Raw genomic sequence first — 56093 nt, forward strand, 5'->3', positions numbered from 1 at the left:
CGGTGATCGTTCGTCGGTTTCGCGGACCCATGAGGGCCTCCTCTACGTGTGAGGGGCGCGGCGGACGCGGGCGGCACGGCGCGGCTCAGCCGGTGGGCAGCGCTCCCAGCAGCAACCCGGCGACGAGCACCACATAGGTGCCGAGGGTCACCGCCGTGGTGGAGATAACGGTGGCGGCCAACGGTTGGCGGACCAACTGGTACGAGATGAGGCCGGGCACGATGAAGCCCAGTGTCTGGGCGGTGTAAAGGAGCGGGAACTCGTGCTGGAGCGCGAGCAGCACCGTGGTCTGGAGCAGCACGGCGGACAGCACCACGGCGGCGAACAGCCGCTTCCCGTAAAGGATCACATGGCGCTGCAGCAGCTTGGTCGCGAGATAGGTGAGCGCGGTGACCCCGATCACCATCGCGGCCCGGACCACATCGGTGACGAGGGTCAGCGCCAGCCAGCCGGGGGTGATCATGCCGCCGGGAGAGAGGTTGGTGGTCAGATAGCAGACCAGTGAGAAGACCAGTCCGAGGGCTATCCCCAGCGCGATGGTCTGCGGGGTGACGTTGACGGGGATCACAGGGGGTTCCTTGTCGACCGGTACCGGGCGTCGGCGTGGACGGAGGCGGGACTGGGGAGATGCGGGCGGGGCCTGGGGCGGTTCAGCGACGCCACCCAGCTGTACGGCTGCGGCTCGGGCGGCGGCGCGACCGGAAGCGGCTCGTCGGCGTCGTCAGCCGGCAGCTTGGCGAGGTGTTCCAGGAACAGCTCGCCCTGGCCGTGGATGTTGCCGACCGCCACCAGCGAGGAATCCGGGCCCAGTTCGGCGAGGATGGCGCGGGTCAGCTCCGGTGCGTCGCGCCGGTCGCCGCCCAGGTCCACCACCCGCCCCGACGACCAGCCCGGTGGGATGCCGTCGCGGGCGCTCTTGGTCGGATGCCCGATGAGCAGGACCGCCTCCGGGTCCAGGGCGGGGATGATCGCTCCCATCTGACCGTTGCGTTCGATCCGGTCCGGTCGGCAGTTGATGACCACGTTCAGCGGGCGGCGGATGGCACCGAGGTCCTCCAGCTGGCGGACGTTCATCAACGTCGACTCGGGATCGTTGGCGGCGAAGACGTTGGCGAAGCGCAGCCGTTTGCCGTCCGGTGTGCGATAGCGCTCGACGGAGAGCACGCCGGGGTCCGGCGGCGCGTCCCACATACCGCGCAGGGCGGTGGCCCGGTCCACACCGAGCAGTTCGGCCACTGCCAGCGCGATGGCGACGTTCTCCTTGAACGTGAACCAACTGAACCCACGCAGCTCCTCATCCGTGACCGACTCCGGATCCACCGAGATCAGGCGGCAGCTCCGTTTGTCCGCCTCCTCCTTGAGGATGTGCAGCCGCTCGCGCTCGGCGGTGACACAGACCCCTCCGACCGGCATCGACCGGGACAGCGAACGGGCCACGTCGTCCAACGTCGGCCCCATTTCGGCGAGATGGTCCTCGCGCACGTTGCACAGCACGCCGATGGTGGAACGGATCAGCTTCTCCTGATTGATCTCCTGAAGTGCCGGCATCACCGCCATGCACTCGATCACCAGAGCGTCCGGACGGTATGCCGCCGCGCGCCGGGCGATGCCGATCTGCTCGACGACGTTGGCGATGCCCAACTTGCGGTACACCGGCTCCTCGGTGGCATCCGGGTGGATGAACCGGGCCGCGGTGCCGGTGGTCTTGGCCACGGTGACCAGACCACCGCCGCGCAGCGCCCCCGCGCACAGTCGCGTGATCGAGCTCTTGCCGCGAATGCCGTTGACCAGCACCCGAGTGGGGATCTGCGCCAGCGCGGCGTAGTGGCGCCGCTGCTCCAGCACGCCGGCGACCAGCAGCGCGGCACAGCTCAACAGCAGCACAACGTAGAGGAAAAGCACGTCAGTCGGTCCTTCACTGCTGCGGCGGGCCGCCGCGCGGGAACGAGGGGGCAGGAACAGGGGCCACATACGCGCTTCCGCCGCCGCGGTCCCGGTCCACCAGTGCCTGCCGGAGCAGTTCCAGGCTGCGCGTGACCGAGCCGCACTCGTCGTGGTGAACCGGGTACAGCACGGTGCGACGGTCACCGCCGGCCAGCCGCTCGGCGCATCTGGTGACGGCGCGCAGCGGCCTGACCACCACGATGTGCAGCCAGCCCAGACATGCCACCCCCACAGACAGGGCGAGCAGACCGGCCAGCATGGTCCGTGCTTGCAGCTGATAGGCCGCCAGTTTGAGCGCTGCGGCGGGCTCGGCGGAAACCACCCGCCAGCCGAGTGCGGCGACCGGTCCCTTCTGTGCCAGTGGCGCTGCGGCCGCGATCGACGGGCCCTCGCCCGGGGCCGTCCCGGCGTGCAGTACGGCCGATGCCGGGCCGCCCGCGCTGCCGGGGGCCGCCTCGGTCCTGGCCACCAGACGGGTGAGGCCCCGGTGGGGAAGAGCCTGGAAGGCTTGGAAGCCGATGCTCGCCGCGAGCACCCTCTGGCGCTCGTCGGTCAGCCACACACTGCCCAGCCCCTGTCGCGCGACCTGGGAGTTCAGCGCGTTCACGCCGATCTCGGCGACGACGACCGCCGGGACGGCGTCCTCGGTGCTCTTGGCCTTGCGGGCCGCCGGGATGTGGGCGTAGGCGGCGATCGCGGGGATCGTGCCCGAGGTGTTGGCCTGGATGATTCCGTCGCCGGCCGGCGTATGGTCGAGGGTGCGCAGTGGCTGCTTGCCCACTCGGAGCACGACGGCTCCGGTGCGGTCCAGCACGTACAGCGACCGGAACGTGGGGTGGTCGGCGCGTTCGCGTCGCAGCACCTCCGCCGCCCGCTCGCGTGGCGCACCGGAGATCGCTGACGCCGCCGCCGCGAGGTCGGTGCAGCTCCGGCCAAGGGATCGCTGCACCCGGTCAGCGGCGGCCTCGGTGCGGGCCTGCTGGTCGGCGACGGCGGCTGCCGGTACTGCCTTGCCTGCCGGTACGCGGTTGAGCAGGAACAGCAGCGGCGTCCCCCATGCGGCGATCACGAGTGCGCAGACAAGGACCAGAGCCCGGACACCGGGACGGCGCCGCACCGGCGGCAGGGGTTCCGGTCCGGTCTCGCCGAGCAGTTGGCGGCGTATCGATTCCAATGCCCGGCCGACCCTGCCGGGCTCGCCGAACGCGACGACCGGCACCGGACGCCCCAACTCCGCACTCCCCGCGGGCATCTCGCCGACCGCCCTGGCCAGCCGGGCAGCGGACAGATGCAGCCGCAGCAGGGCACGCTGCACGCCCCTCCACAGCACCAGGGTGACCAGCACGGCGATCACCACCAGGGCACCCGCGGTCACGAGGGCGAACCAGGTATGGTCGGCTGCCTCCTTCGCCGGGGGCACATCCCTGGCCGTGAGGACAGTCAGTCCCAGGCCCGATGTGTCGCCCTTGCCGTCCGCCGCGGCGACCGATGCCCACCCCGTGACCCTGCGCTGCCCGTCGCGACCGTCGCCGAGCACGCTGCCGGAGACGTCGCCGGTGTGGAGACCTGCGTTCGCGGCGTTCACCGCAGCGGCCGGCAGCGCACGGTGGTCGGTACGGAGCGCCAGCGCCGGGCCGGTGGTGGCGGCGGTGGCAAGCACCTTGCCGTTCCGGTCCACCAGTTGGCCGGTGCGCCCCGCTCCGTACACCGAGGGAGCAGCGACCTTTTCCGAGACGACGAGGAGGAGTTGGCGTTCGTTCCGATTGCCGCTCAGGTCGCCTGTCTGATCCTGGTTCTCGTCCTGCTTGGCGCCCGGTGCGGGGACGGCCACCCGGGCGAAGAGCAACAGCCGCGGTTCGCCACTGCCCGAAAGGACCAGCCGCGGCGCGATGTTGGCGTTATCGGGCCGCACCAGCGCCGCCGCATCCACCCCGGTCAGCGGCACGGTTTCGCCGCTGGCCGCCAGCGGTCGGCCCGTGCGCGGGTCGAGCAGCACACCGCCTCCGGCAGGGTGCCTGGTCGGGAGAAGGGACCGCAGCAGCGCCGCCGGGGTGCTGCCGGCGGCGGCGTCCGACGCCGCCGCGCGGCGCACTGCCGTGGCCCTGGCGTCGATGGAGGTCCCGACCGAGTCGGCGGCGTCCTCGGCGATCTGGCGTTCGTTGTCGCGTAGCGCCTGTGGGACATCCTGTTCGTGAACGGTACCGAGACCGAGTGCGGTGAACCCGGCGACTGCCAGCAGGGCGCAGAGCAGTGCGGCGATCGGTGGGCGGACGCCTCCGAGCAGAGGCATGTCGGCGCGGCGTCGGGTGCGGTGCGGGCGGGGCGCGCGGGCAACAGCGTGCAGAGCAGCGTCCTCTCGGCGTGTGGGGATGGCCGTGCGGCGACTCGCCCAGAATGAATACGGGGGCACAAGATAATCACAAGTCTTTTCGTGCTGGGCCCTGTATACCGGCTCACAGGAACTGCACTCAACTCGCTCTCGGGAAAGGTAGCTTATGCCTCTCCGGTCTCGTCTCCGGTGTGGCGCAATTCCCAACGACCCTGTCAGGCAGGGGTAATTGCCTGTACCTTTCCGTCCGCATTCGCCAAGTCACACACGGTGGCGTACCCGTCCGAAGACCGCCCCCGAAAGCGCACCCTCTCGGAGAATCCACTAACCCGCAGGGACCGCCGGCGAGCCCCAGCGGTCACGAACTGCCGCGTAACAAAAACGCTCAGTGAAAACGATGAGCAACGCTGCCGAAATCCCGGATCCGCTGGCCGCCACTCCATGTTGGCGTGAATCAGTCGCTCCAGAAGAGGCCCTCTGACCGGGGATGACACCCCGACAGTCACTGCGCCGAGGCGACGGAGCGGCCGGTTACGCCGCCCCTCCGTCAGCTCGGGCCTTTGCTGCTGCGACGGTTGGCCGTGGGCCCCGAGCTGCCGCGCACTGCCCGCTTCCACCTGTCGCACCAGGAAATCCCTCCCGCCCGTGTCCCGTATCGCCACTCGACGCCGCTCACCTCAGGGCAGACTCCACGAACACCGAGAGGTCGTTGCCTGGGCAGACGATTCCGGGGAAATGGCCGGTCGCAGGGGACCGGCAACGGACGGGGTTGAAGTCGCCACCGTGCATTTCCGGACGCGTCGGCAGCGCCCAGCTCACCAACCGTCGTGGGGATAACTCCCTACCCATTCCGATGGGTTGGCAGAGCCATGGCAAACTGCCCTCTACGCTGATCGCCAGCCGATCGCTGGCCACGAGGCGATCACCACCATGGAGGGGCTGCCCATGAAACACGCACGAAGGCGCCAGAGTCGGTTGCGCGCCCGGGTCGCCGGCACCACAGGGTTGCTGACCCTCGCTCTGGGCGCCGGGGTCGCCCCGGCCACCGCCGCGGAGAAGACCACCAGTGCGCCCCTGACCACGGCAGCGTCCTTGGACACTGCGCCGTCCTCGGACACGGCAGCGGCCTTGGACCCGGCGCCGGCTCCGGGTCAGCTGACTCTCCCCGCGCCGACCGGACGTCATCGCGTCGGGACGGTCGACCTCCACCTGCGCGACACGTCGCGCGTGGACCCGTGGGTGCCCGGCAATCAGCCGCGCGAGCTGATGGTCTCGGTGTGGTACCCGGCCACGGACACCGACCGCTACCCCGCCGCGCCCTGGCTGCAACCAGCCGCCGCCGCACACTACTTGGCCCGCGCGCAGGTGCCGCCGGGCTCGGTGACCCTGCCCACCACTGCCGGACACCTCGGCGCACCGGTTGACCGCGGGGCCGGCAAACTGCCTGTGCTGCTGTACTCGACCGGGCTCCACTCACCCCGCGCGATGGGCACCGCCCTCGCCCAGGACCTGGCCAGTCGCGGCTACATGGTGGTCACCATCGACCACACCCACGATGCCAGCGAGGTGGAGTTCCCCGACGGGCGGGTGGAGGTGAACACCATGCCGCCGGGTTCCCACTCGTCCGACACGATCGCCGTCCGGGCGGCGGACACCCACTTCGTCATCAATCAACTGGCGTCGCTCGCCCGCGGCCACAATCCGGACGTGGACCACCAGCCGCTCCCCCACGGACTCTCCAAGGCCGTCAACATGAACCGCATCGGGATGTTCGGCGCTTCCCTCGGCGGAGGAGCGGTGCCCGCGGCCATGCATGCGGACTCCAGGATCGACGCCGGCGCGAACCTGGACGGGCAATTCTTCGGGCCGTCCACCAACCAGCCGCTCAAGCGCCCCTTCCTGCTGTTCAGTTCCCAGAACCACAACCGCAACACCGACCGGAGCTGGGCGAAGTTCTGGGACCACCTGCACGGAGAGCGCCTCGACCTGAAACTGCTCGGCTCCGCGCACAACTCCTTCGTCGACAACCAGGTCCTCCTCCCCCAGGCAGCGGGCGCGTTCCGGCTGACCCCTGAGCAACTGGTGCAGATACTCGGCACGATCGATCCCAACCGCTCCATCGCAGTCCAGCGCACCTACCTCGCGGCCTTCTTCGACAAGCATCTGCGCCACCGGCAGAGCCCCCTGCTCGACGGTCCCTCGCGCCGGTTCCCGGAGATCCACTTCGTGCGCTGAACGCCGTTCCGATGCCGTCGCGGCAGGTCCGGCACGCCACACCTGATACGCCGTCACTGTCCAGTACGGGCGTCCATAGTCAGTGCTTGGCGGGCTTGCGCGGCGGCATCCAGTGGTGAACCGTGTAGTCCCCCTTCGCCAGGGTCTCGAAGGGGGCCGAGCCCAGGCACTTGCCGACACTGTTCATCGGCAGGCCGTCCATGGCCCAGCTGTAGCCCAGTCGGTCCTTCTTGCCGTCGTCCAGCACGGTGAAGCCGAACCGCTTGCCCTTGAGGTCGCCGATCGTGGGCATGCCCGGTGCGCCCCGGAAATGCGACTCGGACACGATGCCGGTGGCGACGGCGACCGGGCCACCGGTCACCAGGCAGTCGATACGGCCCTTGAAGTAGCCGCCCCACTGCTTGCCGATGTGGTGGCTCACGTAGAAGGTGCCGCGTGCCTTGTCGGCGAATCCATGGGCGTCGATGGTGAAGTGGACGTTGTCGCCCGGCTGACGCTTGAGCTTGGCCGAGCCCTTGAGCAGCGGTTCGTCGACGGTGTGGCGGGCGGCATGGGCCCCGGTTGCCGCGGGGGCTGCGGCGGCGGATTCGGCCGCGGTGGCCGCGCCCGTGGTGCCCAGCGTCAGTGCGGTCGCCGCGCCGACGGTGAGGGCCGTGGCGGCGACGAGGAAGGGGCGGCGAATGCGGGCGCGAGTGGGGAGCATGGCTTCCTCCAACGGAAGTGGCGTGGGCGGACCGTCATCGAGTCCGTCACCCGGGAGGTTCCCGGCTGCTCACCACGGTGCCGTCCGCACCCGTATCGCCACATCGCACCACAGGCCGGTACGCCTCCGCCGCACGGCGGAAGGAGGAGCGGTCCCCCAGGCCGATGCGGGGGCCCTGAAGGGCCTGGCCGGCCCCAGAACCGCTGCCCACGACGCACACGGGACCTTCCGTGGGAATCAGTGGGAACACGCGCATGGACCGGGCCGCCTGCGGCCCGGTCCATGGGTCCCTCCAGCTGACAGCAGTCAGTGCCTGTGTCAGTACTGGATGGTGTGGTTGTAGAGGATGTTCCGGGCCGTCGAGCCGCTGTCCAGGCCGTAATCGGGCCGGTCGTCGACGAAGTACTCACGGAAGCTGGACTGCCAGGTCCGGGACATCATGCTGTTGCTCTTCGTCCAGCCGCCGTCGACCTTGGACCACAGGTCGACCAACGCGGTGGCAACGCGGGCCTCGCAGGCGTCGCCCGGATCGATGCCGTTCGTGGCGCGGTCATTGGCGAGGTTCATGGAGCTGCCGTTGCCCCAGTAGTACGTGGTGTCGTTGAAGGTGTGGAACGCCACCGCGTTGGCGAAGCCCTCGGTCCAGCCGCAGCTGGTGGAGGAGGTGCGATTGACGTAATGGGGCGAGCAGTTGCTCACGTTCGGCCACCAGCCCTTGTAGAGCTTGCCCATGAGGGCGTGGCCCGCCTCGTGGACGGTGGTGTGCTCGGAGTCGGGGTCACTGTCCGCGAGGTGGATCTTGTCGTCGCTGGTGGTCCAGTACGTACCGTCGGTGGAGCCGGGGTACCACTGGACGGTGATGGGGGTGCAGCGGCCGTCCTGCTGGCTGCTCGCCCAGCAGTTGGTCGTGGAACCGCGGTTCCACCACAGCTTGTTGAGGGTGTCGAGCGCGTGCCAGGCACGGCTCTGTCCTTCGTTGGCGTACACGTTGCCCAGGCTGGTGTTGCCCGAGATGTTGTTCAGCGAGTACGTGGCGGTGGAGTAGAGGCGGCCGCTGCCGTCGACCACCGACCACATGCGGCCGGCCTGGGTCTGGAATTCCACCCAGGCCTGGGAGATGACGGAGCCGCTCGGGGCGTAGCAGAGGTTGAACCTGCCGTCGCCGTTGCCGGTCATCCCCGTGGCGAGCTTCTGCGTACCGCTGTTGGCGGTCGGCTTGCCCCACAGGGTGATGTTGACGTTGCTGACCGGCTCGTCCCGGTTGGCCTTGCCGTTCCAACTGCCGCCCTCGGCGGACTGGAATCGGTTGCGGAAGGTGCCGCCGACGCAGACCTGGGCGTTGGACGCGGTCGCGGCGGCGGAGCGCCGGGAGGCCGGGGCCGAGGCAGCCGAGGCACGGGAAGAGACAGGAGCCGGGCCGGCCTTGGGGGTGACCGGGCGCGCCTTGCGGGTGCCGGAGCCGGGGCGGTGGACCGGGGCCGCGTCGGCCTTGGTGACCGAGACGCCCTTGTCGGAGGAGCCCTTGGACGTGCCGACGGTGAGTTCCAACGAGTCGTGCCCGGCGCGGCGCGGGTCGGGACGGTCGATGTCGCTGATGTCCGCCTGGATCTGGGCGGGCCCGGCGGCGACGGCCTTGACCTTGAGCTTGACGGTGCGGGTGCCGGGGGTGAGGGCGAGCGTCCGACTGGTGCGCTGGCCGAAGGCGTCCGTTGTGGGTGCGGTGAGTCCGGAGTCGTTGCCAGTCACCCGGATCGCGGGCGGCAGTTGGATCGACAGCCCGGCGTGCTTGACGTCGGCCTGCGCCCGGACGTTCACGGTGAGGGTGGCCTGCTCGCCGACAGCAGGCAGGTGGTCGAGAGAAGCGGTGACGCCGAGGCAGCTGAGCGGCGCCTCGGAGCCCTTCGCCGCGGGACGGATCGTGCAGGTACTGCCGGCCGGGGTGGTCGTACCCGCGAACGCGGACGGCACGACGACGACCGCCAGACAGGCTCCAACGCCTGCCAGCGCGGTCAGGGCGGCGGGTCTGGTGACCCGTATTCGGGACATGGGCATGCCTTTCAGCGGCGCGCACGGACCCGGTCGGTCATGACCGGGTCCGGTGCACGCGGGCAGAGCTTGAGGGGGGTAGGGCACTGCACCCCAGGCACGGCGACGTTCAACCATCGGATCAACCGTTGGCCAGAGCACCACCCTGGGTGACAGTGGCCGAACCATATACCGAGGGCCTGCGCATGTCATCGCTCAAGGAGGAAAATGTGGATCAGGTGCGAATTACCCGCGAACGAAGGGCAGATGGGGCACGCTCCGTGCATGTGGATCACACTGAGGGCTCCGGCCCCCGACCGCAGACGTCGCCACCTCGCCCACCACGTGCGCACGGCGGTGCGTACGCATCGGCTCAGCTCTTGGAGAGAGCTTCCCGGCGGATCCAGTGGAGCAAGGTGGGGTTGTCGACGGTGGTGATGACGCTGACAGTGGTGCGCACATGGCGGTCGTCATCCAGCAGAGCCAGCATGCCGGCGGCCAGGTCCACCCGGGCGGTGAACCTGCCGTCGGCGTGGCCCTCGACAACGGTGTAGTCGGTGACCGACGGCAGGTGGAACAGACCGCTCGGCCGCACGATCGTCCAGTCCAGACCGCTGGCTCGCACCAGCACTTCCATCCGCCGCATATCGTCGTAGAGCGTCTTGCCCAACACCCTTGTCACGTAGGGCAGAAGCACGTGATGGAACAGCAGCCCACCCTCGGAGTACGGGTGCGGAGCGACCCCGCTGGAGCTGACCACGGCGAGCCGGCGCACCTAATGCCGGGTCATCGCCGCGACGATGTCGGCCACTCCGCGCGAGTAGGTGCTGATGGGCTCCTTCCCGGCGGGGACCCCGAGGGTTGAGAGCACCGCCTCCCGACCCGCCACGGCGGCGTCGACGGCCACTGGATCGAGCACATCGCCACCGACGACGTCGAGCCGGTCGTGGTGCAGGGGAAACGAGTCCGGCTGCCGGGTGACCGCGGTGACCCGATGTCCGGCGGCGAGTGCCTGGCCGGTGAGGAGGCGGCCGGTGGGGCCGTTGGCTCCGAAGACGGTGATACGCACGACGACTGTTCTCCCTGGTTGCTACGCGGTGTGGTCAGCGGTCCGGGCAGCCGTACGGAGCGGGCCGAGAGCCTGCGCCCACGCCAGCAGCTCGTCGACCAGCCGGTGCACCTCCGCCGTGTGCAGTTCCCGAGGCCGGAAGTCGGCGAAGTTCACGAAGTCCTCGCGCAGCGACAGCGCCACCTGGGGCCCGATGTCTGCCATCCGCAGCACGCCCGCCTGTGCGCGCAGCTTCTGCACCGCCATGACCGCGCCGAAGACGCCGTAACCGACGTAGGCGACCGGCTTGCCGCCCCACTCCGCGTAGAGGTAGTCGATGGCGTTGGTCAGGGCGGCGGGCGGGGCGGTGTTGTACTCGGGAGTGACGAAGATGTAGGCGTCGTACGAGCCGATCCGCTCGGCCCACCGCCGGGTGTGCGGCTGGCGGCCCGGCGCCTGGGCCGCTGGAATGGCTTCGTCGAGCAGCGGCAGCGCGTGGTCGGACAGGTCCACGAGCTCGAAGTCACCGACGCAACCTGCATGTTCGGCGGCCAGGTCCCGTACCCATTGGGCCACCCGGTCGCCATTGCGGCCGGGGCGGGTGCTGCCGATGATGATGCCGATCCTGGTCATTTTGGGCCGGTCCTTTTGTTCAGGTGGTTGTGTATGTATGTGTGTCGTCCCGGCGTGCCTGCCGCGTTTCACGCAGGACCGCCCAGGCATCCGCTACGGGGCCCACATGCCCGAGCTTGTCGGGGTTGCTCATCGTGCGGATCGTCTGGATCTGCCCGTCGAGGATGTCGAGGGTCCAGGTGTGGATGACCTTGCCGTCCCGGTCGCGGAAGATCGCGCCGGGCTGGCCGTTCATCTGGTGCGGTTCCACGATCCCGCCGATACGGACGAACGACGCGACGAGGGCGGCGAGCACCCGGGACACATGGTCGGCGCCGAAGAAGCCGCCGGCCCACTGCGGGGCCTTGCCGCCGCTGTCCGCGACCATCTGCACGTCGGCGGCGAGCAGTTCCCGCACCCCGTCGATGTCCCCTTCGGTGAAGGCGTCGAAGAACCGCAGCGCGAGTTCCTCGTGCTCTCGCCGGTCGGCCTCGAACCGGGGCCGGCCGGCGTCCATGTGGCGGCGGGCCCGTACCACCAGCTGACGGCACGCGGCCGGTGAGCGGCCCACCGCCGAGGCGATGTCCGGGAAGCCGAACTCGAACACCTCCCGCAGCACGAACACCGCGCGCTCCAGCGGGGTGAGCCGCTCCAGCAGGAGCAGCGCCGCCATCGACACGGAGTCGGCCAACTCCGCCGACCGCTCCGGATCCTGGTAGGGATCGCTCAGCAGCGGCTCGGGGAACCACGGCCCGACGTGCTCTTCGCGCCGGACGCGGGCCGAGTGCAACACGTTGATCGAGATGCGGGTGACCACGGCGGACAGGAACGCCTTGGCCGAGACCGGCGGTGTCGAGGACGCCTCGTAGCGCAGCCAGGTCTCCTGGACGGCGTCCTCCGCCTCGGTCACGCTGCCCAGGATCCGGTAGGCGATCGAGAACAGCAGCGGCCGCAACTCCTCGAATTCCTCGGCCTTTTCCATCATTCCGGTCACGCCAGCTCCTCCTTGAAGCCCTGCCGCCACGACGGATGACGAAGCTGCCAGCCGAGCTCCCGCTTGGCCTTGGCGTTGGAGAAACCACGTCCCTCGGTCATCATCACCACCGCCTGGTCACCAGCCAGCAGCCGGGCCAGCCACACCGGGATGCGCATCGGCCGCTTCGCGCCCGCGCACGCCGCCAGGTGGGGCAACCAGTCGCTCGCCGGCGCCGGTTCGTCGTCGACGATGTTGAACACGCCCGTCGCCTTCTGCTCCACAGCCAGGACGGTGGCGCTCGCCGCATCGTCGAGATGCACCCACGAGCTGTAGCCGGTACCCCGCCCCACCAGCGGATACTGCCGCTTGCGCACCAGCTCGACCTGGTCGTCGATGGCCCCCGGCCCGTAGAACGCGCCGTAGCGCATCACCGCACCGCCGGCCTTGAGGACCACGTCCTCGACCCGACTCAACGCCTTCAACCCCACGTGCGCCGCCGTCCCCTCCAGCAGGTCCAGCGGGTCCTGTTCACTCTTCACCCACCCGCCCTCGCGGATGCCGTTCCACGAGGCGTACCCCTGCGCGACGACATGGGGCACACCGGTCGCCTCGGCCGCCGCCAGCAGGTGGTCCGTCCCCTCGGTGCGCAGCCGGTTGGTGCGGGCGAACCAACGGTCCGGATGCTTGATATCGGGCTTGCCGGCGTGCGCAGTGGAGATCGCGGTCATCTGGTGCACGATCACCTCCGGCCGCGCCGTGGCGACCGCCTCACCCACCGACGCCGCATCCAACCCGTCCATCACCACACCGTCCGCGCCCATCTGCGCCAGCTGTCCCAGCTTGGCCGCACTCGTGGTCGTGGCCGTCACCTGGTGGCCACGGTCCAGGAGCTGCGACACCAGCCTCCGCCCCAGGACCCCCGTCCCGCCTGCCACGAACACCCGCATGCCCATCACCTTCCTGACGTGAGCGTCTGTCTTCACCACACAAGACAAGACAGCCGGGCCGTTTGTGACATGGGGGGCAGGACGATGGGAAATGTGGTCGCGTAGGAGCGACGTCTACGGGAGTTCGCGCCCAACGAGGCCCGGTTATGCGCCGGCGTGGAGGTATGCCGCCCACAGGGAAGGGGTGGCCGGGTAGCGGTCGCGCACGGTCCGTAGGGTGCGGTGCAAGGCGGTGGCGGCCAGTGCGGGATCGAGCCTGCCTGGCGTACCGGTGGTCAGATGGGTGTAGAAGGAGTCGGCGATCTCGGCGGCCAAGCGGTCGTCGATCGGCCACAGAGTCCCGATGACGTGGGGGAATCCGGCCAGTTGGAAGTCGCTGGTGAGATGGATGGCCTCGTCGATCAGGTCGGAGCTGCCGGGGTGCGCGGTACTGCAGACGGATAGTTAGGCCATCTGGGCGTGGTCGAGGCTGACCCGGCCGAGGGCGGAGACGGTCAACGGGGCGGTGGCGTGGTCGTCCAGGATCAGCCGGCTCTGCGAGGGGTCGGTGCTGTCGCTGGTGCCGTGGCAGGCGAAGTGCGCGATGGCAGACCGTGCGAGGTGTGGGCGAGCCGCCCTCTCCCCCTGCGCCACGCCGTGGACCCGGACGCCGGGAGACGGCTCACCCAGGCTCATCGATGAGCCCCCACAAGAGCCCAAAAAAATTTCTGACGGCGATGTCGAGAACGCGTGGCCGGCTCCGTCCCAGCAGTGAACGCGGCCACAATGGGTCGCAACAGCATCGAGGAGAGACACCATGGCCAAGTACTTGCTGCTCAAGCACTACCGCGGCGCTCCGGCTGCGGTCAACGACGTGCCCATGGATCAGTGGACGCCGCAGGAGATCTCGGCCCACGTGCAGTACATGAACGATTTCGCGGCCCGGCTGGAGAAGACCGGCGAGTTCGTCGACGGTCAGGCGCTCGCCCCCGAGGGGAAGTGGGTCCGGTACGACGGCGAGGGCCGCCCGCCGGTCACCGACGGTCCGTTCGCCGAGACCAAGGACCTCATCGCCGGCTGGATGGTGATCGACGTCGACAGCTACGAGCGGGCCGTCGAGCTGGCCGGGGAACTGTCGGCCGCCCCCGGGGCGGGCGGGAAGCCGATCCACGAGTGGCTGGAGCTGCGCCCGTTCCTGACCGCGCCCCCCACCATCACGGAGTGACCCCGCAGGTGTCCCAGATGGACGAGGCCCTGATCCGGAGCCTCACGCCGAGTGTGCTCACCGTCCTCGTCCGCCGCGGAGCCGACTTCGCGGCGGCCGAGGACGCGGTGCAGGACGCGCTCGTCGAGGCGGTTCGCGTCTGGCCGGCCGACCCTCCGCGGGACGCGAAGGGCTGGCTGGTCTCCGTGGCCTGGCGCAAGTTCCTCGACGCGACCCGGGCGGACGCAGCCCGCCGCCGGCGTGAGGAACGCGTCGAGGAGGAGCCGGCGTCCGGGCCCGTGCCCGCGGCGGACGACACACTCCAGCTCTATTTCCTGTGCGCGCACCCGTCGCTGACACCTGCGTCCGCGGTCGCCCTCACGCTGCGCGCCGTCGGCGGGCTCACCACCCGCCAGATCGCCCAGGCCTACCTGGTGCCCGAGGCGACCATGGCGCAGCGCATCAGCCGGGCCAAGCGCACCGTCTCCGATGTTGGGCTATCCCCTGCTCGAGCGCATTCGAGAGCTGGGGGAAGGTTCGACCGGCCCGGCGACGTCGCCACCGTGCTGCGCGTCCTCTACCTGGTCTTCAACGAGGGCTACTCCGGCGACGTCGACCTGGCCGCCGAGGCCATCCGGCTCACCCGGCAGCTCGCGGCCACGATCGACCACCCCGAAGTGGCCGGGCTGCTCGCCCTCATGCTGCTCCACCACGCCCGACGAGCCGCCCGGACCGCGCCCGACGGCAGCCTGGTGCCGCTCGCCGAGCAGGACCGCGCCCGGTGGGACACGAAGTTGATCGCCGAGGGCGTGGAGATCCTGCAGGCGGCCCTCGCCCGCGACCGGCTGGGCGAGTTCCAGGCCCAGGCCGCCATCGCCGCCCTCCACGCCGACGCGCCCACCGCCGAGGAGACCGACTGGGTGCAGATCGTCGAGTGGTACGACGAGCTCACGCGCCTGACCGACAGCCCGGTCGTCCGGCTCAACCGCGCGGTCGCCGTGGGCGAGGCGGACGGACCGCGCGCCGGCCTGGCGGCGCTCGCGGAGCTGGACGACGCACTGCCCCGCCACACCGCGGTGGCCGCCTACCTCCACGAGTGCGACGGCGACTTGGCGACTGCGGCACGGCTGTACGCCGAGGCGGCCCACAAGGCACCCAACCTCGCCGAGCGCGACCACCTGACGCGCCAGGCCGCCCGGGTCAACGCGCGCCTGAGTCGCTGACGGGTGGCGCTCAGCTACTCCCCCGCCGGCGGGAGGGGTGGCACGGCGATCAGTGGTTTGAAGTGGCCCTTGGGGTGGGGCTCGCCTACGGGGTGGCCGTCGGCCTCGACCCAGGCATGGGCGGCGAACGGGTGGGTGCGCACACCGGTGCACCAGGTGGGCCAGGCACCGCGCAGGCGGCAGAGCAGAGCGGTGGCGATGGAGCGTTGCAGACAGCCCTGGCCGGCGCAGCGCAGGCTGACGGCGACGACCGCTTCGCGGGCGGCCAGGGCCTGTTCGGCGGTGGCAGGTCGGGCGCCGCGGCGGGCGAATTCCAGGATCCGGCGCAGGCGGGCCGGTTTCAGCTTGGCCAGCAGGCGGGCGGCGGCGACGGCCAGCAGGGGTACCGGGCGGCGGTGCAGGGGCAGGCGGGGTCGTTCGGACAGGGCAACGGGGAGGCTCATGTGGTCACCAGGTCGGCGGTGCGCAGCTGGGTGAGGACCGCGGTGACGTCCTGTTCGGCTCGGGTGGAGTCGATGTGGTGCCGGGCGGCGAGGTCGGCGGCGATGTCGTTCGGGGTGTGGCCGGCGAGGAGTTCGCGCAGTACGTGGGCGCCGGTGGTGTTGAGCTGCCAGTAGCGGCCGGTGCGTTGGTTGAGCAGCACGGTGCCGTCGTCGGTGTCGGTGGAGACCACGTCAGGGTGCAGGTGCATGGGTGTCGGTCGTCCTTCGGGCGGGGGTGGGTCGGATGGGCGTGGATCGAGCGGGCGTGGGTGCGGTGGGCCGGGTGGCTGCGCGCAGCCAGGTTTCGCAGCCGATGAGGGGTTCCAGGGCGATGTTCATGGCGTTGGTCGCCTGGGGGGCCAGCAGTTGGGTGCGCAGTACGGCCGGGTCGATGAGGCCGTGGGCGGCCAGGGCCGAATCCTCGAACAACTCCAGCAGGGCGGGCAGGTTGCGGCGGAGGCCGGTGCTGGCCTCTTCGCTGAACTCGCCCTTGGTGGACCGGCCCAGCACCGTGTCGGGGACGATGCCGCGCATGGCGTGGGCGAGCAGGGGTTTGTAGTGCCAGGGCCCGGCGTGTTCGTGGGTGCGCACCCGGAGCACGGCCTCGACGACGCGGTCGTCGAAGAACGGCGAGTCGAGCTGGACGCCGGCGTCGGCGAACGGGCGGGCCAGCAGCCGGTACCAGGGGGCGGCGGTGCGTACGGCGAGCAGGGTCTGGTGCTGACCGAGGTCGGTGCAGAGCGGCTCTGCCTGGGCTGCGGTCCGGCCGAGGCCGGCGCGGGCGGTCTCGATGGCCTCGGTGGTGACCCAGGCCGGGGCGCGCAGCGGCCACAGACCCCAGCCCAGACTGGGGCGGCGCTTGCGCGACGGTGGGTCGGTGAGGTGGTCGGCCTGGGCGCGCCACCACGATGCCTGGTGACCGGGGCGGGTCAGCGCAGCCAGAGTGTGCAGCAGCGGCCAGCGCTTGAGGGCGGCGTAACCGCGGACGTGCCGCAGCGCGGTGACGGGGCGGCGCCGCAGCAGCGGGTGCAGATAGCCGGGGAAGGGGGTGAACAATTCGTCGCCGCCGTGCCCGGCCAGATGGCGGTGGACTCCGCGGTCGGCGAGCAACCGGGCGGTGTGGCGGGTACGTGCGCCGGTGCGGACGAACGGGTAGGGCTCTTCCAACTCGGTCGTGGTGGCCGGGTCGGTGAAGAGGGCCGGGAGGTCGGCCGGGGGTATGACGAGGTGCTCGGCCCGGTCGAGGGCGTCGATGGAGTGGGCGGCGAAGGCCGCGTCGTCGTTGCCGGCCTCGGCCTCGCCCCAGCGGAAGGTCAGCAGGTCGGGGGTGGTGCGGGCGGCGAGGAAGCACAGGGAGGTGGAGTCCATGCCGCCGGACAGGTCGCTGCTCAGCCGGCCCGCGGAGGGCGCGCGGCCGGCCATGGCCGTCTCCAGCACCTCGCGCAGGGCCGTTGCGCCCGCGGCGAGGGAGAGGTCGGGGGTGGGTGGCTGCCACCAGCGGACCTGCCGGGCTTGTTGGTCCTGCAGTAGCAGGTAGTGGTCCGCGGGCAGTGGGGAGATGCCTGACCACAGGGGTGTGTCGCTCAGCGGCGGGGGAACGAGTCCGCCGCAGGCCAGGCGTAGGGCCAGGGCGCGTTCGTCGATTCCGGCACCGGTCATCGTGGCCAGCACATCAGCGCGGTCGGCGGCGACGGGCAGGCCGTTGAGGTGGGTGTGGAAGATCCGGTGCAGCCCGGTGATGCTGCCTTGTACGCGGACCTGTCCGTCGAGCGAGGCGATGACGTAGCACGATCCCGGCAGGGCCGCCGCCAGGGCGTCGATGTCGGCGCTGGTGCGGATACGGGCGGTGAGTTCGGACAACCGCGTGGCGGTGACCGGGCAGATCCCGATCACCGCCACCCGTACCGGGCCCGCCGTGGCCACCTGAACCGCGTCAGGCAGCCACCTGCCCACCAGCCACGGACGTCCAGAGGCGTGCGAGAGCACCTGGGGCGCCGGCCAGGGCACCGCCGCACGTACCTCTACCGCGGACGCCGCATCCGGCAGGACCACGAACCCAGCACCGGTCATCTGTGCTTACTCCTGAAAGTCAGCTGGCGAAATCCAGCTGTTGAGGGTCAGCCAGCTGTCGATCAGCTGGTGACGGTCGGTCAGCCGCCGTAGTGGCCGAAGATGTCCTTGCCCCAGCCGATGAAGCCCAGCGTGTCCTCGTTGAACTCGCCGACCTCAACCAGCATCGGGGCTGCGTACGGCTCCACGGTCGACAGCTCGTTCTGCTCTTCCATATCAGCCTCCATGGGTATAAATCGGCAGTCATCCGACTGCTCGGGCACAAGCTAACACCGAACAACCGCGCCATGATCGAATTTTTTTACGGATGCGGTGGTAGTTGCCGGTCGTGGTGGAGCGGAGCGGGGAACATACCTGCTGGTCGGAAACGGATCGGCACATTGGAGGAACCCAATCCGTTTTGCTGTGAGCTGAGTTGAGCAAGTTACTCCGCTCCATCCGGAGCCTCCCAGCGGGCTTACGCAAGGAGGGACAACCCCGCTGTGCGCCAGTGCCGGCGGCCCACGCAGTACCCGGTATCAGTTCTTGAGGCGGGTGATCGCCGGAATGAGGTCGCCGTGGGGGGAGATTCCGGTGGCCCACAGGTCGGCGCTGTGGGGCACGGTGGTGAAGCTGCGGATGACGAGGTCCGGCGCAGTGGTCTTCTCCCACTGGTCGTGCTGGTCGTTCCAGTGCAGAGCGACGGGGGCCGCCCCCTTCCCGCCGAGGGCCCACAGATCGCCGTTGCCTGATGTGCCTACGCCGCGGAGTCGGCCGTCGGCCACGTCCGGTGTCCTGGCCGTGGTCCAGGTGCTGCCGTTCCAGTGCACGGCGAGCGGCCGCTCCGTACTGCCGGTGGTGCTTCCGCCTACCGCCCAGATGTCGTCTGCCGAGAGGGCAGTGATCCCGCCGAGCCAGTTGTGGGTGGTCTGCGGGCCGGGCGCCGCAACACGCCGCCAACTGCTGCCGTCGAAGTGCAGCAGCAGCGCCGACTGCTGGGACTTCTCATCGGGAGCGTAGGCCGCTCCCACGGCCCAGATGTCGTCGGGCGCGACCGCCGTGATCCCGCTGAGTTCACCCTTGCCGACATCGGGCAGGGACTGGCGGTGCCAGGCCTTGCCGTCCCAGGACTGGACGGCCGGCACGCCGTCCTTGATCGACCGGCCCATGGCCCGGCCCGCCGTCCACACTTTCCCGTCGGAGGTTGTTGCCACGGCATCCGGGACGACGTGGCCGGAGGGGTCCTTGTCCAGCTGGTACGCGGTCCACTTGGTGCCGTCCCAATGGGCCGAGGCGCTGCCCACCGCCCAGATGTCGGTGGCCGAACGGACGGCGAGCGCTTGCGGGAAGCTGTTGTCGGGGAGGGTGGATTCCTGGGTCCAGGTCTTACCGTCCCAGCGCAGTGCGACCGCCTCGAGCGAGGTGGCGCTCTTGAGCCGGTAGCCGACGGCCCAGGCCTGTTTGTCGCTCAGGGCGGCGACGGCCGTCAGATCCCCCTTCTTGACGGGCACCGGGGTTGCCTGCCACGCCCCCGCGTGCGGGGCGGCGGGGGCGAGGGATGCCGCGGGAGCGGAGGCTGCGGTCGGAGTCGTCGGATCACCGCTCTGGCCGACCGATACCAGGCTCCCGGTGACCACGGTGGCGACGAGGGCCGCCAGCAGGGAGACCCGGACGGATCGCCGCCGGGGGAAGGGGCTGTGCGAGGGCATACGAATTTCCTTGTCTGAAGGGGGACGGGGGATGAGGGTGGGTACGGGGACGGCGAAGGCCGCGTCGGACCCGTCGGGCCATCGGACGGTGCTGACGAACTCGGGCCCCGCTACCTGCATCGTGGTGGTGACGAACTTGACCGCCGGCGCCTACACCGTGGTCGTGATCACGAAGTCGAAGGCGCCGGTGTAGCGGCCGCCCTCCTGACCGGTGAGGCTGATCGTGCATGCGCGGTTGAGGAGTCGGTCGGCGGCGTTGAGAGCGGCGAAGTCCCGTCCGTACGCCTGGGTGCTGTCGGGGAAGTACAGCTGAGTGATGAGCACCGGGCCGCCGGAGGCCTGGACCTGGGTGTGGATGTGCGGGGCACGTTGGCCCCAACGTCCCCAGTAGTCCCGCGGGATGATGGTCCGGAGTTGGTAGGCACCCCTGCTGTCGGTGTACTGGTGGCCGCGCAGGGAGAAGCCCGAGGTGTCGTAGTCGCCGTTCTGGTCGCACTGCCAGAACTCGATGAGCGTTTCGGGCAGGGGCTTGCAGGACGTGTCGTACACGACACCGCTGAGGTCGAGCCGTACGCCTTGGATCGCAGGCGTGATCAGATCGCTGCGCGCGGGGGAATTGGGCTTGAACAGCGGGCCCTCGATGGATGCCGGTGTTTCCTGGCCCGAGCAGGCCGGGGTGACGGCGAGCGGACGGGTGCCGCGCCGGGCCCCCGGGGCGGCCGCCTCCGCTGCTTGGGCCGAAGGGCCGGCAGAGGCGGCCACGCTCGCGCCGAGCGCCACTGCCGTCACTCCGGCGGAGGTCGACCTGATGAAGGACCTGCGTGAACCGTGCTGCGTTCCGGCAGCATCGTCCGGGCCGGTCTCGTCGGCGTACCGCATCGCGTCTCCTTTGCGGGGTGGTGGCGTTGGGGAGAGCGCCGGGGAGGAAGCACTCTCCCGGCTCAGATCAGCCTCCGTGGTCAGGTCGACTGCGCACATCCGTCGAATGACCGACCAGTTACGGGCGTGACGAAACCCCACGAGGGAGGTGAAGGGCCTGTCCGGCGGATCACGGACGGAGCCGCTCCGGTCGCCGAGCTGCCGGTCGCGCACCCGCGGGGACCAGGATGTGTCTGGCGGGAGGCAGGGGGCTTTCAGGGTTGCCTCGGGGACCGCCCAGGGTTGAACCCTGAGGACAACGGGGGTCAGGGCAGGGAGAGTTGTCAGCGAGCTACCGACTCCTGGCTCTGTAGCCGCCGTCCTTGGGAGCAGCCCGATGCACCACCGCCCTACCGCCCTACCGCCCTCCGCCGCCTGGCCGTGGCGGGCGGCGCCCTCAGACGTCCCTCGGCCCGACCGCCCTTCGGGCCGACCGCCCTTCGGGCCGACCGCGCCTCGGCTACCCTCAGCCACCTCCAGCTACACCGACTCAGCCCCCGGACCACCCGCCCGTCCGGAGACCCGGACGGCGATCTGCGTACGGGAGCGGACGCCCAGCTTGTCCCGGACCCGGTCGAGATGACTGGCGACCGTGCTCTTGGACATGCCCAGCTGCGCGGCGATCTGCTGGTTGGTCATCCCCTCGGCGACCAGCTGCGAGACCGTCAATTCTCGTGGTGTGAGCGGAAGTTGGGTAGCGGGGTAGCTGATCGGTTCGGTTGGGGTCGGGTGCGCGACGTCGGTGGGATCATCGTGGTTCGCGTGCGTCGAGCGGTCGGCCGATGCGTTGTCGCGTAGGGCGTAGGACAGCAGCCGTTCCCCGTACAGGCGGCGGCCGGCCGTCATCGCCGCGTCGACCCGTGCGGGGTGGAGCCGCTCCCTGGCCCGGGCCGCGGCGGCCTCCACCGTTGTCCGCCAGCTCGCTTCCGGTTCGGCGTCGGTGCGTTGCCGCGCTGCGGCGGCCGCGGCATAGAGCCGTAACGCCCTTTCGGGCGCGCCGCGTTCGGCCGCCAGGATGGCCAGGCCCTCCACCGGATAGAGCGCGTGGAGGCTCTCACCGTCCGGCACCTTTGCCAGCACCTCGGCGAACCTGTTCTCGGCCGCGTCCCAGTTCCCCAGCGCCAGCTGGATCGCGCCGGAGGTGTGGAGAGCGGCCGCTGCCTGGCCCGGTGGAGCGCCGGATTCCAGGACGGGGAGGCATTTCTCCATCAGTGCGGCCGCCTGCGCCGTGTCGCCCGTCTGGAGCAGGGCCCAGGCGAGGTGGTGCCCGCACACGGCGATGTCCAGCGGGCGGTCCAGCGTACGGACCACCGCCACACACTCGGCGAAGACGGCGACGGCCTCGTGGTAGGCACCGCGGCACAGGTGCGCGGCCGCCAGGGCGTCCAGGGCGTTGGCCAGCCGGCCGGGGTGCGGTGGGCCGGCGCGTTCCACGGCGACCGCTTCCCGGGCGAAGGCGAGCGCCGCCGACCGGTCGTCCTGCTGACAGGCCGCGCGGGCGGCCAGCGCCAACGCCGCACCGTGGTCCCGGGAGCCGTACGTGGTCCGCGCCAGCACCTCGGTCAGCAACGTACGGGCAGCCGTCAACTGCTCCTGCTGGTAGTGGAGTCGGGCCAATGCGAGGGCGAGCTCGGTGTGCCGTGGGTCGCTCCGTTCGCCGCAACGGGCCACGGCCGCCGCGAGGTTCTCCTGTTCCCGGGCCAGCGGCAGGGCGGCGCCGTCCGGGAAGACCATGGTGGAGCCCTCAGCCGCCTGTTCGGCCAGCCGGTCCACCGCCCGGTCCCAGACCGCCGGTAGTTCCCCGGCCTCGGCGAGCCGGTCCATGCCGTACGCCCGGATCGCCGCGAGCTGCCGGAACCTCGCCGTGCCCGGCGCGTCCCCGTGCACCCGCACGATCAGGGACTTGGCCTCCAGGGCGCACAGCACGGGCAACACCTGTTTCCGCCGTACGCAGCACCGCCCGTCGCGGCAACCCTCGCATCCCTCGACACCGTCGGCGGCCGCAGCGCAATCCGCACAGACCGCGGCGGCGCTCTCCGCGTCGAACCCGCCGCCGAGCACCGACAGCCGTCGGAAAACCGCCCGTTCCAGGGGATCCAGCAGGCGATGGCTCCAGTCGATCGTGGCGCCCAGCTCGCGATGGCGGCCCGGTCCCGTCCTGCTGCCGTCGGTCAGGAGGGACAGCTGATCGTCCAGTCCGCGCAGGATCCCGGCGGGCGGGAGCGCTGCCATACGGCCCGCGGCGAGTTCGATGGCCAGCGGCAGCCCGTCCAGTCGTCGGCAGATCTCGGCCACGGTCCGGACGTCCCCGGGCGTGGGCTCGAACCCCGCATGGCAGGTGCGGGCGCGCTCCAGGAAGAGCCGGACCGCCTCCGACCGGAGGAGCGGGTCGGTGCCCTGGTCTCCGTGCTGATCCCCGCCAGCACCTGCGGGGCCCGGCGGCAGCGACAGGATGCCGACGCGGAAGACCACCTCGCCGGGCACCCGTAGCGGCTCTCGGCTGGTGGCGAGGATCCGCAGGCCGGGGCAGCGGGTGAGGAGTGCCGCGGCCAACACCGCGCAGGGCTCGGCCAGATGCTCACAGTTGTCGAGAAGGAGCAGGGTGCTGCGTTTCTCCAGGGCGCGGACCAACGCCTCCGTTCCCGTCCGGCCGGCGCGCTCCCGCACACCGAGGGCGGCGGCCACGGTCTGCGGCAGCAGCTCACCGTCGTGCAGCCCGGCCAGCTCCACCAACTGGGCACGTCCCGCGCGTCCGCCGCGCACACCGCCCGCGACCTCGACCGCCAGCCGCGTCTTGCCCACCCCGCCGGGCCCGGTCAGCGTCAGCAGTCGCGACGACCGCAGCAGCGTACGCAAGCGCGCCAACTCGCGTTCGCGCCCCACGAACGCATCGAGCGAGACCGGTAGTCCGCGGCCCGGCAGTCCCGCGCGCGGGGCAGCCCGGGACGCCGCGGCCGCCCGCTCCCGGAACGCGCGCTGGCGGCAGGCGTCGGAGCAGTACCGCGCCGGCCGGCCCCCGCGCTGTCTGCCGTCCGCCCCGGACCGCGAGCGCCCCGGGAGCCGCACCCCACATGCCTCACACGCCCACGACTTCGCCACCCGAGCATCCTGCCCAACGGATCCCGGCCAGGCCACCGACCTCCCAGCCAGCCGCCGGCGCTTGGGCGACCCGAGTGCCGGCCTCGGTCGGTACCCGGGCCGCGCACTCCGGCACCGCTGCCGATTGCGGTATTCATCCCATGCTTTCCCGGTGATCGGTTAGCGTCTTCTCCGGACCGACGGATCCGGACACGGGGGTGTGGCAGGTGAGCGAGAACTTTCTTCTGGCCGACCGCTTCGAGGTGGAGCGGCCGGGGCTGCGCGCGGTGGCCTACCGGATGCTGGGATCGCTCGCCGAGGCGGAGGACGCCGTCCAGGAGGCGTGGTTCAAGCTCAGCCGCACCGACGTGAGCGAGGTGAAGAACCTGGGGGCCTGGCTCACCACGGTCGTCGGCCGGATCTGCCTGGACATGCTGCGCTCGCGTACCTCGCGCCGCGAGGATCCGCTGCCCGAGCAGGACGGATCGGTGCGGCTGCCCGACCCGGTGGTCACCGCGCTGGCCCGGGTCGATCCCGAGCAGGAGATCCTGATCGCTGACTCGGTGGGCATCGCGCTCATGATCGTGCTGGAGACCCTCGCCCCGGCCGAGCGGCTCGCCTTCGTCCTGCACGACATGTTCGACGTTCCCTTCGACGACATCGCGCCCATCCTCGGTCGGACCACGGTCTCCACCCGGCAGCTCGCCAGCCGCGCCCGCCGCCGGGTCCAGGGCGCCGCCCCGGCGGCGGACACGGACCTCACGCGCAAGCGCGACGTCGTCAACGCCTTCCTGGCCGCCTCCCGCGGTGGCGACTTCGAAGCGCTCCTGGCCGTCCTCGACCCCGATGTGGTCGCGCGCTCCGACGGCGGCACGCTCGTCCCGAGCGTCCTGCGGCGCGGTGCGGCCGACGTGGCGTCCCAGGCCATCACCTTCGCCCGCTTCGCGGCGGAGGCGCGTCTGGTGCTGGTCAACGGCACGCCCGGCGTCGTCTCCTTCGCCGAGGGCCGACCGCTGTCGGTCATGTCGTTCACCATCCGGGACGGCCGTATCGCCGGACTCGACATCCTCACCGACCCGGACCGCCTGACCACGCTCGGCCTTTCCGCCTGACGGCCTGCCCGGCTGGCCGCCTGGCCGTCTGGCCGAGGCCGGGCCCGGGGGCGACCGACCGACGGGCAGCCATGCCCGCACCCCACGTCGGTCGACGACGCACGCCCCTACAGCGAAACGTCGGGATGGAGGCGTCCGACCGTCCACACCCGTTGCCGCCGTACGGCGAGGGCGGTCACTGCCAGGAAACCGGCGGTGCAGGCGAGGAGGACCGCGAAGTCCCGCAGCAGATTTCCGGTGAGGCCGCCGGAGACGGTCACTCGTAGTCCGTCGACGAGGTAGGTCATCGGGAGCAACGGGTTCAGGACCTGGAAGAAGGCCGGTTCGGTGGGCAGCGGGTAGAGGCCGCCCGAGGCGGTGAGCTGCAGGATGAGCAGGACCAGTGACAGGACGTCGCCGGGCACCCCGAACACGGTGCGCAGACAGTGGTCGACGGCCACGAACGCCGCCGCCGCGGTGACCAGGAGTGCGAGCGTCCAGAAGCCGTGGACGGGGTTCAGTCCGAGGGTCAGGTCGACGACGCCGTAGAGCACCAGTGCCCCCACGGCGCCGAGCAGTGCGGCCGGTAGCCATCCGGCGACGGCCGTGGTGAAGGCGCTGACCCGCCCGGCCAGGGCACGGGTGTTGAGGGGGCGCAGCAGCAGGTAGGCGAAGAGGCCGAACACCCACAGGGCGATGCCGAAGAAGAACGGTGCGAGCCCTCGGCCGTAGACACCGGCCGGGTGCAGGTTCGTCCGGTCGATGTGCACGGGCGTGCCCAGTACCTCGGCGGCGTGCGCGACCTGGTCGGGGCTGGTGCGGGGGATTTTGTGCAGTCCGTCGTCCACGGTGCGGGAGACTTCCGAGGCGCCGCCGTGCGCCTGCTCGGCAGCGGTGTGCAGGGCACCGGAGCCCTTTTCCAGGGTGGCGAGCCCTGCGACGAGGCCGTGCGCGCCGTCGGCCGCGCTGTGCGAACCGCTGTCGACGAGGCGGAGCGGGGTGTGCAGGGCCAGTACGTCGCGTTGGAGTGAGCCGACGTCGTCCTGGAGGCGCTCGGCTTCGTCGAGGGACCGACGGGCGTTGCTCTCCGCGGCGGCGGCCCGGCCGTCGAGAGCGGTGGCGGTGGAGTCCAGGCTACGGGCGTGGCCCAGGGCCCGGCGGTAGACGGGGTCGTCGCGTAGTTCCGGGTGCGTGGTGGCGAGAGCGGTGAGGTCGGCCACGGCCCGGGAGGTGCCCTTGCGGGTGGCGGTGGTGGCGGTGTGCACGGCGTCCAGACCGTCGGCGGTCAGCCGGGCGGTGCTCACCAGCGCGGAGGCGGCGCCGGGAAGCCGGTCGGCGGCGGCCTGGTCCAGGCGGCCGGTGAGGTCGTCGATCTGTCCTGTGGCCCGGGCGATCTGCCGTGCCCCGGATGCGACGTCAAAGGCCCCGTCGTGCAGGGTGGAGGTGGCCGAGGTGATCGTGGACGTGCCCTGCTGGGCCACGCGGGTGGCCCCCAGCAGGCGGTGTGCGCCGTCGGAGGCGGTGGTCAACTTGTCGCGTACGTCGGACAGTTCGCCGTAGATGCTGCGCACATAGGCGGCATGGGTGGCGGAGTTGATCTGGTCCTGCAGCTTGGTCTGCACCACTTCGGTCATGATGCCGGCGATGTAGTTGTTGGCATCGTTGAGTTCGATCCGGATGCCGGCCTGTTGGGGACGGGTGTCGGCGCCGGTGGCGATCTTGTGGCTGAAGTCGGGCGGGATGTGGATGGTGAAGAAGTAGCGGCCGTGCTCCAGCCCGTCCCGCGCCTCGTCCCGGCCGACGAAGTGCCAGTCGAAGGTGCCGGACGCCTTGAGCTGTTGCACCAGCTGATCACCGGCGTCCACCCGGCGGCCCTGCTTGGCATGCGCCAGGTGGTCCTGGTTGACGACGGCCACCGGCATGCGGTCGGTCTTGCCGTACGGGTCCCAGTTCGCCCAGAGGTACATGGCCCCGTACAGCAACGGCACCAGGCAGAGCAGTACGGGAACCAGGCGGCGCACCGGACCGCGGAAGCGCCGGAGTTCCAGCAGTGCCAGCTTGACGGCCTTCATATGTCGGCGTCCTCTCGGGCGACGGTCGTCTCGGCCGGGAGGCGGTCCCGGCTGCGCCGTGGCAAGGACAGTGCGACGAGACCGGCCGTGGGCGACGGCGTGCGGAGGCACCCGGCCAGTACGGTGGGCCCGCTGTTCCTGACCCGGTCCAGCGCCTGCCACACGCTGTCGTGCGCGTCGGGCGGCAGGCCTTCGTCGACGTCGTCGACGACGAGGGCGCCGGGACGCTCGGCGAGGGCCAGCGCAGCCGCCAGCAGCAGCGCCTCGACCGGATCGAGGTCCTCGACCAGGTCCGACCTGCGTGGGGCGATGCCCACGATCTCGAACGCCTCGCGGATGCGCCGCTCGGTCACCCCGGCTCCGGTGAGGCGGCGTTCAGCCATCACCTCCGTCACCCGCAGTCGCCCTTCGAGAGCGACGGCGGGCGCCGCCCGGGCGACGGCGACCGCCGCGCGTACCCGCCGGCCCTCCGCAGGCAGGACGGACCCGCCGACCCGGATGGCCCCGCCGGATAACCGCATCCGCCCGGCGAGCGCGAGCAGCAGGGAGGTACGCCCGGACCCTGCCGGCCCGTGCACGGCCAGCAGTCCGCCCGCCGGCACCTCCAGGTCCACGCCCTCGAACACCGGTCCTCTCGGACCCTGCACACTCGCCCCGCGGGCGATCACCTCAACTCCAGCCCCTGTCATGCAGCAAGTCCTAGCCCGGACTGGACAACGCACCCCTGCGGCACGGCAGTTGTGACGATGCTCACGTGGGACTGCCCGACCCGGCCGTCCGGGCCCGCTTCCTACCCAAGGCAACGCACCGCTCCGCCCGGCCCACACGCCGCTCGCACGTTCCTGCACGGCGGCCGACGCCTGCCGCGTCCCGGTGCGGCGTTCCAGGCAGTGCGCGTTCCCGCAGGTCAGAGACGGTATGAGCGTTCCAGTGTCCCGTGTTCCGCGGTGCCCGTGGCGGCTGGGACGGAGGGCACCGCAAGCTCAGCTCGGCAAGCAGCGACGACCTCACGCCGAAGGGAGACACCATGCAGACCCGCTTCCGGATCCGACGGTTGCGCCGTGCCGACGTCACCGACGTGGTGGCACTGGCGGTGTTCGCCGCCTCAGCAGCAACCGTCTGCCTCCTGGTCGTCAGCTGTCTGTGACGCCCCTGTCTTTGACCTCACGTAGGCCGACCGGGCCACCCCACCGAGAGAGAAAGCACCTACTCACCATGCGCATCGCCCGCCACACCACCCGCCTCGTCGCCTCCGCCGCCGTACTGGCGGCCGCCCTCTCGCTGACCGCCTGCGAGAACGAGGCGAAGGACACCGGCAGCCAGGCCCCGGCCGCGCCCTCCTCACCCGCGACCGGCGGCCAGGACGCCCCGTCCTCATCGTCGTCATCGCAGGCGAACGGCCAGGCCGAGGACGGTCACTCGTCGAAGGCCGGGTCGGGTGCCGCCGGCAGCGGAACCAGCGGAAGGAATGGCTCCGGTCAGGCCGCCGGCGGCGGCAAGGGTGCCGGCAGCAACGCGGCTACCGTCGTCTGCACCGGCGCGCGGGTCAAGGTCACCGTGACCAAGGCCAATCGCCCCGTCAACCACCTGCTCCTCACCGCCACCAACACCGGCTCCGTGCCCTGCTACGCCTACAACGCCCCGTACCTGCGGTGGGACGACGCCCAGGCCGCCACCACCATTCTCGACAAGTCCAAGCCGCAGGCCGTGATCAGGCTCGCACCGGGCGAGTCGGCGTACGCGGGGGTCATGTACCAGTCCGCCGACGGCTCCGGCAGCGAGCCCTACACCGCCCGCACCCTCGGCGTCCTGTTCTCCAACCGGGCGGCGAACGGCTCCACCGGCCCGGCTGTGCGGTTCGCGCTGCCCAAGGGCGGCATCGCCACTGACAGTTCGGCCTGGGTCACCTACTGGCAGTCCTCCGCCGAGGATGCCCTGACCTGGTAAGGAGCATCACCTATCTCGGTCGGGTCCCGGGACCGGCACCATCGCCGGGACCGGGAACAGCCGATTTCGGGCCCAGGGAAAGCCCGCCGGGACCGGGATCAGCCGTTCTCCTTCGGGGCGGGAATCCACTCATTGCTGCCACCCAGCGGGTAGTCGTACTGAGGCCGGCCTGCCATCCCACTGGTGTGGAACGGCTCCCCGTTGTCGTCGATCCGGAGCGTGCCGTGCCGGTTCCCACTGGACCACTCCAGCTCCAGGTACCAGCGCACGTCGCGGGCGCCGGCCCGCGCGATGACCTTGAAAACCTCGGGGTCCCGCTCGCTCACCTTGTACGGGAAGTCCCGCTGACCGTTCTGCGGCGTGATCCGTGGCTGCGCCGCGTCCAGGGAGACCCCGAACATTTTCGGCTCGATGCCACCGCCACAGCCCACGCCCATGCTGTAGGCGTTCCAGGCGGGTGGCGCCGCACTTCCCACCACGCGCACCCGTAGGGCGTGCAGGACCACCGTGTCGTCACCCGCGCCCTGCACCGACAGCTGCACCAGCTGGCTGTCCGCCGAGATGGCGCCCAGCCCCGAGATCCAGCCCCGGGCGTTCTGTTCGGCGGGCGGCGGGGGCATCTCGCTCGGATCCCGGTCGACCAAGTACCGCTGGCTGCACGGGTCCTCCCAGGTGAACGGGCGGACATCCACACTCACCGGGAGGCCGGCCGGATCGGCCGCGTCCGGACTGGTCGCCCGGTCACCGGCTCCACCGGACGCCTTGCCGTTGGGCGTACGGGACGAGGACGGTGACGGGGACGGGGGCCGACTCGCGCCACCCGCACCGGGCGGCTTCGCGGACGCCGACCGGCCGCCCTTGGTCTTCGTCGTCCTGCTGCCGCTCTCCGTACTCGTGACCGCTCCGGCTTCCGCCTTACGGCCGTCGCCACTACCGGAGGCAAGCCCCGCCACCAGCGCGGCGGACGCGGCGACGGCGGCCACGGCGATGCCGGCGGTCAGCGCAAGACGCCGTCGACCACCCGCGGAGGTCACCTGCCGCACGGGCCACCCCTCACGGGCGATCTCGGCGACCGGACCGGGGCCGGAAGCGGAGGAGGAGGCGGAGGATGAGGCGGCGAGCGCGACGACAGGGACCGTCGGGGGCACGCCACCGGTACGTTGCTCTGCCTCTGCCTCTGCCTCTGTCTCTCTGCCCGTCCCTGCCTCTACCTCTGTCTCTGTCTCTGTCTCGGCCCCAGTCTCTGCATCAGCTGTCTCTGCATCGACTGTCTCTGCATCGGCCGCGCCCCCGCCCCCTTGCTTACGGTCCCGCTCCCGCCGACGTGCCTCGTCCGCCAGGATCCAGCGCCGGTGGAGCTCCACCAGCTCGTCCGGCGTCGCCCGGCACAGCCGTGCCAGCCGCTCCAGCGGTGCGTACTCCGTCGGCACCGCGTCACCGTTGCAGTAGCGATGCAGCGTCGAGGTGCTCATGTGTAATCGCTTCGCGAGCACCCCGTAGCTGTATCCGGAGCGGTCCTTCCACTCCTTCAGCAGCTCGGCGATCCCAGCCGCTTCCTCAGCCGCCCCCACTGTCACTCCCTCCCCACCCGCGGGCACCGCGGACGTGCAGTCCACCGGTCGCCCAGTACGTGAGGCCCATGTTCGCACCGATCCGCTCTGCCACCGATCGGGATCCCTGGCGACACGCCCGCGGCGCTCGTGATCAGGCGGACCGGGTGGTGAGCGCGGCGAGTTCACCCAAAACTCGGGCCGCCGGTGCCGGGTCGATCAGCCACTTCAGGTTGCTGCCTTCGAGAGTGCGGACGTCGTACGGGTTGTCCGGCGTCAGCGCGTTGCCCTCGCGGATCAGCCGGTCCTGCATGGCCGGCGGCAGACTCGCGTCGGCGTCCAGGCGCACGAAGGTCTTCGGGATACGGCCCCAGGTCGCCGCCTGTGCCCGGTCGGCGGAGGTGCCGACGTCCAGAACGTAGACGATGCGGTCGATCAGGTCCGGCCGGGCGTTGGCCGCAGCGGTGGCCGTGACACCGCCGCGGCTGTGCGAGACGAGGATCACCGGCCCGTTCTCCTTGGCCCGTTCCAGGACTTCCGTTTGCGTCCTCCGCGACGCCACTCAACTCAAGAAGGGCTATTCGCCATCCCGCCCCTTCTCCTTTTCCCCGTCCTTCTCCTCCTCCTTCTCCTTCTCTTCGCGGGCGTCGGACTCCCGGAGGCCGGCCAGGGCGGCCGCATGCTTGCTCATCCGGATACTGAGGCTGCCGTACGTGATGAGCGCGCAGGCCGCCACGGAGACAGGGACAGACAGGCCCAGTACGGCGAGTACTTTGGGCCAGTCCCGCTCATCCGCGCAGGGGGCCTGGATCCGTCCCACATTGGCGGTGCCCTCGTCGGTGAACAGGCGAGCCTCGCACTTCCGGGTGGAGCCCGAGAACCCGGGGCCCACCTCGTAGGGCATGGCGAGCAGCACGCCGCACCACACCCACAAAAGGACCGCGATGACGGCGAGTCCAAATCCCATGTCCCTTGTACGTACGTTGCGTTCGCGGAATTTCTCTACCTCGGGATGCACGGCATCGAACGTAGCAGCGGTGGCGGACTCGCACTCGCGCGAGCCCCCTCGTCTCCTTGGGCGACGCCATGATCAGCCGCCCACAAGGGCAGACCCGCGCGAGCGCGAAAATAGTAGCCATGTACATAGTAGCCATGTACTGTATCCGGCATGAGTTCAGCAGCCGAGGACGCTACGGCCGGGTTCCTGGTCTGGCGGTTGTCGATGAAGTGGCGGGTGGCCGTCGACCGGGCGGTCGCGCCGCTGGGCCTGACCCATGCCCAGTACGCGCTGATGGCATCGCTGCACGGCATGGGACGCTCCGGACTGCGGCCCAGCCAGCGTCAGCTCGCCGACACCACCGGGCTCGAAGCGCTGTACGTCTCCAAGCTCGCCCGCGCCCTGGAGGCCGCCGGACTCGTCGCCCGCAGCCGGGACCCGAACGACCCGCGCGCCATGCAGCTGTCGCTCACCGAGCAGGGGCGCGACGTCACCCGCCGCGCGATCAAGGTGGTCCAGGGCCTGCTGGACCAGTTGTTGGAGCCGCTCGGCGGACAGGGCAGCCCGCGCACCCGGCAGTTCACCCGCGAGTTGGCGACCCTGCTCGACGCACCTCTTGATCTCCACACCGAGAACGACAAGGAGCAGTCATGACCACCACCGCACCTCCGGTCAACGGCCGGGTCATAGCCCTGGCGCACTATGCCGGGCGGGCCCTCGTGGAGGGCGTGATGGCCCGCCACGACGCCACGTTCCACCAGAGTGTGACGCTCCGGGCGGTCGTGACCGCGGGCGAGTCCATCGGCCGGGACGAGCTCGTCGGGGACGTCACCGGTTCGCTGAAGATCGAGGAGTCGGTGGTGCGTGCCGTCATCGAGGAGCTGGTGGCCGCGAAACTGCTGGAAGAGGACCCGGCGAAGGCGTTCCGGTTGCGCCTCACGGACGCCGGACGGGAGCTGTGCGAGAGCACCGCCGCCGAGACCGCCGAGATCTCCGCCCGGCTGTACGCCGGCATTCCCGCCGAGGACCTGGCGATCGCGGGCCGCGTGCTGGCACTGGTCACGGAGCGCGCTGATGCCGAATTGGCTGGCGTCTGAGTTCCGTTTCGCCCCACACGATCGGAACGCCACTTGATGGGTGGGTGGGCCCTGCCGGCGGCGGGACGGGCCTCACGCCGCCTCTCCTGCCGCCGCTCATGGCGAGATGGTGCCACCGGCGACTACGCGGCAAGGGCGGCGGGCTCTCCCAGATGGAACGCCGCCGTGCGCCATGCGGCCGTCACCGCGGTCCTCGCCGCGGCCGTGCGTGCGCGGCGGTCACCGGTCAGCTCCACCGGCGCTCCCACATGGACGTGCATCGCGGGCCGCCGCAGTGGCGCGGTGGCCAGGCCGGCCACCTGCTTGGCGGCACTGCCCGAGACCAGTCGGCGCGCACCCGCCTGCCCCACCGGCACCACCGGCGCGCCGGTGCGCTCCGCCAATCTGGACAGGCCGCTGCGGAACGCCGCCGGAGCGGCCTCGGCGGCATCCCTTCGCCGCGGCAGACCGCCTTCCGCGTAGATCAGGACCAACCGGCCCCGCTCCAGGGCCCGTGCCGCGGTTTCCAACGCGGCGGCGGCGCGCCGGTCACCCCGGTGGACGGGAATGTGCCCTTCACGGCTCAGGACGCGGCCGAGCAGCGGAATGCGCCACAGACCGGCCGCCGCCATGATGAGTGGTTCGGCGCCCAGGCGATGCAGGGCGGCGAGCACGACCGCAGGGTCCGCCAAGGACGTGTGATTGGCGACGATCAGGGTGCCGGGAGAGAACGCGGCGCCGGAGTCGGCGGTCACGGACAGACGGCCGAAGACGGGCACCAGCGTGTCGGCGATGCGGCTGAGCAATGGGGGTCTCCCGGCTGCTGGACGGTACGGACCCTCATCGTCGCCGTTGGGCACCGCACTCGCGTGAGTCGCCGTACTCATCCTGGCCGCGGTGGGTCCACACCGGTACGCTTCGGCGTCGGCCTCGACGCGATCAAGGTTGCAGGGTTCGCGAACGCTGCGCTAGCGTGTTCGATGTCTGTAATCGGCATAGAGGAGTGGCGAGAAGCCAAGCGACTTGCGAAGGACCGCGATCGACATGTCCGTTGAGGACTGATCGACGGTTGAGAGGGCCGAAGAAGGCCGGAGTCGGACAGAGGATCCGACCACCCCATCTCCGCTGCTGAACAAGCGGCGTTCTTCCACGAGTTCGTTACGCGTACTCCCACTTCGGGCGATGCTCCCTACCGCGGCGTCGCTCCTCGATTACAAGGATTCCCCCGTGGCTTCCCGCTCTCCCGAGCCTGCCGTCGACGCCCCCGCAGCGCCTGCCGCGCCGGCCAAGACCCACGCCGTCGTCCTCACCCTGATGGTGACGGTCTTCCTGTCCCTGCTGGACTCCCAGATCGTCGCCACGGCGCTGCCGCGCGTGGTCAACGACCTGGGCGGGATGGACCAGTTCGCCTGGGTCACCACCGGCTACCTCATCGGCGGTAGCGCCGCCGTCCCCGTCCACGGCAAGCTCGGCGACCTGTTCGGACGCAAGCGCGTCTTCATCACCTCCGTCGTCGTCTTCCTGCTCGGATCCGCCCTGTGCGGTCTCGCCCAGACGATGGGCCAGCTCATCGCCTTCCGTGTGGTCCAGGGCATCGGCAGTGGCGGCCTGTTCATCTCCGTGCTCGCGATCCTCGGCGAGATGTTCTCCCCGCGCGAAGGCGTCCGGTACTACGGCTGGCTCTCCCTCACCTTCGGCGTCGCCTCCCTGGCCGGCCCCACACTCGGCGGCGTCCTGACCGAACTGGCCGACTGGCGTTGGGTGTTCTTCGTCAACCTGCCCATCGGCGCGGTGATCCTCCTGGTCCTCTCCACACTGCTTCACCTGCCCGCCCGCCGCCGGAAGGCCCACATCGACTACACGGGCGTGGTCCTTCTCGTCCTGGCGATCGTCGGCCTCAACCTGCTCACCGGCTGGGCCGGCGTCAGCTACGCCTGGAGCTCCCCGGTCATCATCGGCCTCGCGGCCGGATCCGCCCTCGCCACGGTGCTCTTCGTCCTGTCGCAGCGCCGGGCGGTCGACCCGGTGGTCCCGTTGCGACTGTTCACCAACCGGACCTTCACCACCGTCGTCATCCTCGGCTTCATCTCGGGGTTCGTCGGTCTCGGCCTCATCAACTACCTGGTGCTGTGGCTGCAGACCGTCCTCACCCTCGATGTCCAGGAATCCGGCTTCGCCCTCACCGCGATGATGCTCGCCGTCGTACTGACCTCCTACGTCAGTGCCAAGGTCATCGGTCGCACCGGCTCCTACCGCTGGTTCCCCGCGCTCAGCATGGTCGTCTTCGCCATCGCCGCGGTGCTGTTCTCCACCGCCGGGCCCTCGACCGGCATCCTGCTCGCCGTCGTCTACATGCTGCTGTTCGGCATCGCCGGCGGCCTCAACACGCAGGCTCTCAGCATCGCCGCCCGCAATACCGCGAGCACGCGGGACATCGGTGCCGTCCAGGGCACCGCGACCCTGCTGCGTCAGCTCGGTACCGCCCTCGGCGTCTCCTTCTTCGCCGCCGTCATGAACAGTCGGCTCGGCACCGGACTCCACGACCGCCTCGGCACATTGGGTGTCCACATCGACAAGGCCGGCTCCCTCTCGCCCGAGGGCGTCGCCCAGCTGTCCGCCCCGCTGCGCCTCGAACTCGCCGGCGTCTACGCGGACTCGCTCCGCTTCATCTTCTACGCGGTCATTCCCCTCGTCCTCATCGGACTCGTGGCCTCGCTCTTCCTCAAGGACGTCAAGCTCGCCGGCGGGCACGCGCCGACCGAGCCGGAAACGTCCTTGGACGCCGAGCCGGCCGGCTCCGTCGACCGCAGCGACTCCTGACTCACCACTCGACGAGTGGACTTCCCGCACGGCGTCCACCGTGCACCCACATCCTCCCGAAGGAGACACCCGTGATTCTGGTTACCGGCGCCACCGGCAACGTCGGCAGCGAACTCGTCGCACAGCTCGCCGCCGAAGGCGTGGCGGTGCGGGCCATGACCCGTTCGCCCGAGAAGGCGAACCTCCCCACCGGCATCGAGGTCGTCGCCGGCGACTTCGACAAGCCGGAAACTCTGCCCGCCGCCCTCGCCGGCGTCGAGCGCGTCTTCGTCGTCCCGCCGGGCTACGGCCCCGAAGGCCCGGTCCAGGAGACCACCCTCGTCGCCGCCGCCCGCAAGGCCGGTGTCAAGCACCTGGTCAAACTGTCCACCAGCGGCGTCGGCTTCGGTGCCACCGACCCGCTCTCCTCCGGCCACCGCGCCGGCGAGCGGGTCGTCCAGGAGTCCGGTATGGAGTGGACCATCCTGCGTCCCGGCACCTTCATGGTCTACCTCCACGGTTACGCCGACACCATCGGCAAGGAGCGGACCATGTATGTCACGGAAGGCGACCCGGTCTCGGCCATGATCCACCCACGGGACATCGCCTCCGTGGCCGCCAAGGTCCTCACCGCCTCCGGCCACGAGAGCCGGGCCTACACCCTGACCGGCGGCGAAGCCCTCAGCCCGCAGCGGCAGGGCGAGATCATCGGCGAGGCCCTCGGCCGGCAGATCAAGGTCGTCGAGCGCACCACCGCCGAAACCCAGGCAGAATTCGACCGCCTCGGCTGGGGCGGCCCGCGCCTCGATGCCCTTCTGGAGCTCAAGCGCCAGTCGGCCGCCTGGGACTGGAAGATCTCCGACTCCGTCCAGAAGATCACCGGCACAGCGCCGCTGACCCTGCGCACATGGGTGGACGAGAACCTCCACATCTTCCGCTGAGCCGGGCCCGGCACGAACGGTTCCCGGCCCAGGAAGGGCCGGGAACCGTTCGGATCAAGGTGGCATCCTGGCCCGCATGGAACCGATCGATCCCTCCCTCGCCGATGCCGAACTGGCCGCCTTCGTCAGGGCCGTTCGGCAGGACCCCGGACTCCCCGCGCGTGCCGTGGGCGCGACGGAGTTGCGGCGTGCCCAACGGCTCCGCGTCGACGCCCGGCCGGTGGGCCCCGAGGTCGCCCATGTCGAGGATCTCGCGGTCGGCGCGGCTGCCGTGCGGGCCCGCCGCTACCGGCCTTCGGTGGCGGTCCGGGCGCTGGTGGTGTTCCTTCATGGGGGGATGTGGACGATCGGGGATCTGGAGTCGCACGACCGGCTGTGCCGCCGCTTGGCACTCACGACCGATACGGCGGTGCTGAGCGTCGACTTCCGCCGGGCTCCGGAGCACCCGTGGCCGGCTGCCGTCGATGACTGTGTGGATGCCATCCGGTGGGCAGCGGCCGACGGAGGTGCCAGCAGCGGGATCGCCGGCCCGATCGTCGTCATGGGTGACAGCTCCGGCGGGAACCTCGCCGCGCTCGCCTGTCTGCGCCTGCGCGACGAGGGCGGACCGCTGCCGGCCGCCCAGATCCTGGCATATCCCAACACCGATCTGACCCTCTCCTGTCCCAGCGCGCGGTCGAAGGCCACTGGTTGGGGCCTGGCGACCGACGATGTCGCGTGGGGGGCCGAGCAATGGGTCCCCGACCCGTCGCGGCGCGCCGATCCCGGTGTCAGCCCGCTGTACGCCGCCGACCTCAGCGGGCTGCCGCCCGCGGTTGTCATCACCGCGGAGCACGATCCCCTCCGGGATGAGGGCGACGCCTATGCCGCCCGGTTGGCCGCCGCGGACGTTCCGGTCAGACACCGCTGCGAGGCCGGACTGGTCCACGGATTCCTCACCCTCGACACCCTCTCCCCCGCCGCCGCGACGGCCGGAGGCCGGGTCTTCGCGGACATCACCGATCTGCTCGACCAGGTCAGCTGACGCTTCGCCGGCGGTCCCGGTCCCCGGCGCGACGAACTCCCACTCACCGGGAAAGGACGGTGTCGCCTCCGGGCCCGGGAGCGGCAGGCTCCGGGGCGGCCCCTGTCGGCGGGACACGGGGCTCCTTCCGAGCGTCCGCAACCAGGAGGACCGCTGATGTCCGTCGATCTGACAGGAAAGGTCGCGCTCGTCACCGGCGCGGCACGCGGGATGGGCGAGGCCGAGGCACGGTTGTTCGCCGCCCTCGGGGCGAAGGTCGTCCTGACCGACGTACGGGAAGCCGAGGGCCGGGCGGTGGCCGCGTCCCTCGGCTCCGCCGCCCGGTTCGTGCGGCACGACGTGACCGACGAGAAGTCCTGGGAGGCTGCCGTGGCCGCCGCCGTGGACGGCTTCGGCCGGCTCGACGTACTCGTGAACAACGCCGCGATCTACACCACCTCGCCCATCGTGGCGGAGGACCCGGCCCGGCTGGAGGCGCTCCTGCGGGTCAACCTGATCGGCCCGTTCCTCGGCGTCCGCGCCGTCGCCGCGGCGATGAAGGCCGGTGGCGGCGGGTCCATCGTCAACATCTCCTCGCAGGCCGGCCTGCAGGGCATCTGGGGGCACGGCGCGTACGGGGCCGCGAAGTGGGGATTGCGGGGGCTCACCAGGACGGCCGCGCTGGAGCTCGGCGCGGACGGCATCCGCGTCAACTCCGTCCACCCCGGGGCCATCGCCACGGCGATGACCGCCCACTTGGGGACCACCAAGCACCCGGGCGCTCCGCTCGGGCGGGTGGGAGAGCCCGAGGAGGTCGCCCGTCTCGTCGCGTTCCTCGCCTCCGATGAGGCGTCGTACCTGTCCGGCGCCGAGCTTGCGGTGGACGGCGGGGCGTCCGCGGGACGCATGCCGGTCTTCGGGCACAAGGGGGTGGACGCATGACCCGGCCCCGTCCCGAGGTCCAGGCGGTGATCGACCTGGCCACCGCCAACTTCCCAGCACTGGGGACGGAGATGACGGACATCGGCGAGGTGCGGGCCTTCTTCGCCGCCCGGCCCACCCCCGCGGTCTCGCCGGTCGCCGTGGCCCGCGTGCGGGACCAGGATGCGGACGGGGTGCCCGTGCGCGTCTATCACGGCAGCGCTCACGAGAGCGCGCCGGTGGTCCTGTTCTGCCACGGCGGCGGCTTCGTCCTGTGCGACCTCGACAGCCACGACGGCTTCTGCCGGGCGATCGCGGACGCCACGGGCGCGGTCGTCGTCTCCGTGGACTACCGCCGCGCCCCCGAGCACCCCTTCCCCGCCGCTCCGGAGGACGCGTACACGGCTCTGCTGTGGGCGGCGACGACGTTCCCCGGCCGTCGGATCGCCGTCGCCGGGGACAGCGCGGGCGCCAACCTCGCCACGGTGCTGACCCTGCTCTCCCGTGACCGGGGCGGGCCGGGGATCGCCTTCCAGGCGCTCTACTACCCGATGCTCGACCCCGCCCGCTCCCGGCCCTCGCACCGCGCGAACGGCCGGGGGTACTTCCTCACCGCCGACCATCTGCGCTGGTACTGGGACCGGTACCTGCCGGCACCCGCAGACCGGACTGCGCCGTATGCCGCTCCCCTGGCCTGCACCGATCTGTCCGGGCTGCCGCCGGCGTACGTCGTCACCGCCGGTTTCGACCCCCTGCGGGACGAGGGCCTGGCCTACGCGGAGGCCCTCACCGCGGCCGGGGTCCCGGTGGAGGCCCACCACTACGCCGGGATGTTCCACGGCTTCCTGTCCATGGCCGCCGCGCTGCCCGAGGCGGCCGCGGCCTGCGAAACCGCTTTCACCGCGCTGCGCGGGGCACTTGAGGTGGACTGACCGCCCGGACGACGGGCGTGCGCATGCGCGCCCCGCCCTCACGAGAGACGGTGAGGGCGGGGCGCACCGCTGTGCCGGAGGCCCACCAGGCACATCTCAGCGTCAGTTCCTGATCAGGTCGAACCCCCTGTACCCCTGGTCCGCCACGTCCGCGATGATCTCCCCGTATGCCCCGAGCCCGCCGATGAAGGGCATGAACACCCGTGGCTTTCCGGGGATGTTGGCCCCGAGGTACCAGGAGTTCGCCGAGGGGTACAACGTCGTGGCCGCCCGCTCGCGGCATTCCGTGACCCACTGTTCGACGGACTCCTCGCGCGCCTCGATCGCGAGGTAGCCATGGGCATCGAGGTGGCGCAGGCAGTCGGTGAGCCAGTCACCGTGCTGCTCGGCGCAGAGGACCACGTTGGCCAGGACGGACGGGCTGCCGGGCCCGGTGAGGTTGAACAGGTTCGGGAAGCCGTTGACCGCCAGGCCCAGGTAGGTGCGCGGGCCCTCCCGCCAGACGTCCGTGAGCTTCCGGCCGTCGCGGCCGCGCACGTCGATCCGGTCGACCGCGCCGGTCATCGCGTCGAAACCGGTCGCGAACACGATCGCGTCCAGCTCCACCACGGTGCCGTCCGCCAGCACGATCCCGGCGCCGTCGATCCGTTGGATCGGGTTCTCGCGCAGGCTGACCAGGCGCACGTTGTCGCGGTTGAACGTCGCGTAGTAGTCCGAGTCGGTGACGATCCGCTTGGTGCCGATCGGGTGGTCGGTGGGGACCAGGAGGTCGGCGACCTCCGGGTCGTCGATGAGGACGCGGACCTTCTCCTCCCAGAACGCGCGCGCCGCCTCGTTGGCCTTCAGATCCGACAGCTGGTCCGGGAAGGTCTTCGCGTACAGCACGCCCCCCAGTTCCCAGCGCCGGGCGAACGCGGCCCGGCGCTCGCGCTCGGACACCTCGAACGCCCTGGACGCGTGCGCCATGTGCGGCGAGCCGCCGCCGCTGAGCCGGGACAGCCGCCGCCGCTCGGCGTAGCCGGCCTTCTGCCGCCTGCGCGCCTCGTCGTCCAGGGGCTCGTTGCCGGCCGGGATGCTGTAGTTGGCGCTGCGCTGGAAGACGGTCAGGTGCGCGGCCTGCTCGGCGATCAGCGGGATGGACTGTATGCCGGAGGAACCGGTGCCGATCACCCCGACGCGCAAGCCGGTGAAGTCCACGCTCTCGTGCGGCCATTCACCGGTGTGGTACGTGGCGCCGGCGAACTCGCCGGCCCCCGGGATGTCCGGTAGATGGGTGCGGGAGAGGCAGCCGACGGCGAACACGCAGAACCGGGCCGACACCACCTGGCCGCGGTCCGTGCGCACCGTCCAGCGCAACGTCTCCTCGTCCAGCTCGACCGAGGTCACCGAGGTGGCGAAGGTGTAGCTGCGGCGGAGGTCGAAGCGGTCGGCGACATGGCGCAGATAACGCATGATCTCCGGCTGGGCGGCGTACTTCTCGCTCCAGTCCCACTCCTGCTGGAGGTCCTCGTCGAAGGAGTACGAGTAGTCGACGGACTCCACGTCGCAGCGGGCGCCCGGGTAGCGGTTCCAGTACCAGACACCGCCCACGTCGTCCCCGCGCTCGAAGCCCCGTACGCGGTAGCCGAGGCCGCGCAGTCTGTGCACGGCGTACAGGCCGGTGACGCCTGCTCCGACGACCATGACGTCGACGGACTCGGTGCTGCTGTTGCTGTCGATCACGTGCGTGTCTCCTCGTCCAGGGGGTGTCCGGCGGAGCGCACCAGCCGTCGCAGGGCACCCTTGTCGACCTTCCCCGCCGCGTTGTGCGGGAGTGCGGTCACGGAGTGGAAGGCGCGGGGGGCCTTGAAGTTGGCGAGGCGCTCCCGCGTGTACGCGGTCAGTTCCGCCGCGTCGATCCGGGCCCCGGCCGCCGGCACGCAGTACGCGACGCCGACCTCCCCCAGTCGCCCGTCCGGCGTGCCCACGACCGCCGCGTCCACGACGGCCGGATGGCCGCGCAGCACCTGCTCCACCTCTGCGGGGTACACGTTGAACCCGCCCACCACGAACATGTCCTTGAGCCGGTCGGTGATCCGCAGGAACCCACGCTCGTCCAGCACGCCGACATCCCCGGTGTGCAGCCAGCCGTCCGCATCGACGGCCTCGGCGGTGGCTTCGGGGTCGTCGAGATAGCCGTGCATCACATGGTGGCCGCGGGTGAGGATCTCGCCGGGTTCCCCGGGTGGTGCGTCGATGCGCAGTTCGGTGCCCTCCAGGGCGGTTCCGCAGGTACGGGCCAGGGTCCGCGGGGACTCGTGCGGTGCGCAGATCGTCACCACGCCCGTCGACTCGGTCAGTCCGTATGCGGTGCTGACGTGCCGCGCGCCGAGGAACGTCCGTATCTGCTCGATGAGTTCGGTGGGGATGTTCGCCGCGCCCGTGACGGCCCGCCGCATCGAGGTCAGGTCGTACGCCTCGCGTCCGGGGTGGTGGATGAGCGAGGTGAAGACCGTGGGCGCGCCGGTCAGGACGGAGATCCGCTCGGCCTGCATCCGGCCCAGGACCGTCTCCGCGTCGAAGACCTGCTCCGGGACGATCGTGGCCCCGTACAGCAGGCAGGCGAGGATGCCTGCCTTGTAGCCGAAGGTGTGGAAGAACGGGTTGACCAGGAGGTAGCGGTCGCCCCGTCGGAGGGTGACCGCGCGGGCCCAGGCGTCGTAGACGCGCAGGTTCTGCTCATGGGTGGTGGGCACGCCTTTGGGGCGGCCGGTGGTACCGGAGGTGAAGAGGATGTCGGCGGGGTCGGTGGGGGTGACGGCGTTGGTGCGGGCCAGCCGCTCCGCCTCAGTCACCCGCTCCGCACCCGCCAGGAACCGGTCCCAGTCCGAGTCGTGCAGGGCCACCGTCCGCTCCAGCAGGGGCAGTTCCTCCCCTGAGTCTGCGAGCAACGCGCGGTAGTCCGTGCCCAGGAAGTCGTGCTCGGTCAAGAGCAGACGGGCGCGGGAGCGGCGCAGGATGTCTGCGGCCTCGGCCGCCTTGTAGCGGGTGTTCACCGGAACCAGCACCCCACCCGCCGCCACGGCACCCAGCGCGGCCACCACCCAGCGGGCACTGTTGGGCGCCCACACGGCGACCGGGTCGCCGGGACGCACCCCCTGCGCGATCACCGCGCGTGCCGTCCGGGCGACCCGCTCGCGCAGTTCCGCGAACGTCCAGCGGTCCGCGCCGAAGACGAGGGCCTCCCCCTCCCCGTACCGCTCCGCGGCCCAGTCCACGAGCCGGGCGACCGTCCGTGCGCCACTGCTCATCGATGATTCCTCCCCACCGGCCCCATGTCCCACCTCAGCTGCTCACCGGCCGGTGAGTTGCTGGACCGTCGGGCCGGTGGTCCAGCCCCCGTCGACGGCCAGTTCGGCACCGGTGATGTAGGAGGCGGCGTCCGAGAGCAGGAAGGCGACCGCCTCCGCGATCTCGGCGGGCTCGCCGACCCGTGCCATGGGCGTGTGGGGATAGTTGCCCGCACCCGGTGCTATGCCGACGTGGGCGGTCATCGGGGTGTAGATCATGCCGGGGTGGACCGAGTTGACGCGGATCCCGGCCGTGCCCAGCTCCACGGCGCCGACTTTGGTGAGCCCGCGCACGCCCCACTTGGCGGCCCCGTACCCGGAGGTCAGGGCCAGGCCCATCAGCCCCGCCGCGGAGGAGAGGTTGACGATGGAGCCGCTGCCGTTCTCCTTCATCACCGGGATCACCGTCCGCATGCCGATGAAGACACCGATGAGGTTGATGTCGATCACCCGACGGAAGTCCTGGACCGACTGCTGTTCCAGCGGATGGGAACCGCCTGAGATGCCCGCGTTGTTGACCAGCCCGTCGACCCGGCCGAAGGTGGCGACCGCGTGGTCCACGACCTCGCGCCAGCCCTCCTCGGAGGTGACGTCGTGCCGGATGAACCGGGCGTCCGCGCCGAGCTTTTCGGCGTGGGCCCGTCCCTCCTCCTCCAGCACGTCGGTGAGCACCACCCGGGCGCCGGCTTCGACCGCGACCCGGCCGGCCTCCGCGCCGAGCCCCCGCGCCCCACCGGTGATGATCACCGTCTTGCCCTGCAGGTCCGCCGCCATCGGATTCCTCTCGTGTTGGCTTGCCGTGTCTGTGAAGTCGTCGCGTTGTCCGTGAAGTCGTCGCGCCGCCGGCCTCCATCGCCGTGGCCCTGGCCGTCGGCGCTCACATGTGGGTGCCGCCGTCGATGCGGATCTCGGTCCCGGTGATGAAGGCGCCGTCCTGGGACGCCAGCATCGCGACGACGCCCGCCACGGCCTCCGGTCCGGCGAAGCCGGTCTCCGGGTCGGCGAAGCCCTCCCCCACCAGAGCCGGCCTGAGCTTGGCGTACAGGTCCCAGTCGGTGTCCTCGGGCAGGCCCGGGTTGCCGGTCATCCCGCTGGCGATGCTGCCCGGAGCGACGCACACCGCCCGCAGCCCCTGCTTGGCGTACTCGGCCGCGATCGCGTGGGTGAAGGACTGGATGCCGCCCTTCGTCGCCGCGTACGCCGCCATGTACGGGTGGGCGAAGCTCGCCGCGGTGGAGCTGAAATTGACGACCACGCCCTTGCCGGTGGCCAGCAGCGCGGGCAGCGCCTCGCGGGTCACCAGGAAGGTGCCGGTGAGGTTGATCCCGAGGATCGTGTTCCAGAGCTCCAGCGTGGTGGCGTGGGTGTGCGCGGAGCGCAGGATGCCGGCCGCGTTGACCAGCACGTCGAGGCCGCCGAGGTGTGCTGTCGCCCCGCCGACCGCGTTCCGTACGGACGCCTCGTCGGCGATGTCCACGACCGCGGTGGTCAGCCGGTCCGCGTGGCCGGCGGCCAGGGCGGCCGTCTCCTTCAGTCCGGGCTCCGAGACATCGGCGGCCACGACGGCCGCGCCCTCCCGGAGGAGCCGCAGGGCGGTCGCCCGGCCGATGCCGGATCCACCGCCGGTGACCAGGGCCCGCCGTCCTTCGAAGCGCTGCATGGTGTCTGCTCCTTCTCTCAGGTCAGTGCGTGCCGTGGGAACGGGTGTGCGCGATGTGGTGGGCCGCCAGCCAGCTGAAGGTCATGGCGGGGCCGATGGTCGCGCCGGGCCCCGGGTAGGTCTCTCCCATGACCGCGGACGAGACGTTGCCGGAGGCGTACAGGCCGTCGATCGCCGTGCCGTCCTCCCGCAGCACCCGCGCCGTGGCGTCGGTGACCAGGCCGCCCTTGGTGCCGATGTCGCCCGGGTGCACCGGGATCGCGTAGTACGGCCCCTTCTCCAGCGGCGCCAGGTTGGGGTTGGGCAGTGTCGGATCGCCGTAGTAGCGGTCGTAGACGCTGTCGCCGCGGTGGAAGTCCTCGTCGCGGCCGGCGCGGGCGAAGCCGTTGAAGCGGTCCACGGTGGCGCGCAGCCACTCCGGGGCGGCGCCGATCCGTGTGGCCAACTCCTCGACGGAGGCGGCTTTCTTGACGAATCCGGTCTCCAGCCATGGCCTGGGGAACGATTGGCCCGGGAACAGCCCCATGAAGAGGTAGCGGGACTTCGAGGTGGCGTCGAGGATCAGCCAGGACGGCACGGCGGTCGCCTCGGGCCGGTCGTGGGCGTACATCGCGTCGACGAACTCGTGGTACGGGGCGGCCTCGTTGGCGTAGCGCTCCCCCGCCGAGTCGACGATCACCATCCCCGGCACGCCGCGGTCGGCGACGAGGAAGAACGGCTTGCCACCGGGCGGCACCACGGAGGGCGCGCCCCAGACCCGGTCCATCAGGTCGACGGCGGCGCCGGCGGCCAGGCCCAGTTCCAGGCCGTCGCCGGTCTGGCCCTCGGCCGCGGCGCTCCACTCGGTGGAGGTGGGTGCGGGCAGGTACTTCTCGCGCAGCTGCTGGTGGTGCGAGAAGCCGCCCGAGGCGAGGACCACACCCCCGGTCGCGCGGACCGCCAGCTCCCGGTTGCCGAGGGTGACCCGGACGCCGGCGATCCGGCCGTTCTCCTCCACCAGACCGGTCAGCGGTGCGGACAGCCACAGGTCGCCGCCGAGCAGGTCCAGCGAGCGCCGCATCCGGGCGATCAGCGCCTCGCCGAGGGCCAGCGGCTTCTGGCCGGTCAGCAGGGCCTTGACGGCCCGGGCGCCGACCTTGGCCGAGGTCCGCTTGCCGGCCCAGGTGCGCCCGACCATGTTCAGGTGGCGGAAGTCCTTGGAGGTGATGGTCAGTCCGTAGGTGGGCAGCCCCGCCCGGCGCAGGGTGGCACGCTGCTCGGGCGGGAGCTTCTTCAGGTCGAAGATCCGCGGTTCGATGGAGCGGCCCTGGGGGTAGCCGCCGAGCCGCTCGGGGTAGTAGTCGGAGTAGCCGGGCGTGTAGACGAACTGCACGGCCGTGCGGTCGTGGAACTCCCGCACCATGCGCGGTCCGTGCGCGAGGTAGGCGTCCTTGCGGTCGGCGGGGACCCGGTCGCCTACGGTGGCGTCGAGGTAGGCGCGGGCCTTCTCGGGGGTGTCGCCGAGCCCGGCTTCGTCCAGGTGGAAGTTGTTCGGTACCCAGACCGCGCCGCCGGACAGGGCGGTGGTGCCGCCGTAGACGGCGGTCTTCTCCACCACGAGGGCGGTCAGTCCGCGCAGGCGGGCGGTGAGGGCCGCGGCCATTCCCGCCGCGCCGGAGCCGACCACCACCACGTCGTAGGTGTGGTCCCAGGTGTTGTTCATCGCGTCAACCTCGTCGTGTCGGTCCGGCCCGGAGCACGGCGCGCCGGGGCGGTGGCAGGTGGAACGGCGGCCGGATCAGTGGGTGGTGAGTCGGGCGTCGGTGAGGACGGGGGCGTCGTCGCGGTCCGCTGCCGTGGCCGTGAGCCGGTAGCCGGCGCCGCCCTCGTCCCCTTCGGATGCGGCCCAGATGCGCAGCCGCAGGGTCTCGCCGGGGAAGAACACGCCCGCGAAGCGCGTACGGCACGCCGCGATGCGGGTGGCGTCCCCGCCCAGCAGGCGGTCGGTGACGGCCTTGACCGTCATCCCGAAGGTGCACAGCCCGTGCAGGACGGGGCGGTCGTAGCCGGCACGGCGGGCGGTGGCGGGATCGGCGTGCAGCCGGTTCCCGTCACCTGCGAGCCGGTAGAGCAGTGCCTGCTGACGGAGCGTCGGGAGGTCCAGCGACAGGTCGGGTTCCCGGTCCGGTGCGGGGAGACGCTCGGAGGGACCGCGGTCCCCGCCGAACCCGCCCTCGCCGCGGACGAAGATCTGGTTCCGCTGGGTGATCAGCGGCCGGCCGTCCTCGCCGAGGAGGGTGGACTCCTGGACGATGACGGCGGCCGTGCCCTTGTCGTACACGGCCGGGACCCGGGTGATCGTGGTGGCCCGGGCGGCGGCGGGCAGCGGGCGGTGCACGGTGATCTCCTGGCCGCCGTGCAGCGCGGCGGCCAGGTCGATGTCCACGCCCGGCAGGTCGAAGAGCTGGAACCCCACTCCCCCGGTGCCGCCGGCCACCACCCCGAAGGTGGGCAGTACCTGCAGGCCCTGCTCGTGTCCTTCGAAGACGTAGCGCAGCTCGTCGGAGCTGGTCTCGGGGACCCCCGCGCCGAGGGCCAGGTGGTACAGCCGCACCTCGCGCTCGTCCCAGACCGCCGCGGCGCGCACGGGCGGGGCGGAGGTCACCTTCTCGACATCGATCGGCATGGGGGTGGCTTCCTTCTGGGTCGGTTGCACGAGGCCGTGCTCCGTGCGCGTGCGTGCCCGGGGGCGTGTGTGTGCTCGGTGCGCCTGCGTGCTCGGTGCGCGGTGGGCACTCAGGACGCAAACGTGCCGGTGGCGTAGCGGCTGCGGAAGTAGAGCAGCGGTCGCCCGTTCTCCTGGGCGGCGAGGTCGACGACCTCGCCGGTGACGATGGAGTGGTCGCCGGCCTCGTGGACCGCGGCCAGGCGGCAGTCCACGGTGGCCAGGGCGCCGTCGATGAGCACGGTGCCGTGCGGCGAGGTGCGCCAGGGCACGTCCGCGAACTTGTCGGCGCCGCTGCGGCCGAGTGCGGCGCAGGTGTCCCGTTGGTCCTCGGCGAGGATGTTGACGCAGAAGCGGCCACCCCGCTCGATCCTCGGCCAGCTGGTGGAGGTGTTGCCGACGGCCAGCATGACCAGCGGGGGGTCCAGGGAGAGCGAGGCGAAGGACTGGCAGGCGAACCCGACGGGCTCCGCGCCGTCGAGTGCCGCCACCACCGTGATGCCGGTGGCGAAACGGCCGAGGACGTCCCGGAAGCCGGCCGGGTCGATCTGACGGCCCGCCACCCGACTGTCCGTCATCCCTTCCACTGGTGGCCCCAGAAGCTGTCGGCGGTGATCTCCTTGGCCACCCAGGCGGCCGGGTCGACGAGCAGGCCGTCCCAGCCGTACTCGACCTGGAAGCCACCGGGAGCCTGGGCGTAGAACGACACCATGTGGTCGTTGGTGTGGCGGCCGAGGGTGGAGGCGATGGGGATGCCCGCGGCGCTCATCCGGTCCAGGCCGCGGCCCACGTCGTCGAGGGTCTCCAGCTCCACCATGAAGTGCACGATGCCGGGGGGCAGTGCACCGGGGTACAGTCCCAGGCTGTGGTGGCGCCGGTTGGGACTGAGGAAGTGCATCCAGTGGAAGTCCCGTTGCTCGGCGGCCGTGGGGACGGCCTGTGGCGGGAGCTTCATCGAGTCGCGCAGTTGGAAGCCGAGCAGGTTCTCGTAGAAGTCCAGCGCCGCCTCGGCGTCCGACACCGGCAGCACCACGTGGCCCAGGCCGAGGTCGCCGGTGACGAAGCGGTTGCCGTACGGGGTGCCGAGCGCGGTGTGGTCCTGCGCCTGACCCCAGTAGATCTCCAGCGGGTTGCCGCAGGGGTCCGTCAGGTGGATCAGGCCCTGGACGCGGCGCTCGGCGAGTGCGGCGGCGTCGGCGGGCTTGACGGCGACGCCCGCCGCCTCCAGCTCCTGGGCCGCCCGGGCGAGTGCGGCGGCGTTCGCCACCTCCCAGCCGGCCGCCAGCAGCCGGTCACTCCCGCCGGCCTGGATGACGATGCGGTGGCAGCGGTCGTCCAGGCGCAGGCAGAGGGTGTCCTCGGTGGTGCCGGGGGCCTCCACCAGGCCGAGGATGTCGAGCGCGTAGGTGCGCCACTCGGCGAGCTTGGTGGTCTCCAGGCGCAGGTAGCCGAGAGCACGGATGTCCATGGTCAGCCTTTCGTCGGTCAGTGGGAGAAGAAGTCGAGGGCGAGGCGGTTGAACTCGTCGGCCTGCTCGGCCTGGGCCCAGTGGCCGCAGTGCGGGAAGACGTGCAGCCGGGCGTCCGGGATGGTCTTGAGGGCGACCAGCGCGCCGTCGAGCGGATTGACCCGGTCCTCGCGGCCCCAGGTGAGCAGCACCGGCTGGGTGATGCGGTGGGCCTCGCGCCAGAGCATCCAGTCCTCGGCCCAGGCGGGGTTGGCGAAGGCGGCCCCCATCCGGGCGGTGCCCAGCCTGGTGTCGGGGTCGGTGGCCGAGGCCCAGCGCTCCTCGATCAGTTCGTCGGTGACGATCGACTGGTCGTACGCCATGACGCCGAGGAAGGCGCGCAGTTGGTCCTTGGTGGGTTCCGGCGCGGCGTTGAACTCGAAGAGCCGCTTGATGCCCTCGGTCGGGTCCGGGGCGAAGAGGTTGACGGAGATGCCGCCGGGGCCCATGAGCAGCAGTTTGGCGACCTTGTCCGGGTGGTTCAGGGCCATCCGGACGCAGGTTCCGCCGCCGAGCGAGTTGCCGACGAAGTGCGCGCGGTCGATGCCCAGTTCGTCCATCAGCGCGGCAACGGCGTTCGCGCTGTAGCTGAAATAGTCCTTGTCGAGCTCCGGCTTGTCCGAGCGGCCGAAGCAGGGCTGGTCGACCAGCAAGGTGCGGAACTGCCGGACGAAGACGGGGAGGTTGCGACCGAAGTTGCTCCAGGCGGAGGCGCCGGGGCCGCCGCCGTGCAGCATGATCACGACGGGTGCGTCGGGCCGGTTGTCCGGACCGGCCTCGTGGTAGTGGAGGGTGAGCCCCGCCGCTTTGACGGTCCGGGACGTCGACTCGTAGGTGAGCTCTGCCATCTGCGGCGCCTTTCAGGCCATGGTGTCGTGGGTGTCGATGCCGAGCGCGCACTGCCCGTACATGACCAGCGCCCGCTCCGGGTCGTTCGCGGCGTGGCCACGGCCGGTGTGGGCGTCGCGCCAGGCGCGCTGGACCGGGTTGGGGCCGGTACGCATCGCGCTGCCGCCGGCGTTCTCCATCAGCAGGTCGACCGCCGCGACCGCACGCTCGGTGGCCCTCACCTGGTCCCGGCGGGTGCGGATGCGCAGCTCCATCGGGAGCTCCGCCCCGCGCTGGGCCAGGGCGTACATCTCGCCCATGTTGCGGGTCAGTTGGAGCCAGGCCGCGTCGATGTCGCTGGCCGCGCGGGCGATGCGCACCTGCGCGAAGGGGTCCTCGGCGACCTTCTGCCCGTAGGAGACGCGGACGCGCTGCCGGGTGGCCTCGACGTAGGACTCGTAAGCACCCTCGGCGATGCCGACGATCGGGGTGGAGATGGTCGTGGTGAACACACCGGCGTACGGCAGCCGGTACAGCGGCTCGGGGTTGAGCTCGTGGCCGGGCACCTTCAGGGCGGTCACCGGACCGAAGCTGAGCGCCCGGTGGTCGGGGACGAAGACGTCCTCCACCACGACGTCGTTGCTTCCGGTGCCCCGCAGGCCCACGGTGTCCCACACGTCGTCGATGCGGTACTCGGAGCGGGGGATCAGAAAGGTCCGCATGTCCACCGGCCGGCCCTCGCCGTCCGGGACCAGGCAGCCGAGCAGGGCCCACTGGGCGTGGTCGCAGCCGGAGGAGAAGTGCCACCGGCCGGACAGCCGGAAGCCGCCGTCGACCGCTGTCGCCTTGCCGGTGGGCGCGTACGAGGAGGCGATGCGGGTCTTGGGGTCCTGGCCCCACACCTCCTGCTGGGCCCGCGGGTCGTACAGGGCCACGTGCCAGGGGTGGACACCGACCACCGAGGCGACCCAGCCGGTGGAGCCGCACGCCTTGGCGATCTCCTTGACCGCCGAGTAGAAGACCAGGGGGTCGGCCGCCCGGCCACCGAAGGCCTTGGGCTGCAGCAGCTGGAAGAAGCCGGTGTCCGCCAGCTCCTTGACGGAGGTGTCCGGCACCCGGCGCAGCGCCTCGGCCTCGCCCGCGCGCTCGCGCAGACTCGGCGCCAGGGCCCGGATCGCTGCCAGCACATCTTCGGCCATGGGAGCACCCCTTCTCGGTTCGCGGTGGTGGAAGCTGTCGGTGGGGAGGTGGCAGGACCGTACGCTGCGCTCTTCCACGGCGAAATGCGCTGCTCCCACTGAGCGGGAGCAGGAGTCCCTCTCCTTCGGGAGAGGGGGATCAGAGCATGGGGTCCTGGACGTCCAGCCCGAGCGCGTGCCGGCCGGCGAGGACCAGCGCCCGCTCCACGTCGTTGGCCGCCTGCCCGCGTCCGGTGTGCACGTCCCGCCAGGCGCGCTGCACGACGTCGTCGCCGGCGCGCAGGGCACTACCGCCGGCGTTCTCCCGCAGCAGGTCGACCGCCGCGACCGCACGCTCGGTAGCCCTCACCTGGTCCCGACGGGTGCGGACACGCAACTCCATCGGGAGCTCCGCCCCGCGCCTGGCGAGGGCGTACAACTCGGCGACGTTACGGGTCAGTTGGAGCCAGGCCGCGTCGATGTCGCTCGCGGCGCGGGCGATGCGCACCTGCGCGAAGGGGTCCTCGGCGACCTTCGGCCCGTAGGAGACGCGCACGCGCTCGCGGACCGTCGCGACATGATCCTCATACGCGCCCTCGGCGATACCGACCATCGAGGTCGCGATGGTGGTGGTGAAGACGGCGGCGTACGGCAGCCGGTACAGCGGTTCGGCGTTGACCTCGTGGCCCGGACATCTCAGTGCGGACATGGGGCCGTAGCCGAGGGTCCGGTGGTCGGGAACGAAGGCGTCCTCGACGACGAGGTCATTGCTGCCGGTGCCGCGCAGACCGACGGTGTCCCACACGTCGTCGATGCGGTACGCGCAGCGGGGAATCAGAAAGGTCCGCATGTCCACCGGCCGACCCTCGCCGTCCGCGAGGAGACCGCTGAGCAGGGCCCACTGGGCGTGGTCGCAGCCGGACGAGAAGTGCCACCGGCCGGACAGCCGGAAGCCGCCGGCGGCCGGGGTGACGGTCCCGGTGGGGGCGTACGAGGAGCAGATCCGGGCGGAGCGGTCCTCGCCCCACACCTCCTCCTGCGCCCGCGGGTCGAAGAGGGCCAGATGCCAGGGGTGCACACCGACGACCGAGGCGACCCAACCGGTCGCACCGCAGGCCTTGGCGATCTCCTTCACCGCGGCGTAGAAGACGGCCGGGTCGGCGGCGAGCCCTCCGTACGCCCGGGGCTGCAGCAGCCGGAAGAAGCCGGCGTGCTCCAGCTCCTTGACGGAGGTCCCGGGCACGCGGCGCAGCGCCTCGGTCCCGGCCGCCCGCGCGCGCAGGGCGGGGGCGAGTTCACGGACCGCGGCAAGTACACGGTCCTCGCGCACGCGCATCCCTCTCAAGTCGTCCTCAGGTCGTCAGGGCGTCCTCAAGTCGTCAGGCCCGCAGGTCGTCAGGTCCGCAGGTCGCCCTGGGGTGACGGGAGGGAACCTACGCGTTACCGTTCCGAAACGGAACACCCTCTTCCCGACAGCCGGAATCCACTGCAGCATCCATCCCATACCGGAGATTACGGCCGCAGCCAGGGGCTGGCCCGGCCGTCCGTGTGGGAGGTGCCGTTGACGACGCATGCCGTCGAGTCCGAAGGTCCGCCGCTGTCCCTGCTGGAGAAGGCGGCGAAGGTACTGAGCGCGTTCCAGACCGCACAGCCCCGGCTCACCCTGACCGAGGTCGTCCAGCGCTCCGGTCTCCCCCGGTCCTCCGCGCACCGCATCCTCGACCAGCTGGTGCAGCAACGCTGGCTGGAGCGGGAGGGCCGCGACTACCGCCTCGGCATCGGCATGCTGGAACTGGGCGCCATGGCCGCCCACCACAACCGGCTGCGCCGGGCGGCGCTGCCGCATCTGCACGCGCTCCACGAGTCCACCGGCCACCTGGTGCACCTCACGGTGCTCGACGGCACCGAGGTGGTCTATCTGGAGCGGATCGGCGGATCGCACGACCACGGCGTGCCGTCGCGAGTGGGCGGGCGGCAGCCGGCGTACTGCACGGCGGCGGGCAAGGCGATCCTGGCCTTCAGCGACGCCACGCTGGTCGAGCCGGTGATCCGGCACGGGCTACGGCCACGCACCCCGCGCACCATCACCCGCCCCGAGTCCTTCCGCGGCGAGCTGGCGAGGGTACGGGAGCGCGGCGTCGCGTTCGACTACGAAGAGGGGTTCCAGGGGGTCTTCTGCGTGGCCGCACCCCTGCGCGGCGCGGGTCGGGCGATCGCCTCGATCTCGGTCTGCGGCAACGGCGCCCATCGGGAGCTGGAACGGATCGCGCCCGCCGTACTCGGCTGCGCCCGGTCGGTGTGGCAGGCGATGTTCGGGCCGGGCCGGCGCACGAGGAAGCGGACGGAGTCGACCCCGCCCCTGCCCACGGCCGGCGTTCCACAGCCCGCGATGGACAACATGATGTCCTGGCTGCGCTTCAGCGAGTGGATGTGACGCTGACGTGCCCGGTGGATCCCGGCAGGACACCGGGGCAGCACCACCGACGTGGCTGGGCCCACGTGGCCTCTGCCTCTGACCACGTCGGCCAGGTGACCCCGAAGATCAGCGTTAGCGCGGCGCCGACGATCACCCTCGGGTGGAAAGCTGGGGCGTGAGCAGCTCCAGCGCCTCCTCCCAGCGGAAACCTTCGGCCGCGCCGCCGGCCTTGGGCCCGTGAGGCTCGTACGAGCCGATCAGGATGCCCATCTCGCGCAGCCGCGCCAGGCTCTGACGGTACGCGGGGTGGGCGGCCTGGGCCGAGTTCAGACACGGCAGGACGGCGGTGGGGATGCCGAGGCCGTACGCCTCGCACAGGATGCCCACCGCGAGGGTGTCGGAGATCCCCGCGGCCCATTTGTTGATGGTGTTGAAGGTGGCCGGGGCCACCGCGATCACATCCGCCGGCGGCAGCGGGCGGGGCTCGCCGGGTGCACGCCAGGCGGAACGGATCGGGTAGCCGGTCTGCGCCTCGACGGCCTGGACATCTATGAAGCCGAGCGCTTGCGGCGTAGCGACAACACCGACGTCCCAGTGCCTCTCCTGGGCGGCGGTGATCAACTTGCCGACATCCCCGGCGATGCCGGCTGCACACACCACGACGTACAGGAACGGCTTCTTGGGCTGTGCGGGCTCATCATTCACGCGGAACTCCCGGTTGGCGGCTGAAGTGTGCAGTTCGGACTCAGGAGTACGCCACGTCCGGCCCACCCCGTCTCCCGGCGCAACTTGACCCTCGGCCTTCAAAGGTCACCACGGGACGCGCGCATCTGTGCTTCATGCGCTCGCCGCCGGCCGGCGGGCCGAGGTGCCGACGGGTTCGGCGGGGGCGGCGAGGGTCGCGGCGATCAGCCCGGGGAAGCGCCGGTCGAGCTCCTCGCGGCGCAGCCGCAGCGTGCGGCGGGAGCCGACGATGCGGGTCCGGGTGATGCCGCATTCGCGCAGGATCCGCTGGTGGTGGGACATCGTCGACTTGCTCAGCCGGAGCCCTGCCTGCTCCGGCAGCAGGGTGCAGGCCAGCCCGTCGTCGGGATCGGCGACGGCCACGGCGCGGACGATCGCCAGCCGGGCCGGATCGGCCAGTGCGGCCAGAACCTTGGACAGCGGCAGATCCTCGATCGCCGGATGGAAGACCTCATCGCTCATGGTGGCCAGCCTAGTTGAGCATTGCCGGGAGTTCCATATGTGTCGTACTCTTCGACACTCATCGAAGGGTTCGATATCTATCGAACTCATCTGCATCTCACATCTCACCTCGCACGCCTCACGACTGACGGGGAGACCACGCACCCATGTCCACGCCCACCGCGGAACCGCGCCGCTGGCTGATGCTGCCGGTAGTCTTGGCGGCCACGTTCCTGTACGGATTCGACCTCAACATCGTCAACGTCGCCCTGCCGTCCCTCCAGCACGAGCTGCACGCCGGGCAGGAAGCGCTGGAACTCGTCGTCGGCGGCTACTCGTTCAGCTACGCCGCGGCCCTGGTGATCGGCGGGCGGCTGGGCGATCTGCTCGGCTACCGGCGGATGTTCCTGCTGGGCATGGCTGCCTTCGTCCTCGCTTCGCTGCTGTGCGGACTGGCCCAGAGCCCGGCCCAACTCGTGGCGGCCCGTGTCCTGCAGGGACTGACCGCGGCAGGGATGGTGCCGCAGGTGCTGGCGCTGATCACGGCGACGTTCCCCGGCGATGAACGGCCGCGCGCACTGTCGTGGTTCGGTGTCGTGGGCGGCCTGGCCGGCGTCCTCGGGCAGATCCTCGGCGGGCTGCTGCTCAGCGCCGACGTCTTCGGACTCGGCTGGCGGATCGTCTTCCTGCTCAATCTGCCCGTCGGTGCGATCGTGCTCTGCTTCGCCCTGCGGCTGCTGCCTACGGCCCGACCCGGCCGGCGCCCTGGGCTGGATCCGCTCGGCGCGGTGGCCCTGTCCGGATCGCTCGCGCTCGCCCTGCTGCCGCTGATCTTCGGCCGCGGTCAGGGCTGGCCGCTGTGGACCTTGCTGTCGCTGATCGCCGCCGTGCCGGCGCTGCTGGGCGCGCTGCTGTGGGAGCGGCGGCTCGCCGCGCGCGGGGGCACCCCGCTGTTGGACCTGACGCTGTTCCGTGGCCGCGGCTTCCGGCTCGGCCTCGGTGTGAACGTCGCCTTCATGGCCTCCTTCACCAGCTCGATCTTCGTGCTGAGCCTGCTGCTCCAGTCCGGTCTGGGACTGTCCGCCCGGCAGGCGGGCCTCGCGTTCGGGCCGTTCGCGATCCTGGGCATGACCGGGCCGTTGGTCGGCCGGCGGCTGGTCGCCCGGATCGGTGCCCGCCCGGTAATGCTGCTCGGCTGCGCCGTCGACGCGGTCGCCTTCGTCCTGCTGGGCGGCGCGCTGCACGTGCTGGGCGGCGGCATCTCCGTTCCGTGGCTGATCGTCGGCCTGGGCCTGCTGGGTTTCGGCAACACACTGGTCCTGCCCGCACTGATCGGTACGACCCTGGGCGGCGTCCGTCAGGAGCAGGCGGGCATGGCGTCGGGCACACTCAACACCACGCAGCAGTTCGCGGGCACGGCGGGACTGGCCGCGATCGGGACCGTGTTCTTCTCCGTACTCGGCGACCGCACCGGCCGGGTGGCCTTCGCGGGCGCGGCCGAGAGCGTCGTCTGGGTCGAGCTGGTACTCGTGGTGGCGATGGCCGCGCTGATCGCCGCGCTGACCCGGCCGATCGCCCCGGCACCGGCGCCCACGAACGCCGAGCCGACGCCCGCGACAGCCGACACGGCGGGTTGACGGGCACCCGCGCGAGACGTTCATCGACCCACCTCTTCAGGCTGCGTGGGTGGGAGGCACCAGGGACTCTTCTGGGACGTGCGACCGCGTCAGGAGTAAGTGATCCGCACCCGATCGGTCAGCGGCACGGCCTGGCAGGCCAGGGCGTATCCCTCGGCGATGTCCTGGTCGTCGAGGACGTCGTTGCGGAGCATCTTCACCTCGCCCGCCACGATCCGGCAGGTGCAGGCGCTGCAGGCGCCTTCCCGGCAGGAGTACGGGGCGTCCACTCCGGCGGTCAGGAGGACGTCGAGCAGTGGGGTCCCCGAGGGCCAGCGGACCGTGCGGGTTTCGTCGTCGAGTTCCACCTCCGCCGTGGTGACGTGCTGAGCCACCGTGCTGACGTGCTGAGCCGTCGTGTTGACGTGCTGAGCCGTCGTGATGTCCGCCGCGGCCGTCGTACGCTCCTCCACGGACGGGGTCTCGAAGACGTCTCCGCTGAGGGAGAAGAACCGTTCCCGGTGGATCCGGGCGCCCGGGGTGCCGAGGGTGCGGAGGCCTTGTTCGACGGCGTCCATCAGCGGCTCCGGGCCGCAGACGAAGGTCTCGCGGTCGGCGTAGGGCGCGAGTGCGGCGCTCAGCCGGTCGGTGGTGGGGAGGCCCTGGAGCGATTCCAGCCAGTGGAGCACGAGTAGCCGGTCCGGGTGGTTCTCGGTCAGCTCGCGCAGTTCGTCGCGGAAGATCACCGAGGACTCGTCGCGGTTGGCGTACAGGAGCGCCACCCGGCCCCACCCTTGCGCCAGGGCCGACTTGGCGATGGACAGCACCGGGGTGATGCCGCTGCCCCCGGCGACCAGCAGCAGGTCGTGGTCGAGGGATG

The 56093-nt window shown here is 71.1% G+C and carries 49 protein-coding genes and 4 pseudogenes (1 of these 53 cut by a window edge); 14 read left to right on the forward strand and 39 right to left on the reverse strand.

All coding sequences use genetic code 11. The annotated features are described in order from the left end of the window. Nucleotides 1-85: 85 nt before the first annotated feature. Genes V2J85_RS01150 through V2J85_RS01160 form a run of 3 tightly spaced genes read right to left on the reverse strand, consistent with a single transcriptional unit; the run spans nt 86 to nt 4234 of the window. Nucleotides 86-568, reverse strand: a complete 483-nt coding sequence (locus tag V2J85_RS01150; protein ID WP_261953574.1) for a poly-gamma-glutamate biosynthesis protein PgsC/CapC — start codon at nt 566-568, stop codon at nt 86-88. Next, on the reverse strand, nt 565-1902 hold the full coding sequence (gene pgsB, locus V2J85_RS01155) for a poly-gamma-glutamate synthase PgsB (protein ID WP_330820336.1): 1338 nt from the start codon (nt 1900-1902) through the stop codon (nt 565-567). Before pgsB ends, V2J85_RS01150 begins: the two co-directional genes overlap by 4 nt. A gap of 13 nt (nt 1903-1915) precedes the next feature. Continuing rightward, on the reverse strand, nt 1916-4234 hold the full coding sequence (locus V2J85_RS01160; RefSeq protein WP_330820337.1) for a methyl-accepting chemotaxis protein: 2319 nt from the start codon (nt 4232-4234) through the stop codon (nt 1916-1918). 984 nt (nt 4235-5218) lie between these two features. On the opposite strand from V2J85_RS01160, the gene V2J85_RS01165 reads away from it, so the two are divergent. After that, nucleotides 5219-6508 carry an alpha/beta hydrolase family protein gene (locus V2J85_RS01165; RefSeq protein ID WP_330820339.1) on the forward strand — a complete coding sequence of 430 codons (1290 nt, stop codon included), beginning with the start codon at nt 5219-5221 and terminating at the stop codon, nt 6506-6508. 79 nt (nt 6509-6587) lie between these two features. Here the strand turns inward: V2J85_RS01165 and V2J85_RS01170 are convergent, their stop codons facing one another. The 8 genes and pseudogenes from V2J85_RS01170 to V2J85_RS01205 form a co-directional block, all read right to left on the reverse strand. Further along, nucleotides 6588-7211, reverse strand: a complete 624-nt coding sequence (locus tag V2J85_RS01170) for a hypothetical protein (protein ID WP_261953570.1) — start codon at nt 7209-7211, stop codon at nt 6588-6590. Nucleotides 7212-7529: 318 nt separating this feature from the next. Beyond that, on the reverse strand, nt 7530-9257 hold the full coding sequence (locus V2J85_RS01175) for a mycolysin (RefSeq protein WP_330820340.1): 1728 nt from the start codon (nt 9255-9257) through the stop codon (nt 7530-7532). 352 nt (nt 9258-9609) lie between these two features. After that, nucleotides 9610-10305 (reverse strand): annotated as a pseudogene (locus V2J85_RS01180) (NAD(P)-dependent oxidoreductase). 21 nt (nt 10306-10326) lie between these two features. Further along, nucleotides 10327-10917, reverse strand: coding sequence for an NADPH-dependent FMN reductase (locus V2J85_RS01185; RefSeq protein WP_330820341.1), 591 nt, complete (start codon nt 10915-10917; stop codon nt 10327-10329). A 19-nt stretch (nt 10918-10936) separates the two neighbouring features. Then, a complete protein-coding gene (locus V2J85_RS01190) occupies nt 10937-11878 on the reverse strand; it encodes an RNA polymerase sigma-70 factor (RefSeq protein ID WP_330820738.1) in 942 nt (313 codons plus the stop codon). Nucleotides 11879-11886: 8 nt separating this feature from the next. Next, on the reverse strand, nt 11887-12825 hold the full coding sequence (locus V2J85_RS01195) for an NAD-dependent epimerase/dehydratase family protein (protein ID WP_330820739.1): 939 nt from the start codon (nt 12823-12825) through the stop codon (nt 11887-11889). Nucleotides 12826-12963: 138 nt separating this feature from the next. Then, a pseudogene (locus V2J85_RS01200) lies at nt 12964-13251 on the reverse strand (CHAT domain-containing protein); the annotation flags it as partial. Nucleotides 13252-13263: 12 nt separating this feature from the next. Then, nucleotides 13264-13494 carry a hypothetical protein gene (locus V2J85_RS01205; protein ID WP_330820342.1) on the reverse strand — a complete coding sequence of 77 codons (231 nt, stop codon included), beginning with the start codon at nt 13492-13494 and terminating at the stop codon, nt 13264-13266. 121 nt (nt 13495-13615) lie between these two features. Here V2J85_RS01205 and V2J85_RS01210 point away from each other — a divergent pair, with 121 nt between their 5' ends. Both V2J85_RS01210 and V2J85_RS01215 read left to right on the forward strand, forming a co-directional pair. Next, complete coding sequence (locus V2J85_RS01210; protein ID WP_261953565.1) at nt 13616-14023, forward strand: YciI family protein; 408 nt, start codon at nt 13616-13618, stop codon at nt 14021-14023. 17 nt (nt 14024-14040) lie between these two features. Continuing rightward, the gene (locus V2J85_RS01215) at nt 14041-15225 is read left to right on the forward strand and encodes an RNA polymerase sigma factor (protein ID WP_330820740.1); all 1185 of its coding nucleotides are present in this window, start codon (nt 14041-14043) and stop codon (nt 15223-15225) included. A 14-nt stretch (nt 15226-15239) separates the two neighbouring features. On the opposite strand, the gene V2J85_RS01220 is transcribed toward V2J85_RS01215, so the two are convergent. The 7 genes from V2J85_RS01220 to V2J85_RS01250 all read right to left on the reverse strand — a co-directional run bounded on the left by V2J85_RS01220 (nt 15240) and on the right by V2J85_RS01250 (nt 23266). Then, nucleotides 15240-15668: a lasso peptide biosynthesis B2 protein gene (locus tag V2J85_RS01220; protein ID WP_330820343.1), complete on the reverse strand. Its 429-nt coding sequence runs from the start codon at nt 15666-15668 to the stop codon at nt 15240-15242. Beyond that, complete coding sequence (locus tag V2J85_RS01225) at nt 15665-15916, reverse strand: lasso peptide biosynthesis PqqD family chaperone (protein ID WP_261953563.1); 252 nt, start codon at nt 15914-15916, stop codon at nt 15665-15667. The genes V2J85_RS01220 and V2J85_RS01225 overlap by 4 nt, the downstream gene beginning before the upstream one ends. Beyond that, on the reverse strand, nt 15900-17777 hold the full coding sequence (locus V2J85_RS01230; protein ID WP_330820344.1) for a lasso peptide isopeptide bond-forming cyclase: 1878 nt from the start codon (nt 17775-17777) through the stop codon (nt 15900-15902). The genes V2J85_RS01225 and V2J85_RS01230 overlap by 17 nt, the downstream gene beginning before the upstream one ends. 80 nt (nt 17778-17857) lie before the next feature. Next, complete coding sequence (locus V2J85_RS01235) at nt 17858-17992, reverse strand: lasso RiPP family leader peptide-containing protein (protein WP_018090024.1); 135 nt, start codon at nt 17990-17992, stop codon at nt 17858-17860. Nucleotides 17993-18295: 303 nt separating this feature from the next. Next, nucleotides 18296-19465, reverse strand: a complete 1170-nt coding sequence (locus V2J85_RS01240; protein WP_330820345.1) for a hypothetical protein — start codon at nt 19463-19465, stop codon at nt 18296-18298. Nucleotides 19466-19615: 150 nt separating this feature from the next. Then, nucleotides 19616-20344 (reverse strand): dioxygenase family protein, encoded by a 729-nt coding sequence (locus V2J85_RS01245; RefSeq protein WP_330820346.1) that lies wholly within the window; start codon nt 20342-20344, stop codon nt 19616-19618. Between the two features lie 519 nt (nt 20345-20863). Continuing rightward, nucleotides 20864-23266: a helix-turn-helix transcriptional regulator gene (locus V2J85_RS01250; RefSeq protein WP_330820347.1), complete on the reverse strand. Its 2403-nt coding sequence runs from the start codon at nt 23264-23266 to the stop codon at nt 20864-20866. Between the two features lie 422 nt (nt 23267-23688). On the opposite strand from V2J85_RS01250, the gene V2J85_RS01255 reads away from it, so the two are divergent. Then, nucleotides 23689-24573: a sigma-70 family RNA polymerase sigma factor gene (locus V2J85_RS01255; RefSeq protein WP_261953558.1), complete on the forward strand. Its 885-nt coding sequence runs from the start codon at nt 23689-23691 to the stop codon at nt 24571-24573. A gap of 107 nt (nt 24574-24680) precedes the next feature. On the opposite strand, the gene V2J85_RS01260 is transcribed toward V2J85_RS01255, so the two are convergent. Both V2J85_RS01260 and V2J85_RS01265 read right to left on the reverse strand, forming a co-directional pair. Continuing rightward, nucleotides 24681-26624 carry a YhgE/Pip family protein gene (locus V2J85_RS01260; RefSeq protein ID WP_330820348.1) on the reverse strand — a complete coding sequence of 648 codons (1944 nt, stop codon included), beginning with the start codon at nt 26622-26624 and terminating at the stop codon, nt 24681-24683. Beyond that, entirely contained in the window at nt 26621-27313 is a 693-nt protein-coding gene (locus tag V2J85_RS01265; protein ID WP_330820349.1) for an ATP-binding cassette domain-containing protein, read from the reverse strand. The genes V2J85_RS01260 and V2J85_RS01265 overlap by 4 nt, the downstream gene beginning before the upstream one ends. Nucleotides 27314-27839: 526 nt before the next feature. Between V2J85_RS01265 and V2J85_RS01270 the strand changes: the two genes are divergently transcribed. Beyond that, nucleotides 27840-28571 (forward strand): DUF4232 domain-containing protein, encoded by a 732-nt coding sequence (locus V2J85_RS01270; RefSeq protein ID WP_330820350.1) that lies wholly within the window; start codon nt 27840-27842, stop codon nt 28569-28571. Between the two features lie 98 nt (nt 28572-28669). Here the strand turns inward: V2J85_RS01270 and V2J85_RS01275 are convergent, their stop codons facing one another. The 4 genes and pseudogenes from V2J85_RS01275 to V2J85_RS01290 all read right to left on the reverse strand — a co-directional run bounded on the left by V2J85_RS01275 (nt 28670) and on the right by V2J85_RS01290 (nt 31088). Further along, nucleotides 28670-29614, reverse strand: a complete 945-nt coding sequence (locus tag V2J85_RS01275) for a hypothetical protein (RefSeq protein ID WP_330820762.1) — start codon at nt 29612-29614, stop codon at nt 28670-28672. Between the two features lie 324 nt (nt 29615-29938). Then, nucleotides 29939-30310: pseudogene (locus tag V2J85_RS01280) on the reverse strand (helix-turn-helix domain-containing protein); the annotation flags it as partial. Continuing rightward, nucleotides 30276-30656: pseudogene (locus V2J85_RS01285) on the reverse strand (alpha/beta fold hydrolase); the annotation flags it as partial. The pseudogenes V2J85_RS01280 and V2J85_RS01285, both read right to left, overlap by 35 nt. A gap of 42 nt (nt 30657-30698) precedes the next feature. Continuing rightward, the gene (locus V2J85_RS01290) at nt 30699-31088 is read right to left on the reverse strand and encodes a hypothetical protein (RefSeq protein ID WP_330820351.1); all 390 of its coding nucleotides are present in this window, start codon (nt 31086-31088) and stop codon (nt 30699-30701) included. Nucleotides 31089-31289: 201 nt separating this feature from the next. Between V2J85_RS01290 and V2J85_RS01295 the strand changes: the two genes are divergently transcribed. Both V2J85_RS01295 and V2J85_RS01300 read left to right on the forward strand, forming a co-directional pair. Continuing rightward, on the forward strand, nt 31290-31772 hold the full coding sequence (locus V2J85_RS01295; protein ID WP_261953552.1) for a MarR family winged helix-turn-helix transcriptional regulator: 483 nt from the start codon (nt 31290-31292) through the stop codon (nt 31770-31772). Further along, entirely contained in the window at nt 31769-32215 is a 447-nt protein-coding gene (locus V2J85_RS01300; protein WP_261953551.1) for a MarR family transcriptional regulator, read from the forward strand. The genes V2J85_RS01295 and V2J85_RS01300 overlap by 4 nt, the downstream gene beginning before the upstream one ends. Before the next feature lie 122 nt (nt 32216-32337). Here the strand turns inward: V2J85_RS01300 and V2J85_RS01305 are convergent, their stop codons facing one another. Continuing rightward, nucleotides 32338-33000: a lysophospholipid acyltransferase family protein gene (locus V2J85_RS01305; RefSeq protein ID WP_330820353.1), complete on the reverse strand. Its 663-nt coding sequence runs from the start codon at nt 32998-33000 to the stop codon at nt 32338-32340. Nucleotides 33001-33421: 421 nt separating this feature from the next. Between V2J85_RS01305 and V2J85_RS01310 the strand changes: the two genes are divergently transcribed. The 5 genes from V2J85_RS01310 (at nt 33422) to V2J85_RS01330 (ending at nt 38790) form a co-directional block, all read left to right on the forward strand. Then, nucleotides 33422-35014, forward strand: coding sequence for an MDR family MFS transporter (locus V2J85_RS01310; RefSeq protein ID WP_330820354.1), 1593 nt, complete (start codon nt 33422-33424; stop codon nt 35012-35014). 71 nt (nt 35015-35085) lie between these two features. Beyond that, the gene (locus V2J85_RS01315) at nt 35086-35934 is read left to right on the forward strand and encodes an SDR family oxidoreductase (RefSeq protein ID WP_261953548.1); all 849 of its coding nucleotides are present in this window, start codon (nt 35086-35088) and stop codon (nt 35932-35934) included. Nucleotides 35935-36010: 76 nt separating this feature from the next. Next, the gene (locus V2J85_RS01320) at nt 36011-36958 is read left to right on the forward strand and encodes an alpha/beta hydrolase (RefSeq protein ID WP_330820355.1); all 948 of its coding nucleotides are present in this window, start codon (nt 36011-36013) and stop codon (nt 36956-36958) included. 156 nt (nt 36959-37114) lie between these two features. Beyond that, nucleotides 37115-37879, forward strand: a complete 765-nt coding sequence (locus V2J85_RS01325) for a glucose 1-dehydrogenase (protein WP_261953546.1) — start codon at nt 37115-37117, stop codon at nt 37877-37879. Then, entirely contained in the window at nt 37876-38790 is a 915-nt protein-coding gene (locus V2J85_RS01330; RefSeq protein WP_330820356.1) for an alpha/beta hydrolase, read from the forward strand. Before V2J85_RS01325 ends, V2J85_RS01330 begins: the two co-directional genes overlap by 4 nt. 102 nt (nt 38791-38892) lie before the next feature. Here V2J85_RS01330 and V2J85_RS01335 read toward each other — a convergent pair whose 3' ends face one another. The 11 genes from V2J85_RS01335 to hsaA (V2J85_RS01385) form a co-directional block, all read right to left on the reverse strand. After that, on the reverse strand, nt 38893-40512 hold the full coding sequence (locus V2J85_RS01335) for a flavin-containing monooxygenase (protein WP_330820357.1): 1620 nt from the start codon (nt 40510-40512) through the stop codon (nt 38893-38895). Then, entirely contained in the window at nt 40509-42080 is a 1572-nt protein-coding gene (locus V2J85_RS01340) for a FadD3 family acyl-CoA ligase (protein ID WP_261953543.1), read from the reverse strand. Before V2J85_RS01340 ends, V2J85_RS01335 begins: the two co-directional genes overlap by 4 nt. Before the next feature lie 42 nt (nt 42081-42122). After that, nucleotides 42123-42893: a glucose 1-dehydrogenase gene (locus V2J85_RS01345; protein ID WP_330820359.1), complete on the reverse strand. Its 771-nt coding sequence runs from the start codon at nt 42891-42893 to the stop codon at nt 42123-42125. Nucleotides 42894-42996: 103 nt separating this feature from the next. Next, nucleotides 42997-43779 carry an SDR family NAD(P)-dependent oxidoreductase gene (locus V2J85_RS01350; protein WP_330820360.1) on the reverse strand — a complete coding sequence of 261 codons (783 nt, stop codon included), beginning with the start codon at nt 43777-43779 and terminating at the stop codon, nt 42997-42999. A 22-nt stretch (nt 43780-43801) separates the two neighbouring features. Then, nucleotides 43802-45481, reverse strand: a complete 1680-nt coding sequence (locus V2J85_RS01355; protein WP_330820361.1) for an FAD-dependent oxidoreductase — start codon at nt 45479-45481, stop codon at nt 43802-43804. Between the two features lie 75 nt (nt 45482-45556). Continuing rightward, nucleotides 45557-46444 (reverse strand): MaoC/PaaZ C-terminal domain-containing protein, encoded by an 888-nt coding sequence (locus V2J85_RS01360; RefSeq protein ID WP_330820362.1) that lies wholly within the window; start codon nt 46442-46444, stop codon nt 45557-45559. Between the two features lie 110 nt (nt 46445-46554). Then, nucleotides 46555-47061 carry a flavin reductase family protein gene (locus V2J85_RS01365; RefSeq protein WP_330820363.1) on the reverse strand — a complete coding sequence of 169 codons (507 nt, stop codon included), beginning with the start codon at nt 47059-47061 and terminating at the stop codon, nt 46555-46557. Continuing rightward, entirely contained in the window at nt 47058-47951 is an 894-nt protein-coding gene (locus V2J85_RS01370) for a VOC family protein (RefSeq protein WP_330820364.1), read from the reverse strand. The genes V2J85_RS01365 and V2J85_RS01370 overlap by 4 nt, the downstream gene beginning before the upstream one ends. 17 nt (nt 47952-47968) lie before the next feature. Beyond that, nucleotides 47969-48838, reverse strand: a complete 870-nt coding sequence (hsaD, locus tag V2J85_RS01375; protein WP_330820365.1) for a 4,5:9,10-diseco-3-hydroxy-5,9,17-trioxoandrosta-1(10),2-diene-4-oate hydrolase — start codon at nt 48836-48838, stop codon at nt 47969-47971. A 12-nt stretch (nt 48839-48850) separates the two neighbouring features. Continuing rightward, complete coding sequence (hsaA, locus tag V2J85_RS01380) at nt 48851-50017, reverse strand: 3-hydroxy-9,10-secoandrosta-1,3,5(10)-triene-9,17-dione monooxygenase oxygenase subunit (protein ID WP_261953535.1); 1167 nt, start codon at nt 50015-50017, stop codon at nt 48851-48853. A gap of 139 nt (nt 50018-50156) precedes the next feature. Further along, on the reverse strand, nt 50157-51332 hold the full coding sequence (gene hsaA / locus V2J85_RS01385) for a 3-hydroxy-9,10-secoandrosta-1,3,5(10)-triene-9,17-dione monooxygenase oxygenase subunit (protein WP_330820366.1): 1176 nt from the start codon (nt 51330-51332) through the stop codon (nt 50157-50159). A 219-nt stretch (nt 51333-51551) separates the two neighbouring features. Between hsaA (V2J85_RS01385) and V2J85_RS01390 the strand changes: the two genes are divergently transcribed. Further along, nucleotides 51552-52430, forward strand: coding sequence for an IclR family transcriptional regulator (locus tag V2J85_RS01390; RefSeq protein ID WP_261953533.1), 879 nt, complete (start codon nt 51552-51554; stop codon nt 52428-52430). Nucleotides 52431-52562: 132 nt separating this feature from the next. Here V2J85_RS01390 and V2J85_RS01395 read toward each other — a convergent pair whose 3' ends face one another. Both V2J85_RS01395 and V2J85_RS01400 read right to left on the reverse strand, forming a co-directional pair. Beyond that, a complete protein-coding gene (locus V2J85_RS01395) occupies nt 52563-53117 on the reverse strand; it encodes a flavoprotein (protein WP_261953532.1) in 555 nt (184 codons plus the stop codon). 132 nt (nt 53118-53249) lie between these two features. Beyond that, nucleotides 53250-53618, reverse strand: a complete 369-nt coding sequence (locus V2J85_RS01400; RefSeq protein WP_261953531.1) for an ArsR/SmtB family transcription factor — start codon at nt 53616-53618, stop codon at nt 53250-53252. Between the two features lie 146 nt (nt 53619-53764). On the opposite strand from V2J85_RS01400, the gene V2J85_RS01405 reads away from it, so the two are divergent. Then, nucleotides 53765-55234: an MFS transporter gene (locus V2J85_RS01405; RefSeq protein ID WP_330820368.1), complete on the forward strand. Its 1470-nt coding sequence runs from the start codon at nt 53765-53767 to the stop codon at nt 55232-55234. An 89-nt stretch (nt 55235-55323) separates the two neighbouring features. Here V2J85_RS01405 and V2J85_RS01410 read toward each other — a convergent pair whose 3' ends face one another. After that, on the reverse strand, nt 55324-56093 hold the 3' portion of the coding sequence (locus tag V2J85_RS01410; protein WP_330820369.1) for a ferredoxin--NADP reductase. It continues 400 nt past the right edge of the window; 770 of the gene's 1170 nt are visible here — the last part of the coding sequence; its start codon lies off the right edge, out of view — the gene reads right to left on this strand; its stop codon occupies nt 55324-55326.

Source organism: Streptomyces bugieae (assembly GCF_036352915.1).
In the GTDB taxonomy this organism is placed as follows: Bacteria; Actinomycetota; Actinomycetes; order Streptomycetales; family Streptomycetaceae; genus Streptomyces; species Streptomyces endophytica.

Bases quoted from the DNA above. Each gene is read 5' to 3' on its own strand.
- V2J85_RS01195 (WP_330820739.1), bottom strand. From the start codon at position 12,825: ATGGGCATGCGGGTGTTCGTGGCAGGCGGGACGGGGGTCCTGGGGCGG.
- V2J85_RS01190 (WP_330820738.1), bottom strand. From the start codon at position 11,878: ATGGAAAAGGCCGAGGAATTCGAGGAGTTGCGGCCGCTGCTGTTCTCG.
- V2J85_RS01185 (WP_330820341.1), bottom strand. From the start codon at position 10,917: ATGACCAGGATCGGCATCATCATCGGCAGCACCCGCCCCGGCCGCAAT.
- V2J85_RS01205 (WP_330820342.1), bottom strand. From the start codon at position 13,494: ATGAGCCTGGGTGAGCCGTCTCCCGGCGTCCGGGTCCACGGCGTGGCG.
- V2J85_RS01270 (WP_330820350.1), top strand. From the start codon at position 27,840: ATGCGCATCGCCCGCCACACCACCCGCCTCGTCGCCTCCGCCGCCGTA.
- V2J85_RS01300 (WP_261953551.1), top strand. From the start codon at position 31,769: ATGACCACCACCGCACCTCCGGTCAACGGCCGGGTCATAGCCCTGGCG.
- V2J85_RS01325 (WP_261953546.1), top strand. From the start codon at position 37,115: ATGTCCGTCGATCTGACAGGAAAGGTCGCGCTCGTCACCGGCGCGGCA.
- V2J85_RS01400 (WP_261953531.1), bottom strand. From the start codon at position 53,618: ATGAGCGATGAGGTCTTCCATCCGGCGATCGAGGATCTGCCGCTGTCC.
- V2J85_RS01210 (WP_261953565.1), top strand. From the start codon at position 13,616: ATGGCCAAGTACTTGCTGCTCAAGCACTACCGCGGCGCTCCGGCTGCG.
- V2J85_RS01215 (WP_330820740.1), top strand. From the start codon at position 14,041: ATGGACGAGGCCCTGATCCGGAGCCTCACGCCGAGTGTGCTCACCGTC.
- V2J85_RS01360 (WP_330820362.1), bottom strand. From the start codon at position 46,444: ATGCCGATCGATGTCGAGAAGGTGACCTCCGCCCCGCCCGTGCGCGCC.
- V2J85_RS01245 (WP_330820346.1), bottom strand. From the start codon at position 20,344: ATGCGGTACGCCGACGAGACCGGCCCGGACGATGCTGCCGGAACGCAG.
- V2J85_RS01165 (WP_330820339.1), top strand. From the start codon at position 5,219: ATGAAACACGCACGAAGGCGCCAGAGTCGGTTGCGCGCCCGGGTCGCC.
- V2J85_RS01340 (WP_261953543.1), bottom strand. From the start codon at position 42,080: ATGAGCAGTGGCGCACGGACGGTCGCCCGGCTCGTGGACTGGGCCGCG.
- V2J85_RS01320 (WP_330820355.1), top strand. From the start codon at position 36,011: ATGGAACCGATCGATCCCTCCCTCGCCGATGCCGAACTGGCCGCCTTC.
- V2J85_RS01365 (WP_330820363.1), bottom strand. From the start codon at position 47,061: ATGACGGACAGTCGGGTGGCGGGCCGTCAGATCGACCCGGCCGGCTTC.
- V2J85_RS01355 (WP_330820361.1), bottom strand. From the start codon at position 45,481: ATGAACAACACCTGGGACCACACCTACGACGTGGTGGTGGTCGGCTCC.
- V2J85_RS01170 (WP_261953570.1), bottom strand. From the start codon at position 7,211: ATGCTCCCCACTCGCGCCCGCATTCGCCGCCCCTTCCTCGTCGCCGCC.
- V2J85_RS01290 (WP_330820351.1), bottom strand. From the start codon at position 31,088: ATGGGATTTGGACTCGCCGTCATCGCGGTCCTTTTGTGGGTGTGGTGC.
- V2J85_RS01160 (WP_330820337.1), bottom strand. From the start codon at position 4,234: ATGCCTCTGCTCGGAGGCGTCCGCCCACCGATCGCCGCACTGCTCTGC.
- V2J85_RS01220 (WP_330820343.1), bottom strand. From the start codon at position 15,668: ATGAGCCTCCCCGTTGCCCTGTCCGAACGACCCCGCCTGCCCCTGCAC.
- V2J85_RS01370 (WP_330820364.1), bottom strand. From the start codon at position 47,951: ATGGACATCCGTGCTCTCGGCTACCTGCGCCTGGAGACCACCAAGCTC.
- hsaA (WP_261953535.1), bottom strand. From the start codon at position 50,017: ATGGCCGAAGATGTGCTGGCAGCGATCCGGGCCCTGGCGCCGAGTCTG.
- V2J85_RS01295 (WP_261953552.1), top strand. From the start codon at position 31,290: ATGAGTTCAGCAGCCGAGGACGCTACGGCCGGGTTCCTGGTCTGGCGG.
- V2J85_RS01345 (WP_330820359.1), bottom strand. From the start codon at position 42,893: ATGGCGGCGGACCTGCAGGGCAAGACGGTGATCATCACCGGTGGGGCG.
- hsaD (WP_330820365.1), bottom strand. From the start codon at position 48,838: ATGGCAGAGCTCACCTACGAGTCGACGTCCCGGACCGTCAAAGCGGCG.
- V2J85_RS01235 (WP_018090024.1), bottom strand. From the start codon at position 17,992: ATGGAAGAGCAGAACGAGCTGTCGACCGTGGAGCCGTACGCAGCCCCG.
- V2J85_RS01225 (WP_261953563.1), bottom strand. From the start codon at position 15,916: ATGCACCTGCACCCTGACGTGGTCTCCACCGACACCGACGACGGCACC.
- V2J85_RS01230 (WP_330820344.1), bottom strand. From the start codon at position 17,777: ATGACCGGTGCTGGGTTCGTGGTCCTGCCGGATGCGGCGTCCGCGGTA.
- hsaA (WP_330820366.1), bottom strand. From the start codon at position 51,332: ATGCGCGTGCGCGAGGACCGTGTACTTGCCGCGGTCCGTGAACTCGCC.
- V2J85_RS01240 (WP_330820345.1), bottom strand. From the start codon at position 19,465: ATGCCCTCGCACAGCCCCTTCCCCCGGCGGCGATCCGTCCGGGTCTCC.
- V2J85_RS01260 (WP_330820348.1), bottom strand. From the start codon at position 26,624: ATGAAGGCCGTCAAGCTGGCACTGCTGGAACTCCGGCGCTTCCGCGGT.
- V2J85_RS01350 (WP_330820360.1), bottom strand. From the start codon at position 43,779: ATGCAGCGCTTCGAAGGACGGCGGGCCCTGGTCACCGGCGGTGGATCC.
- V2J85_RS01330 (WP_330820356.1), top strand. From the start codon at position 37,876: ATGACCCGGCCCCGTCCCGAGGTCCAGGCGGTGATCGACCTGGCCACC.
- V2J85_RS01265 (WP_330820349.1), bottom strand. From the start codon at position 27,313: ATGACAGGGGCTGGAGTTGAGGTGATCGCCCGCGGGGCGAGTGTGCAG.
- V2J85_RS01405 (WP_330820368.1), top strand. From the start codon at position 53,765: ATGTCCACGCCCACCGCGGAACCGCGCCGCTGGCTGATGCTGCCGGTA.
- V2J85_RS01175 (WP_330820340.1), bottom strand. From the start codon at position 9,257: ATGTCCCGAATACGGGTCACCAGACCCGCCGCCCTGACCGCGCTGGCA.